The 54,793-nt window shown below is 70.9% G+C and carries 57 protein-coding genes (2 of these 57 cut by a window edge); 24 read left to right on the plus strand and 33 right to left on the minus strand.

The genetic code is table 11. The features are described from left to right. Window positions 1-158, minus strand: partial view of a glutathione-disulfide reductase gene (gene gorA, locus IS481_RS12410; protein ID WP_104355733.1) — the beginning only. 1,228 nt of this gene lie to the left of the window's left edge; only the first 158 of its 1,386 coding nucleotides appear in the window; its start codon is at window positions 156-158; its stop codon lies beyond the left edge, outside the window. Between the two features lie 140 nt (window positions 159-298). On the opposite strand from gorA, the gene IS481_RS12415 reads away from it, so the two are divergent. After that, the gene (locus IS481_RS12415) at window positions 299-733 is read left to right on the plus strand and encodes a DoxX family protein (protein ID WP_419186827.1); all 435 of its coding nucleotides are present in this window, start codon (window positions 299-301) and stop codon (window positions 731-733) included. Window positions 734-754: 21 nt separating this feature from the next. Here IS481_RS12415 and thpR read toward each other — a convergent pair whose 3' ends face one another. Then, complete coding sequence (gene thpR / locus IS481_RS12420) at window positions 755-1,291, minus strand: RNA 2',3'-cyclic phosphodiesterase (RefSeq protein WP_170067421.1); 537 nt, start codon at window positions 1,289-1,291, stop codon at window positions 755-757. Window positions 1,292-1,487: 196 nt separating this feature from the next. Between thpR and IS481_RS12425 the strand changes: the two genes are divergently transcribed. Beyond that, on the plus strand, window positions 1,488-2,210 hold the full coding sequence (locus IS481_RS12425) for a ProQ/FINO family protein (RefSeq protein WP_165908624.1): 723 nt from the start codon (window positions 1,488-1,490) through the stop codon (window positions 2,208-2,210). A 33-nt stretch (window positions 2,211-2,243) separates the two neighbouring features. Here IS481_RS12425 and IS481_RS12430 read toward each other — a convergent pair whose 3' ends face one another. Then, complete coding sequence (locus IS481_RS12430) at window positions 2,244-2,600, minus strand: hypothetical protein (protein WP_104355735.1); 357 nt, start codon at window positions 2,598-2,600, stop codon at window positions 2,244-2,246. Between the two features lie 258 nt (window positions 2,601-2,858). On the opposite strand from IS481_RS12430, the gene IS481_RS12435 reads away from it, so the two are divergent. Both IS481_RS12435 and IS481_RS12440 read left to right on the plus strand, forming a co-directional pair. Further along, on the plus strand, window positions 2,859-3,146 hold the full coding sequence (locus IS481_RS12435) for a GNAT family N-acetyltransferase (protein WP_104355736.1): 288 nt from the start codon (window positions 2,859-2,861) through the stop codon (window positions 3,144-3,146). Between the two features lie 18 nt (window positions 3,147-3,164). Beyond that, on the plus strand, window positions 3,165-3,752 hold the full coding sequence (locus tag IS481_RS12440) for a DUF924 family protein (RefSeq protein WP_104355737.1): 588 nt from the start codon (window positions 3,165-3,167) through the stop codon (window positions 3,750-3,752). Window positions 3,753-3,759: 7 nt separating this feature from the next. Here IS481_RS12440 and IS481_RS12445 read toward each other — a convergent pair whose 3' ends face one another. The 20 genes from IS481_RS12445 to IS481_RS12540 all read right to left on the minus strand — a co-directional run bounded on the left by IS481_RS12445 (window position 3,760) and on the right by IS481_RS12540 (window position 28,421). Continuing rightward, on the minus strand, window positions 3,760-5,469 hold the full coding sequence (locus tag IS481_RS12445; RefSeq protein WP_104355738.1) for a long-chain fatty acid--CoA ligase: 1,710 nt from the start codon (window positions 5,467-5,469) through the stop codon (window positions 3,760-3,762). A gap of 119 nt (window positions 5,470-5,588) precedes the next feature. Further along, complete coding sequence (locus IS481_RS12450; protein WP_104355739.1) at window positions 5,589-7,769, minus strand: response regulator; 2,181 nt, start codon at window positions 7,767-7,769, stop codon at window positions 5,589-5,591. A gap of 302 nt (window positions 7,770-8,071) precedes the next feature. After that, window positions 8,072-9,331 carry an EAL domain-containing protein gene (locus IS481_RS12455; protein ID WP_104355740.1) on the minus strand — a complete coding sequence of 420 codons (1,260 nt, stop codon included), beginning with the start codon at window positions 9,329-9,331 and terminating at the stop codon, window positions 8,072-8,074. A 221-nt stretch (window positions 9,332-9,552) separates the two neighbouring features. After that, window positions 9,553-10,368: a TIGR00266 family protein gene (locus tag IS481_RS12460; protein ID WP_104355741.1), complete on the minus strand. Its 816-nt coding sequence runs from the start codon at window positions 10,366-10,368 to the stop codon at window positions 9,553-9,555. Between the two features lie 80 nt (window positions 10,369-10,448). After that, a complete protein-coding gene (arsN2, locus tag IS481_RS12465) occupies window positions 10,449-11,378 on the minus strand; it encodes an arsenic resistance N-acetyltransferase ArsN2 (RefSeq protein WP_170067422.1) in 930 nt (309 codons plus the stop codon). 104 nt (window positions 11,379-11,482) lie between these two features. Then, window positions 11,483-12,373, minus strand: coding sequence for a heme o synthase (cyoE, locus tag IS481_RS12470; protein ID WP_198425472.1), 891 nt, complete (start codon window positions 12,371-12,373; stop codon window positions 11,483-11,485). 41 nt (window positions 12,374-12,414) lie between these two features. Then, a complete protein-coding gene (locus IS481_RS12475) occupies window positions 12,415-12,729 on the minus strand; it encodes a cytochrome C oxidase subunit IV family protein (RefSeq protein WP_104355744.1) in 315 nt (104 codons plus the stop codon). Between the two features lie 23 nt (window positions 12,730-12,752). Beyond that, window positions 12,753-13,451 (minus strand): heme-copper oxidase subunit III family protein, encoded by a 699-nt coding sequence (locus tag IS481_RS12480; RefSeq protein WP_104355947.1) that lies wholly within the window; start codon window positions 13,449-13,451, stop codon window positions 12,753-12,755. Between the two features lie 35 nt (window positions 13,452-13,486). Next, on the minus strand, window positions 13,487-14,107 hold the full coding sequence (locus IS481_RS12485; protein ID WP_232529268.1) for a cytochrome c oxidase subunit 3: 621 nt from the start codon (window positions 14,105-14,107) through the stop codon (window positions 13,487-13,489). Beyond that, window positions 14,104-15,861, minus strand: a complete 1,758-nt coding sequence (gene ctaD / locus IS481_RS12490; protein ID WP_104355745.1) for a cytochrome c oxidase subunit I — start codon at window positions 15,859-15,861, stop codon at window positions 14,104-14,106. The genes IS481_RS12485 and ctaD (IS481_RS12490) overlap by 4 nt, the downstream gene beginning before the upstream one ends. A 17-nt stretch (window positions 15,862-15,878) precedes the next feature. Next, window positions 15,879-17,030 carry a cytochrome c oxidase subunit II gene (locus IS481_RS12495; protein ID WP_104355746.1) on the minus strand — a complete coding sequence of 384 codons (1,152 nt, stop codon included), beginning with the start codon at window positions 17,028-17,030 and terminating at the stop codon, window positions 15,879-15,881. A 108-nt stretch (window positions 17,031-17,138) separates the two neighbouring features. Next, complete coding sequence (locus IS481_RS12500) at window positions 17,139-17,642, minus strand: hypothetical protein (RefSeq protein WP_104355747.1); 504 nt, start codon at window positions 17,640-17,642, stop codon at window positions 17,139-17,141. A gap of 60 nt (window positions 17,643-17,702) precedes the next feature. Next, the gene (locus IS481_RS12505; RefSeq protein WP_104355748.1) at window positions 17,703-18,218 is read right to left on the minus strand and encodes a DUF1269 domain-containing protein; all 516 of its coding nucleotides are present in this window, start codon (window positions 18,216-18,218) and stop codon (window positions 17,703-17,705) included. A 507-nt stretch (window positions 18,219-18,725) separates the two neighbouring features. Next, window positions 18,726-19,856 carry a DUF6708 domain-containing protein gene (locus IS481_RS12510; protein WP_104355749.1) on the minus strand — a complete coding sequence of 377 codons (1,131 nt, stop codon included), beginning with the start codon at window positions 19,854-19,856 and terminating at the stop codon, window positions 18,726-18,728. Next, window positions 19,856-22,525 (minus strand): T6SS effector BTH_I2691 family protein, encoded by a 2,670-nt coding sequence (locus tag IS481_RS12515; protein WP_104355750.1) that lies wholly within the window; start codon window positions 22,523-22,525, stop codon window positions 19,856-19,858. Before IS481_RS12515 ends, IS481_RS12510 begins: the two co-directional genes overlap by 1 nt. A 15-nt stretch (window positions 22,526-22,540) precedes the next feature. Next, complete coding sequence (locus IS481_RS12520; protein ID WP_104355751.1) at window positions 22,541-23,398, minus strand: DUF4123 domain-containing protein; 858 nt, start codon at window positions 23,396-23,398, stop codon at window positions 22,541-22,543. A gap of 8 nt (window positions 23,399-23,406) precedes the next feature. Then, window positions 23,407-26,259, minus strand: a complete 2,853-nt coding sequence (locus IS481_RS12525) for a type VI secretion system Vgr family protein (protein WP_232529270.1) — start codon at window positions 26,257-26,259, stop codon at window positions 23,407-23,409. A 382-nt stretch (window positions 26,260-26,641) separates the two neighbouring features. Beyond that, window positions 26,642-26,881, minus strand: a complete 240-nt coding sequence (locus IS481_RS12530) for a hypothetical protein (protein ID WP_104355752.1) — start codon at window positions 26,879-26,881, stop codon at window positions 26,642-26,644. A 65-nt stretch (window positions 26,882-26,946) separates the two neighbouring features. Continuing rightward, on the minus strand, window positions 26,947-27,294 hold the full coding sequence (locus IS481_RS12535) for an antibiotic biosynthesis monooxygenase family protein (protein ID WP_104355753.1): 348 nt from the start codon (window positions 27,292-27,294) through the stop codon (window positions 26,947-26,949). Continuing rightward, window positions 27,291-28,421, minus strand: a complete 1,131-nt coding sequence (locus IS481_RS12540; RefSeq protein WP_104355754.1) for a cytochrome P450 — start codon at window positions 28,419-28,421, stop codon at window positions 27,291-27,293. Before IS481_RS12540 ends, IS481_RS12535 begins: the two co-directional genes overlap by 4 nt. A 75-nt stretch (window positions 28,422-28,496) precedes the next feature. Between IS481_RS12540 and IS481_RS12545 the strand changes: the two genes are divergently transcribed. Beyond that, window positions 28,497-29,174 carry an ArsR/SmtB family transcription factor gene (locus tag IS481_RS12545; RefSeq protein WP_104355755.1) on the plus strand — a complete coding sequence of 226 codons (678 nt, stop codon included), beginning with the start codon at window positions 28,497-28,499 and terminating at the stop codon, window positions 29,172-29,174. Here the strand turns inward: IS481_RS12545 and IS481_RS12550 are convergent. Next, on the minus strand, window positions 29,171-30,205 hold the full coding sequence (locus IS481_RS12550; RefSeq protein ID WP_336511159.1) for a LysR family transcriptional regulator: 1,035 nt from the start codon (window positions 30,203-30,205) through the stop codon (window positions 29,171-29,173). The genes IS481_RS12545 and IS481_RS12550 overlap by 4 nt on opposite strands. Here IS481_RS12550 and IS481_RS12555 point away from each other — a divergent pair. Both IS481_RS12555 and IS481_RS12560 read left to right on the plus strand, forming a co-directional pair. Then, window positions 30,198-30,797, plus strand: a complete 600-nt coding sequence (locus IS481_RS12555; protein ID WP_104355757.1) for an FMN-dependent NADH-azoreductase — start codon at window positions 30,198-30,200, stop codon at window positions 30,795-30,797. The two genes, IS481_RS12550 and IS481_RS12555, sit on opposite strands and share 8 nt — an antisense overlap. Before the next feature lie 40 nt (window positions 30,798-30,837). Continuing rightward, complete coding sequence (locus tag IS481_RS12560) at window positions 30,838-31,707, plus strand: pirin family protein (RefSeq protein ID WP_104355758.1); 870 nt, start codon at window positions 30,838-30,840, stop codon at window positions 31,705-31,707. A 6-nt stretch (window positions 31,708-31,713) separates the two neighbouring features. Here the strand turns inward: IS481_RS12560 and hpaR are convergent, their stop codons facing one another. Then, window positions 31,714-32,226, minus strand: coding sequence for a homoprotocatechuate degradation operon regulator HpaR (gene hpaR / locus IS481_RS12565; protein ID WP_104355759.1), 513 nt, complete (start codon window positions 32,224-32,226; stop codon window positions 31,714-31,716). Window positions 32,227-32,299: 73 nt separating this feature from the next. Next, complete coding sequence (wrbA, locus tag IS481_RS12570; protein WP_104355760.1) at window positions 32,300-32,926, minus strand: NAD(P)H:quinone oxidoreductase; 627 nt, start codon at window positions 32,924-32,926, stop codon at window positions 32,300-32,302. Between the two features lie 166 nt (window positions 32,927-33,092). Here wrbA and IS481_RS12575 point away from each other — a divergent pair, with 166 nt between their 5' ends. From IS481_RS12575 to IS481_RS12595, 5 genes are all read left to right on the plus strand, one after another. Beyond that, on the plus strand, window positions 33,093-33,806 hold the full coding sequence (locus IS481_RS12575) for an alpha/beta hydrolase (protein ID WP_170067423.1): 714 nt from the start codon (window positions 33,093-33,095) through the stop codon (window positions 33,804-33,806). Window positions 33,807-33,923: 117 nt separating this feature from the next. Then, a complete protein-coding gene (locus IS481_RS12580) occupies window positions 33,924-34,325 on the plus strand; it encodes a hypothetical protein (RefSeq protein ID WP_104355762.1) in 402 nt (133 codons plus the stop codon). Window positions 34,326-34,639: 314 nt separating this feature from the next. Beyond that, entirely contained in the window at window positions 34,640-36,019 is a 1,380-nt protein-coding gene (locus IS481_RS12585; protein ID WP_232529272.1) for an APC family permease, read from the plus strand. A 40-nt stretch (window positions 36,020-36,059) separates the two neighbouring features. Continuing rightward, window positions 36,060-36,653, plus strand: a complete 594-nt coding sequence (locus IS481_RS12590) for an SAM-dependent methyltransferase (RefSeq protein WP_104355763.1) — start codon at window positions 36,060-36,062, stop codon at window positions 36,651-36,653. Between the two features lie 21 nt (window positions 36,654-36,674). Then, window positions 36,675-37,091 (plus strand): CopD family protein, encoded by a 417-nt coding sequence (locus IS481_RS12595; protein WP_104355764.1) that lies wholly within the window; start codon window positions 36,675-36,677, stop codon window positions 37,089-37,091. Between the two features lie 36 nt (window positions 37,092-37,127). On the opposite strand, the gene IS481_RS18280 is transcribed toward IS481_RS12595, so the two are convergent. Further along, a complete protein-coding gene (locus IS481_RS18280) occupies window positions 37,128-37,589 on the minus strand; it encodes a DUF2231 domain-containing protein (protein WP_198425423.1) in 462 nt (153 codons plus the stop codon). Window positions 37,590-37,676: 87 nt separating this feature from the next. On the opposite strand from IS481_RS18280, the gene coxB reads away from it, so the two are divergent. Genes coxB through IS481_RS12615 form a run of 4 tightly spaced genes read left to right on the plus strand, consistent with a single transcriptional unit; the run spans window position 37,677 to window position 41,960 of the window. Next, complete coding sequence (gene coxB / locus IS481_RS18285; RefSeq protein WP_198425424.1) at window positions 37,677-38,270, plus strand: cytochrome c oxidase subunit II; 594 nt, start codon at window positions 37,677-37,679, stop codon at window positions 38,268-38,270. Beyond that, the gene (gene ctaD, locus IS481_RS12605) at window positions 38,267-40,801 is read left to right on the plus strand and encodes a cytochrome c oxidase subunit I (RefSeq protein WP_104355766.1); all 2,535 of its coding nucleotides are present in this window, start codon (window positions 38,267-38,269) and stop codon (window positions 40,799-40,801) included. The genes coxB and ctaD (IS481_RS12605) overlap by 4 nt, the downstream gene beginning before the upstream one ends. Beyond that, window positions 40,798-41,148 (plus strand): hypothetical protein, encoded by a 351-nt coding sequence (locus IS481_RS12610; protein ID WP_198425425.1) that lies wholly within the window; start codon window positions 40,798-40,800, stop codon window positions 41,146-41,148. The genes ctaD (IS481_RS12605) and IS481_RS12610 overlap by 4 nt, the downstream gene beginning before the upstream one ends. Then, entirely contained in the window at window positions 41,139-41,960 is an 822-nt protein-coding gene (locus IS481_RS12615; protein WP_104355951.1) for a cytochrome c oxidase assembly protein, read from the plus strand. The genes IS481_RS12610 and IS481_RS12615 overlap by 10 nt, the downstream gene beginning before the upstream one ends. A gap of 7 nt (window positions 41,961-41,967) precedes the next feature. Here IS481_RS12615 and IS481_RS12620 read toward each other — a convergent pair whose 3' ends face one another. Together IS481_RS12620 and gntR are read right to left on the minus strand one after the other, a co-directional pair. After that, the gene (locus tag IS481_RS12620) at window positions 41,968-42,414 is read right to left on the minus strand and encodes a hypothetical protein (protein WP_104355768.1); all 447 of its coding nucleotides are present in this window, start codon (window positions 42,412-42,414) and stop codon (window positions 41,968-41,970) included. Between the two features lie 154 nt (window positions 42,415-42,568). Continuing rightward, the gene (gene gntR, locus IS481_RS12625) at window positions 42,569-43,597 is read right to left on the minus strand and encodes an HTH-type transcriptional regulator GntR (RefSeq protein WP_104355769.1); all 1,029 of its coding nucleotides are present in this window, start codon (window positions 43,595-43,597) and stop codon (window positions 42,569-42,571) included. A 163-nt stretch (window positions 43,598-43,760) separates the two neighbouring features. Here gntR and IS481_RS12630 point away from each other — a divergent pair, with 163 nt between their 5' ends. The 4 genes from IS481_RS12630 to IS481_RS12645 are packed head-to-tail and all read left to right on the plus strand — an operon-like array spanning window position 43,761 to window position 47,149. Continuing rightward, complete coding sequence (locus IS481_RS12630) at window positions 43,761-44,309, plus strand: gluconokinase (RefSeq protein ID WP_232529273.1); 549 nt, start codon at window positions 43,761-43,763, stop codon at window positions 44,307-44,309. Next, window positions 44,306-44,818 (plus strand): TRAP transporter small permease, encoded by a 513-nt coding sequence (locus IS481_RS12635; protein WP_104355771.1) that lies wholly within the window; start codon window positions 44,306-44,308, stop codon window positions 44,816-44,818. Before IS481_RS12630 ends, IS481_RS12635 begins: the two co-directional genes overlap by 4 nt. A 3-nt stretch (window positions 44,819-44,821) precedes the next feature. After that, window positions 44,822-46,102, plus strand: a complete 1,281-nt coding sequence (locus IS481_RS12640; RefSeq protein WP_104355772.1) for a TRAP transporter large permease — start codon at window positions 44,822-44,824, stop codon at window positions 46,100-46,102. A 36-nt stretch (window positions 46,103-46,138) separates the two neighbouring features. Beyond that, window positions 46,139-47,149: a TRAP transporter substrate-binding protein gene (locus tag IS481_RS12645; RefSeq protein WP_104355773.1), complete on the plus strand. Its 1,011-nt coding sequence runs from the start codon at window positions 46,139-46,141 to the stop codon at window positions 47,147-47,149. Window positions 47,150-47,195: 46 nt separating this feature from the next. Here IS481_RS12645 and IS481_RS12650 read toward each other — a convergent pair whose 3' ends face one another. After that, the gene (locus IS481_RS12650) at window positions 47,196-49,424 is read right to left on the minus strand and encodes a molybdopterin-dependent oxidoreductase (protein WP_104355774.1); all 2,229 of its coding nucleotides are present in this window, start codon (window positions 49,422-49,424) and stop codon (window positions 47,196-47,198) included. A 153-nt stretch (window positions 49,425-49,577) separates the two neighbouring features. Next, entirely contained in the window at window positions 49,578-50,255 is a 678-nt protein-coding gene (locus IS481_RS12655; protein ID WP_104355775.1) for a LysE family transporter, read from the minus strand. Between the two features lie 189 nt (window positions 50,256-50,444). Here IS481_RS12655 and IS481_RS12660 point away from each other — a divergent pair, with 189 nt between their 5' ends. After that, window positions 50,445-52,091 carry a methyl-accepting chemotaxis protein gene (locus IS481_RS12660; protein ID WP_104355776.1) on the plus strand — a complete coding sequence of 549 codons (1,647 nt, stop codon included), beginning with the start codon at window positions 50,445-50,447 and terminating at the stop codon, window positions 52,089-52,091. A 76-nt stretch (window positions 52,092-52,167) separates the two neighbouring features. Further along, window positions 52,168-52,743, plus strand: coding sequence for a TMEM165/GDT1 family protein (locus IS481_RS12665; protein ID WP_104355777.1), 576 nt, complete (start codon window positions 52,168-52,170; stop codon window positions 52,741-52,743). Between the two features lie 80 nt (window positions 52,744-52,823). On the opposite strand, the gene IS481_RS12670 is transcribed toward IS481_RS12665, so the two are convergent. After that, window positions 52,824-53,303, minus strand: a complete 480-nt coding sequence (locus IS481_RS12670) for a MarR family winged helix-turn-helix transcriptional regulator (RefSeq protein WP_104355778.1) — start codon at window positions 53,301-53,303, stop codon at window positions 52,824-52,826. Window positions 53,304-53,387: 84 nt separating this feature from the next. Between IS481_RS12670 and IS481_RS12675 the strand changes: the two genes are divergently transcribed. After that, the gene (locus IS481_RS12675) at window positions 53,388-53,951 is read left to right on the plus strand and encodes a PaaI family thioesterase (RefSeq protein WP_104355779.1); all 564 of its coding nucleotides are present in this window, start codon (window positions 53,388-53,390) and stop codon (window positions 53,949-53,951) included. Further along, entirely contained in the window at window positions 53,948-54,337 is a 390-nt protein-coding gene (gene gloA / locus IS481_RS12680; RefSeq protein ID WP_104355780.1) for a lactoylglutathione lyase, read from the plus strand. Before IS481_RS12675 ends, gloA begins: the two co-directional genes overlap by 4 nt. A 5-nt stretch (window positions 54,338-54,342) precedes the next feature. Here the strand turns inward: gloA and IS481_RS12685 are convergent, their stop codons facing one another. After that, window positions 54,343-54,793 carry the 3' portion of a bifunctional 4-hydroxy-2-oxoglutarate aldolase/2-dehydro-3-deoxy-phosphogluconate aldolase gene (locus tag IS481_RS12685; RefSeq protein WP_104355781.1) on the minus strand. Its footprint extends 173 nt past the window's final position, so 451 of the gene's 624 nt are visible here — the last part of the coding sequence; its start codon lies off the right edge, out of view; its stop codon occupies window positions 54,343-54,345.

Below are 54,793 nucleotides of genomic sequence, written 5' to 3' on the forward strand. Positions count from 1 at the left end.
TTCTTGGGGATGCAGCCGGCGTTGACGCAGGTGCCGCCCAGGTGCGCGGCTTCGGCCAGCAGCACCCGTGCACCGCGCTGCGCGGCAAGCCGCGCGGCCCGCACCCCGCCGCTGCCACCGCCGATCACCACCAGGTCATGGGCCGGATGCTGCGCCATGGCGAACCTTTCCACACGGGCTGCACATGGGGGCAGTGTGCCCGCGCCGCGGGCCCCTGCCCGGGACGGCCCTGCGCGCGCAGCGGATTTGGGCGGCGGCGGACGGCCGGCATTGCGCCCGTGCACGCGCCCTCCTATGCTTGGGTCGCCTACCCAAGGAGGACGCCATGGGCTTCATCGAAAAATTCGGCCCGTTGGCCGGAAGGGTGCTGCTGGCCTTGATGTTCGTGCCCTCGGGGTTCAGCAAGGTCAGCAACTTCGACGGCACGACCGCCTACATCGCCTCGAAAGGATTGCCGCTGCCGCCGGTGCTCACCGTGCTGACCATCGTGGTGGAGATCGGTGCGGGCCTGGCGCTGCTCGTCGGGCTGAAGGCGCGCTGGGCGGCGCTGGCGCTGGCAGCCTTCGCGGTGCTCGCCGCGCTGTTCTTCCACAACTTCTGGGCCTTCCCGGCGGCAGAGCAGGCGGCGCAGAGCATCTCGTTCTACAAGAACCTCGCGATCACCGGCGGGCTGCTGTTCGTCGCGGCCTTCGGGCCGGGTCCCATCTCGGTGGACCGGCACGACCTGGGCTGAGCGCCCCGGAGTGCGCGGCGCTCAGGCGCCGATGGTCTCGCCGTAGCGGCACAGCACCTCGTAGCCGCCGCCGGTGCCCGCATGCGATTCGACCAGCACGTAGCCGTCGACGCGCCAGGGAATGGCCACGGCTGCCGGCGCCCTGGCGGCCCGCGCGTTGCGCGCGAGCGTGACATGCGGGCGATAGCGCCGGTCCTCGAGCTCGAAGCCTTGTCCCTGCAGCAGCGTGCCCAGTTCACGATGCAGCGCCAGCAGCGGCTCGGGCAGCACCGATGGCTGCAGCCAGGCGATGCCCGACGGCCAAGTGCCTGCCCGGTCCAGGCACAGCTCGAACGGCTTGAACGGGACCTGCGCCTGCTGCTGCAATGCGGGCAACCGGTCGCGCGGCACGCGGCCAAGGAAGTGCAGGGTCAGGTGCAGCTGGTCCTGCGGCGTGAGGTGGGCGCCCTCGGGCCAGGCCCAGTCCTGCTGGCAGGCGACCCATTCGGCGCGGGTCGCCGCATCCGGCCACAGCGCGAAGAACAAGCGGGCAAAGGGCGGCGCGGGTCGTGCACTCATGCGCCGCTTGCAGGCACCCCCACGGGCAGCCCCTCCATGTAAGTCTCGGTCGGCAAGGCCATGTTCACGATGTTCCTCGGCGCGGCTCGGCGGGATCGACGGCAACATTGTGCACGGCCGCCCGGCCGGACGACAGTCCACCCGTTGCGGCGCAAGGCATCACAATACGCACCGCACTCACTGCATCACTGACCGGATGGATTCCCAAGAGCCCCAAAACGCCTCCAGCGACGAGGCCATGACCGTCGCGGCCTGCGCCTCCCTGCTGAAGGAGAAGTTTCCTGCGCTGTTCGCAGGCAAGCCGAAACCGCTGAAGCTGCGCATCCAGGTCGACATCCAGGCGCGCTGCCCGGACACCTTCCCGAAGCAGACGCTGTCCGCCTTCCTGCGCCGCTACACGATGAGCGACGCCTACCTGCGCGCCGTGAGCACCGGCACGCACCGCTACGACCTGGACGGCAACCCGGCCGGCGAGCTGAGCGAGGAGCACCGCCAGGTGGCACAGCAGACGCTGGCCCAGCGACGCGCGCGCCACGAGGAGCGCCGTGCGCAGGAACAGGCCGAGCGGGCCCAGGCCCACGCGCAGCGCAACTTCCGCGCCGCGCTGCTGCGTGACTACGAGGGCACCACGCTGACGCGCGAGAACTTCTGCGCGCTCAAGGGCGTCGATCCGAACCAGCTGGACGCCCTGCTCGAGACGGCGCGCCAGGAACGCGAGCAGCGCAAGCAGTTCCTGGCCGAGCTGCTGGCCAGCTACAAGGCCAGCGGGCTCAGCGTGGCGGCCTTTGCCGAACAGCGCCGCATGCATCCGGTGCAGCTCGAACGCCTGTTGCGCGAGGCCAGCCCGCCGCCGCAGCCGCGCCCGCGCGGGCCGCGCCGCGACGAACCGCGACGCCCGGGGGGCAAGGGCCGCAAGTAGCGTCGACGGGCACGGGCGCCGCCTCCGGCGGGCTCAGCCGGGGGCCGGCAGCAGCTTGAGGCCGAGCCAGGCGGCGCCGATCACCGCGTTGACCGGTACCGTGATCGCCGACGGCACGAAGAACAGCGCGGCCAGCAGCGCCGCGCCGCCGAGCTGCTCCACCGCCGCGCCCAGCACGAAGGCGACCGCGCCGGCCACGCCCCAACGGCGCATGTAGGTGGGCAGCCAGCGCGCCTGCTGCTGGTTGTGGCGCCAGGCGGCGGCGCGCTCGAACAGGTTGCCGCGCCCGGCGTCGCGGAACAGCCACGCGAAAAACCAGTAGCGGTACAGCAGGGTACGAAACCGCAAGGGCGGTGCGGCTTCCTGGCAGCCGGCGATCAGCTCGCTCATGGACATCTCCTTGCACGCGTGGCGGTTTCCTCCCGGGGTGCAATCCCCGCGCCCAGGCCTGCTGCGGTGCAGCAAGGCCGCCGGCCGCAGGGCCGCCACCCTCGCGGAACCTGCAGCCAGCGTACCCCTGCCAGCCCGCATGCGGTATCCCCCGGCGGGGCGGACCTGTGGCATGGTTCTCATCCCCCCGGGGCTGCACGGGCGATGCGCCGGCCGCTACAGTGGGAGCCTGTCCGTTCCGATTCGTTCCGACGCCCGATGCCGACCCCACCCGAGATCGTCCACAACGCCGCCGCCCACCGCTTCGAGACCCGTGTCGACGGGCACCTGAGCGTGGCCGAATACCGCCTGAGCGGCGGGATCATGCACATGACCCACACCGAGGTGCCCGCCGCGCTGCAGGGCCGCGGCATCGCTGCCGCGCTGGTGGAAGGCGCCCTGGCCCATGCCCGCAGCCAGGGCCTGAAGATCAACCCGCTGTGCTCCTACGTGCGCAGCTACATGCAGCGCCACCCGCAGACGCAGGACCTGCTGGCCACGTCCTGAGTCCGCCTCGGTCATGCGATGACGACCACCGCCACCCCGGCCGAGGTGCTCGAGTTCTGGTTCGGCCCCGCGTCGCAGCGGGCCGGGATGCGGCCGCGCGACGCCTGGTTCCGCAAGGACCCGGCCTTCGACCAGGCGATCCGCGAACGCTTCGGCCCCACGATCGAGGCCGCGTTGCAAGGCGCGCTGCCCGGTTGGGACGACACGCCGGAAGACACGCTCGCGCAGATCCTGCTGCTGGACCAGTTCACCCGCAACGCCTGGCGCGACACGCCGCGCGCCTTTGCCGGCGACGCGCGGGCGCTGGCGCTGGCACGCCGGCTGGGGGACCGTGGCGACGACCTGCGCCTGGCGCCGATGCTGCGCTGGTTCGTCTACATGCCGTTCGAGCATGCCGAGGACCTGGCGGTGCAGGACGAGTCGGTGCGCCTGTTCACCGCGCTGGCGCAGGCCGCGCCCGGCTTCGAAGGGCCGCTGGACCATGCCCTGCGGCACCGCGACGTGATCCGGCGCTTCGGCCGCTTTCCGCACCGCAACGCCATCCTCGGGAGAGACAGCTCGCCCGAGGAGCGGGCCTACCTGAGCCAGCCCGGCGCCGGCTTCTGATGCGGCCTCAGGCGGCCTGGGCGCGCCGGTCCTCCTGCTCCTGCAGCAGGCGCCACATCACCTTGCCGGAGCCGGACTTGGGCAGCGCGTCCACGAATTCGACCACGCGCGGGTACTTGTAGGCGGCCATGTTCTGGCGCGCCCACTCGATGATGTCCGCCCCGGTGGTCTGACCGCGGGCAGCGTCCTTCAGCACGATGACCGCCTTGACCGACTCGCCGCGGTAGGCGTCGCGCGTGGCGATCACGCAGGCCTCCTGCACCGCCGGGTGCTTGTACAGCAGCGCCTCGACCTCGGCCGGCCAGACCTTGTAGCCGCTCGCGTTGATCATGCGCTTGAGCCGGTCGGTGATGTAGAAGTAGCCCTCGTCGTCGGTGTAGCCCAGGTCGCCGGACCGGAAGAAGCGCTTGCCGTCGATCTCGACGAAGGCCGCCTCGGTGGCCTCGGGCTTGCGCCAGTAGCCGAGGAACACCTGCGGCCCGTGGATCAGGATCTCGCCCACCTCGCCCGGCGGCAGCGGGCGCAGCGTCTCCGGGTCGACCACGCGCGAATCGACGCCGAAGAACGGCATGCCCAGGCACTGCAGCTTGGGACGCTCCGGGGGATTGGCGTGCGACGGCGCGGCGGTCTCGGTGAGGCCGTAGCCCTCGGCGAACAGCAGGCCGTAGCGCTCGTGCAGGCGCTCGGCCACCGCCTGCGGCATCGCCGCCCCGCCGCCGCCCAGGTAGGTGAGGCTGGACAGGTCGAAGCGGTCCATGTTCGGGCTGCCGAGCAGGTCGATGACCATGGTCGGCACGCAGGTCCAGTGCGTCACGCGGTGGCGCGAGATCAGGCGTCCGGCCAGCTCGCGGTCCCAGCGCGGCATCAGCACCACGCTGGAGCCGCCCCAGATCGGCGTGTGCATGCAGTACTGCATGCCGGTGATGTGGAACATCGGCACCACGCCGAGCGTGACCGAATCGGCCCCGCCCTGGCTCCACAGGCTGCCGCCCACCACGTTGTGCATCATCGTGCGGTGGCTGTGCATGCAGCCCTTGGGCAGCCCGGTGGTGCCGGAGGTGTACGGCATCACCGCCAGGTCGTCCGGCCGCGCGGTATGGGCGCCGGGCGCCATGCCGCTGGCGATCGCGTCGGTCCAGCGCACCGCACCGGCCGGCAGCGGCGGGTCGGCGCGCAGCCACTCGGCCATCGCGGGCGGCGGCGCGTCCTGCGGGTCGTCCTGCGCCGGCATCGCGTCGGCGTAGCGCGTCACGAGCAGGTGCTGCAGCCGCTGCGCGGGCGGCAGCGCGGCACTGGCCGCGTCCATGTAGCCCGCCAGCTCGGCGCTGCAGATCGCGACCTTGGCCTCGGGGTCGGTGATGTAGTGCTTGAGCTCCTCGGTGCGGTTCATCGGGTTGACCGGCACCACGACCGCATCGGCGCGCAGGATCGCGTAGGTCGCGATCACGTGCTGCGGGCAGTTCTGCGTGTACAGCAGCACGCGGTCGCCGCGCCGCACGCCGGCGTGCTGCTGCAGCCAGCCGGCCAGCGCCTCGGCCTGGCGCAGCACCTCGGCGTAGGTGTAGCGCCGGCCGAAGAAGATCAGGCAGTCCTTGTTCGGGTACCGGGCGGCGGACACCTCGAGGTTGAACCACAGGGAGGTTTCCGGCACGGTCAGGGCGCGCGGCAGGCGCCGGGGCCAGAACTTCGCGTGAGGGGGGTCGACAGGCGCGGACACGGGCAGCACTCCTGTAGCGGGTGGCGACCCCACGGTCGCCCATGCGGGGAGTACACCGGATGCGGCCCGCGCCGGGCTGTCACGCCGGCGACAACCTCACCTAGGGAAAGCGCGGGCGCTCAGGCCGCCTGCGCGCCGCGCCGCCAGCGCACCAGGATCATCTCCAGCTGCTCGAGCGTGAACGGCTTGCCGAGGAAGTCGTCCATGCCGGCGGCGCGGCCGCGCTCGCGAATCTCCGGCTCGGGATTGCCGGTGACCGCCACCACCGGCGTGCGCGGCCGGGCATGCTGGCGCTCCAGCTCGCGCAGGCGCTGCGTCGCGGTCAGCCCGTCCATGCCGGGCATCTGCACGTCCATCAGCACCATGTCGAAGCTCTGCTCGCCATAGCGCTGCAAGGCCTCCTGCCCGTCACCGGCGACCACCACCTGCAGCCCCAGGCGCTCGAGCATGGCCTGCGTCATGACCTGGTTGACGGGGTTGTCCTCGACCAGCAGCACGCGCCCGGCCAGCAGCGCAGCCACCGAGGGCCGGGGCGCGGCGGCCTTGGGCTGCGGCGGCTGCGCGCCCTGGGCCGCGCCTGCCTGCGCCGCCCATTGCAGCCCCTCGTGCAGCGCGCGCTGGCGCACCGGCTTGCTGAGCACGAACACGCCGTCCAGCGCGATCTGCGACGAGTCGTGCGTGAGTGCACGCAGCAGCAACACCGGCAGCCCGGCCTCGGTGACGATCTGCTCCAGCCGTTCGCCGGCGCGCGACCCCAGCAGGCGCTCGTCGATCAGCACCGCGGCCACCTGCCGGTCGCGCGCGGCCTGCAGCTGCGCGCGCGAAGGCGCGACCGCGTGGATCTCGTAGCGCACCCCGGTGCCGCGCAGCAGCGCGTCGACGTGGCGCACCAGGCGGTGGTGGTCGGCGACGATCATCACGCGCAGCGGCGGCAGCGGCGGCGGTGCCGGCTCGGCCAGCTCGGTGGTCCGCCCGCACTGGACCTCGACCGTGAAGCAGGAGCCCTCGCCCGGCACCCCGGTGGCGCTGACGCTGCCGCCCATCAGCTCGGCCAGCTCGCGGCACAGCGCCAGGCCGATGCCCGCCCCGCCCGGCCGGCGCACGCGGGCATCCTCGCCGTGGCCGTAGCCGCTGAACAGCTGCGGCAGCTGGGAAACGTCGACGCCGATGCCGGTGTCGTGCACCTCGATGCGCAGCCGCAGGTCCGGGGACTGCGGGTCGTCGTCGACCACCGAGGCGTGCACGTGCACGCCGCCGCGCTGGGTGAACTTCACCGCGTTGGACACCAGGTGCGAGACGATCTGCCGCAGCCGCATCGGGTCGCCGAGCACCGCGTCGGGCACGTCCGGATCCTGGCTGCAGGTCAGCTCCAGCCCCTTCTCGAACGCGGCGCCGGCGTACAGGTCCAGCGCATCGAGCACCACGGTGCGCACCGACACCGGCACGCGCTCGAGCTCCACGCCGCCCGCATCCAGGCGCGCATAGTCCAGCGCGTCGTTGACCAGCGCCATGAGGCTGTCCAGGCTTTGCCGCTGCATCGACAGGATCTGCTGCTGCCGTGCATCCAGCGGGGTGGTGCGCAGCAGCTCGGTGGCGCCCAGGATGCCGTTGATCGGCGTGCGCAGCTCGTGGCTCATGTTGGAGAGGAAGCGCGCCTTGATCTGCGAGGCGCGCCAGGCCTCGTCGTGCGAGCGGTGCAGTTCCTGCATCACGCGCCGCAGCTCGCGCTGCAGGTCGCTGCGCAGCTTGAGCGACAGCGCCATGAAGGCGCCGTAGAGCACCAGCGCCCCGCCCATCGACAGCGCATGGTGCAGGTGCGGCGAGCGGCTGGTCGCCGCCGGCGGCAGCAGGCCCTGCGCCTGCAGCAGGTAGGTCAGCCCCAGGATGCCCAGCACCGCGGCCCCGAGCCAGGCACCGGCACGCACCGTGCCGGCCAGCATCACCGCCCAGGGCAGCACGACCAGCCACCACAGCGTCGGCGCCGTCAGCCCGCCTTGCAGCCACATCTTGAGCGTGAACACCATCGTCACGCCGGCGGCCAGCAGCGTGATGCCGACATCCGGCCGGCCACCACTGCGCACCCAGGCGGCCGCGAGCAACGCCAGCACCACCAGGCCCACGTCCACCCAGGCGACCGCGACCGGCCCCTGGCTGAAGAAGAAGGCGGTGAACACCAGGCCGCCGACCAGCGAGACCCACGCCGCCACCCAGAACATGTGGCGTTGCATGCGCTGCTCGAGCCGCTCGACCGCCTGCGGATCGAAGGCGAGCGGAAGGCTGGAAGAGGTGCCGGCGTTCATGGGCTCACGGGCCACCGACGCGGTGCGCCCCAAGGACTCGGCCGGCCGGCTCCCGGTGCCGTCCGCGCAGGTGCGGGCGTGTCATGCCCTCGCCATCCCGGGCCGTGCGGGCGTCCGGGGCCGGGCCGGCAGGCCGGCACCGGTCGGCGCCCTCGGGGGCAAGGCTGCGGCGCGCACGGGCGCAGCGGAGGACACCGGCAACGTGGTCGGCATGGGGCAGGCAGGTCCGGAAAAAGTGCAGCCCCGCAGCTTAGCGCAGAAGCCGCCGCTGCAGGCCGGCGCCGCATGGGGGAACACCCTCGTCACTCGCGTTCCCAGGCGATGTCGCCGCCCAGCACGAGGGTGCGATCCTGGGTGCGGAACGCCACCGAGACGGTCACGCACAGCCGTGCGCCGTGCACGGTGAGGTACGGCCGCGTCACCTGCACCTGCCCGAAGAACTCCAGCGCCCGCCGGAAGTACGGTCGCCGGGCCCAGCGTGCGTGGCTGCCGTCGGCCAGCGGGGCGAAGTGCCGCGTCTGGTCGTCCTTGAAGCGCCGGGAGGTCAGGTTCGAGCCGACCTGCAGGCCCTGTTCGTCGAGCAGGTAGCACAGCTCCGCGTGTTCCAGCGCCAGGAAGCGTGCACAGGCTTGCTCCATGCTGCGGCCGGCCTTGAGCAGGGTCGCCGCGTAGCCCAGGGCGTGCACGTAGGGCGCGATGCGCTCCTGGTAGCGGCGCTCGCGGGATTCGTGCTGCTCGTCGAAACGGCGCCAGACGGCGTCGATCACCGCAGGATAGCCCTGGGTGTCGTGCAGCTGCGGCATGGGACGCCCGAACAGGTGGCCCTGGACGAAGTCGACATCCGAATCCAGCGCCAGGTAGGCCTCGTCCATGGTTTCGATGCCTTCGGTCAGCACCAGCGCCCCACATTCGTGCAGCAGGGACACCATCTGGGCCACGACCCGTGCGATACGCGGTTCGGATGCTGCACGCTGGACCACGCTGCGGTCGAGCTTGACGATCTCGGGACGGATGCGCCAGACGCGGTCGAAGTTGGAATGCCCGGCGCCGAAGTCGTCCAGCGCGAGCAGGTAGCCCACGTCCCGCGCCACCCGTACGGCAGCCTCGAAGTTCTCGTTCTGGTGGGTGACGTCCTCGGTGACTTCCAGCACCAGCTGGCTCGGCGCCAGCCCGAGGCGCTCGGCGAGCTGCTGCAGGAACAGCCGGGTCCCGCGCTCCGACCCGTCGGCGAACACCTTGGGGTGGATGTTGAGGAACAGCCAGTGGTCCTGGCGCTGCTGCTGCGCCACGTAGTTGCTGGCGTGCAGCCAGCGGCACAGCCGGTCCACGCGCTCCAGCTCGTCGAAATCCTGCGCCTGGCCGAGCACCTCGTGCGGCGCCACGGGGTCGCCGCGGGCATTGCGGGCGCGCAGCAGGGCTTCGTGCCCGACCGCGCGGCGGTGGGACAGGCTGTAGATCGGCTGGAAGTGGGTCGTCAGCCGGTACTCGCCGTGTGCCGCGAACCGACTCTCGCCCTCGAGGTCGAGTTCGGGCAGGGCTGTGGCGGCTTCAGTGAAATGCATGGATGACAGCAGGCTTGCGATGACGGCCGCACCGGGCGGGGACGGCGACGGCACTCGGTCAACTGCCGCCGCAGGCCGTCCGCCGGGCCGCCGGGGTGTGACGTTTTTTGTCCGTACCCGGGGTCCGGTGCTGCGGAAAGCGGATAGGTAGCAAGCTGCGGACCTGCCCGCAGCGGGAGGGCGTCCGCCCTCGCAGAACGGTCAGGCGCCGTGCCCGTGGTTCACTCGTCGTCGCCGCCCAGCACCGTGCCGAGCAGCCCCCCGGCGCCGAAGCCGCCGAGCACCGAGCCCTCGCCGCGACCGCCTCCGCCCGTCTGCGGCGCCGCGGCGAACACGCGCGACGCCAGCCGCGAGAACGGCAGCGACTGCAGCCACACGGTGCCGGGGCCGGTCATCCTCGCGAAGAACAGCCCTTCGCCGCCGAACAGCGCGGTCTTGATCTTGCCGACGTACTGCACCTCGAAGCTGACGTCCGGCGTGTAGGCCACCACGCAGCCGGTGTCGACCAGCAGCGTCTGGCCGGGCTGCAGCTCGCGGCGCACGACCGTGCCCCCCGCGTGCACGAAGGCCAGCCCGTCGCCGTCGAGCTTCTGCATGATGAAGCCCTCGCCGCCGAAGAAGCCCACCGACAGCTTCTGCTGGAAGGCAATGCCCAGCGACACGCCGCGCGCGGCGCACAGGAAGGCATCCTTCTGGCAGATCAGCGTGCCGCCCAGCTGCTTCAGGTCCATCGGCAGGATCTTGCCGGGATACGGCGCGGCAAAGGCCACGCGCTGCTTCTGCTGGCTGGTGTTGGTGTAGACGGTCGTGAACAGCGATTCACCGGTGAGCAGCCGCTTGCCCGCGCCCATCAGCTTGCCCAGCAGCCCGCCCTGCTGGCGCGAGCCGTCGCCGAAGACGGTGTCCATCGCGATGCCCGCGTCCATGAACATCATGCTGCCGGCCTCGCCCACCGCCGCCTCGCCGGGATCGAGCTCGATCTCGACGAACTGCATCTCGCTGCCGCGGATCTCGTAGTCCACCACGTCCATGGCCATGATCGCGTTCCTCTCCAACGGAAAAAACGAAGACGGGCGCGATGGTAGCGGAGCCGCCCGGCGCCCCGCGGTGCAGCGGGCTAGAGCATGGCCTGGACGAAGGCCACGTCGAGCCAGCGCCCGAACTTGTAGCCCCCCTCGCGCAGCACCCCGGCCACGCGGAAGCCCATCGCCTCGTGCATGCGCACCGAGGCCGCGTTGGACGCATCGATCACGCCGACCATGGTGTGGAAGCCGCGGCGGCGCGCATGCGCCATCACCGGGGCCATCAGCATGCGCGCGATGCCGCGGCCGCGCCACTGCGCATGCAGGTAGACCGAGTGCTCGCAGGCGAAGCGCCAGCCCTCGCGGGGCCGGAACAGCCCGTAGCAGGCATAGCCGACCACCTCGCCCGCCGCCGTCTCGGCCACGAAGAAGCCGTGCCCGTCGCGCTGCTTGGCCGCCCACTGCTCGAGCTGCTCCTGCGGCGTGCGCTCTGCGTACTGGTAGGTCGCCGTGCTGGTGCGGACCTCGTGGTTGTAGATGTCCAGCACCGCGGCCATGTCGTCTGCGCGCGCCGGACGCACGGTCACCCCGGGGCGCAGGTCCAGCAGCAGCGTCGCGGCGCCGTCCGGGCAGGCGCCCTGGAACGCGGCGCTGGTGCGCAGGGCCTCCGGCACGGTCTCCGGGGCCGCCATGCGGAAGCCGAGCAGCCCGAAGAAGTCGGCCGCCGTGGTCGTGCGCAGCCACACCGACTGCCGGCCCTCCTCCATCGCCCGCGCCAGCAGGTGGCGCGTCAGCGCCTGCCCCAGCCCGCGCCCGCGATCCGATGCCTCCACGGCCAGCGAGCGCAGCAGCACCGCCTCGCCGTGAGGTTCGAGCCCCGCACACCCGACAATGCGCCCGGCCTCGGCCACCACGAACTGGTCCAGGTGCTCGCGCGCGCCGGCCACCGGCAAGGCCGCACCGTGCAACAGTGCTTCGATCGCTGGCCAGTCGGCCGCTTGGGCAGGTCGCAGGGTGAACTGCACGGGACGCTCCTGTCTGGGATCGACAGCCGCCATCCTGACACAAACGCGCCGCGATCTGCATACGCCAGGAGGCGCATGCATGGCCCCAGCCGGGAACGCTGGCACTACGTCGAGGGAGCAAGCATCAGGTGCTCCAGCAGCATGGCCGCGAACAGCGCCGCCAGGTAGACGATGGAGTAGCGGAAGGTCGGCATCGCCGCCGATACGTTGCGGCACAACGCGATGGCATGCAGCACGAAGCGCAGGCCCAGCAGCAGCGCCGCCGCGAAGTAGAAGCCGCCGCTCATGCCGATGCCCACCGGCAGCAGCGTCACCGCCCACAGCACGAGCGCGTAGCCGAGCACCCGCCGCGCGGTGTGGGCCACGCCGTGCGTGACGGGCAGCATCGGGATGCCCGCGCGCGCGTACTCGTCGCGCCGGTGGATCGCCAGCGCCCAGAAGTGGGGCGGCGTCCAGATGAAGATGATCAGGAACAGCAGCAGCGCCCCCGGCTCGACCTGCCCGGTGACCGCCACCCAGCCCAGCAGCGGCGGCATCGCGCCCGCCGCGCCGCCGATCACGATGTTCTGCGGTGTCGCGCGCTTCAGGTACAGGCTGTAGATCCCGGCATAGCCGACCAGCGAGGCCAGGCTGAGCCAGCTGCACAGCGGGTTGGTGAATCGCAGCAGCAGGCACATGCCCAGCATGCAGGCGGCGACGGCGAACAGCGCGACTTCGCGCACCCCCAGCGCGCCGCGCGGCAGGGGCCGGGCACGCGTGCGCGCCATCACGGCATCCACGTGCCGGTCGATCAGGTGGTTCAGCGCCGCGGCGGCCCCGGCCACCAGCGCGATGCCGGTGACGCCGAACACCAGCACGGTCCACGGCACCGCCGGCACCGGGCGGGCGAGCAGCATGCCGACCAGCACCGTGAAGCACATCAGCCCCACCACGCGCGGCTTGGTCAGCGCGACGTACTCGCGCCAGGCGGGACGCGACGCACGAGCGGCCAGCATCGGCACCAGCCGCTCGCGCACCGGGGTCGCGTCGGGCTGCTTCATCGGAAGAACTCGAGCCGGGTCAGGAAGGTGTGCTCGCCTTCCAGCGCCATCAGCGCCACCAGCACCAGCAGGCACAGCGGCGGCAGCAGGATCGCGCAGACCAGCGCCAGCCGCTCCCAGGCCAGGTGCATGAACACCGCCACGATCAGGCCTGCCTTCAGCACCATGAACAGCAGGATGAGGCCCCAGCGCAGCAGGCCCTGCAGGTGGAAGTAGTCGACCAGGTAGGACAGCAGGCTGAGGAGGAACAGCAGGCCCCAGACCTTCAGGTACAACCCGATCGGATGTTGCTGGCCGGTGGCAGATGACATGGTCCGCTCCGCGAGGCGCCTGTTCACCACAGGTAGAACAGCGCGAAGATGAACACCCACACCAGGTCGACGAAGTGCCAGTACAGCCCGGCGATCTCCACGACCTGGTAGTTGCCGCTGCGCTCGTAGTGCCCGCGCAGCACGCGCCAGGCCACCACGAGCAGGTAGATCACGCCGGCCGACACGTGCAGGCCGTGAAAGCCGGTGATCATGAAGAAGCTGGCGCCGAACTGGGCCGCGCCCATCGGGTTGCCCCAGGGACGCACGCCCTCGGCGATCAGCTTGCTCCACTCGAAGGCCTGCATGCCGACGAACACCGCGCCGAGCGCCGCCGTGGCCAGCACCAGCAGCGCCGCGGGCCGGCGGTTGCGGCGGTACGCCTGGCTCACCGCCATCGCCATCGTGCCGCTGCTGGTGATCAGCACGAAGGTCATGATCGCGATCAGCACCAACGGCACCGGCGCGCCGCCGAAGTCGAGCGCGAACACCTCGCTCGCGTTCGGCCAGGGCTCGGTGGTGGACAGGCGCACCGTCATGTAGCCGGTCAGGAAGCTGCCGAAGACGAAGGTGTCGCTGAGCAGGAAGATCCACATCATCGCCTTGCCCCACGAGACCTTGAAGGTCTCGCGGTCGGACGACCAGTCCGCGACCAGCCCGCGCCAGCCCTGCGGCGCGGCATGCCCGTCCGCCGCCACCACGTCAGGGCCACCCTTGAGCGGCATGTCGTGCACGGCTGCCATGCTCGCCTCCCCTCGCCTCACACGCCGGCCGGGCTGCCGCAGATGTAGCGCACCACCTCGGGCGTGATCCCGGTCAGTGTCGCCAGCACCAGCAGCCAGACGGCCAGCAGGAAATGCCAGTAGCGCGCGCACAGCGCGATGCGCAGCGCGTCGCCGGACGGATCGGCCCGCGCGTGCAGGTGCCGTTGCGTGTATCCCCAGGCTGCCAGCCCGCCCAGCACGTGCAGGCCGTGCACCGCGGTCAGCAGGTAGAAGAAGCTGGCCGCGGGGTTGCCGGTGGCGCTCACCATGCGCGACTGCAGCTCCCCCCAGCCCCACAGCTGCACGGCCACGAACACCAGCGCAAGCAGGCCGCCGGCCAGCAGCGCGCGCCAGGTCGCTGCCGTCCGGCCACGGCGGGCCGCCACGGCCGCGCCCTGCATCGCCACGCTGCCCGCGACCAGGCTGGCGGTGCTCAACCACAGCTGCCACGGCAGGACGATGGCCGTCCAGTCGCCGCCGTCCATGCGCATCAGGTAGGCGGCGATGAACAGCAGGAACAGCGAGCTAGCCATCCCGATGAACACCCACAGCCCGACCTCGGCCGCAGGCGGCATCCCGCGCAGGGCAGGTGCCTGGATCGCGTGCGTGTGGTTCATGCGGGGGCCTCCTTCACGCCGCCGTGGGGCTCGGGCTCCTGCCCGCCATCCTCCGGCGGCGCGTTCTGCGGGATGTAGTCGTCCCTGGCACCCGGCACGCTGTAGGCGTAGGCCCAGCGATGCACCACCGGCAGCGCCTCGCCCCAGTTGCCGTGCACCGGTGGGGTCTGCGGGGTCTGCCACTCGAGCGACGCGGCCCGCCAGGGGTTCGGCTCGGCCTTGCGACCGTGCTTGAGGCTCCAGAACAGGTTGAAGACGAACACCAGCTGCACCACGCCGACGAGCAGCGCCACCACCGTGATGAACGTGTTCAGCGCATGCGCCGACGGCGGGATGAACTCGTACGCATCGAAGGTGTAGTAGCGCCTGGGCATGCCGAGCACGCCAAGGTAGTGCATCGGGAAGTAGATCGCGTAGGTGCCGAGGAAGGTCACCCAGAAGTGCAGCTTGCCGAGCCGGTCGTCCAGCATGCGGCCGGTGACCTTGGGGTACCAGTGGTAGAGGCCGCCGAAGATCACCAGGATGGGGGCCACCCCCATGACCATGTGGAAGTGCGCGACGACGAAGTAGGTGCCCGACAGCGGGATGTCGACGCTGACGTTGCCGAGGAACAGCCCGGTGAGCCCGCCGATCACGAAGGTGCAGATGAAGGCCAGGGCGAACAGCATCGGCACCGACAGGTGGATGTCGCCGTGCCACAGGGTCAGCAGCCAGTTGTAGACCTTGATCGCGGTCGGGATCGCGATCACCAGCGTGCTGGCCGCGAAGAAGAACCCGAAGTACGGATTCATGCCGCTGACGAACATGTGGTGCGCCCACACGATGAAGCTCAGGCCCCCGATCACGACGATGGCCCACACCATCATCCGGTAGCCGAAGATGCTCTTGCGCGCGTGCACGCTGATCAGGTCCGAGACGATGCCGAAGGCCGGCAGCGCGACGATGTAGACCTCCGGGTGGCCGAAGAACCAGAACAGGTGCTGGAACAGCAGCGGGCTGCCGCCGCGGTACTCGCGCACCTGCCCCATCGAGACCAGCTCCGGCATGAAGAAGCTGGTCCCCAGCGTCTTGTCCAGCAGCATCATCACGCCGCTGACGAACAGCGCCGGAAACGCCAGCAGCGCGAGGATGGTGGCGATGAAGATGCCCCACACGGTCAGCGGCATGCGCAGCAGCGTCATCCCCCGGGTACGCGCCTGCAGCACGGTGGTGACGTAGTTGAGGCCGCCCATGGTCGCCGCGACGATGAAGATCAGCAGCGACACCAGCATCAGGATGATGCCCCAGTCCTGCCCCGGGGTGCCCGGCAGGATGGCCTGCGGCGGATACAGGGTCCAGCCTGCGCCGGTGGGTCCTCCCGGCACGAAGAAGCTTGCCAGCAGCACCAGCACCGACAGCAGGTAGACCCAGTAGCTCAGCATGTTGAGGAACGGGAACACCATGTCCCGCGCGCCGACCATCAGCGGGATCAGGTAGTTGCCGAAGCCCCCCAGGAACAGCGCCGTCAGCAGGTAGATCACCATGATCATCCCGTGCATCGTGACGTACTGGTAGTAGCGCTCGGCATCGATGAACCCGAACGTCCCCGGAAACCCCAGCTGCAGGCGCATCAGGTGGGACAGCAGCAGCCCGATCAGGCCGACCGCGATCGCCGTGAGCGAGTACTGCACCGCGATGACCTTGTGGTCCTGGCTCCAGACGTACCGGGTCCAGAAGCTTTGCGGACCGTGGTGGGAGCTGTCGGCGTGGGCCATGGCGTTGCCCCCTCGTCTCAGCGCTGCGCGGTCGGCGCGGCATCGCCGCCCAGCGACTTGATGTAGGCCACCAGGGCGGACAGCTCCGCGTCGGTGAGCTCGATCTTCGGCATCACCGGCGGGAAGCCTTTCACGTTGCGCGCCTGCGGATCGAGGATGAACCCGCGCAGGAACTCCTCGTCCACCAGCGCGGTGCTGCCGTCGGTGAAGGTTTCGGTCTTGCCGAACAGGCCTTTCCAGGTCGGCCCCACCCCGGTGCTGCCATCGACCGTGTGGCAGGCGGTGCAGCCCTTGGCCTGCGCCAGTGCCTGGCCCCGTGCGACCAGGTCGTCACCCGGCGCGGCCGCGCCCGCATCGGCGGCCGCCACCGCCGGTGCGGGCTCACGCAGCTTCGCAAAGGTCGGCAGGGTCTGCAGCCAGGCCTGGAACTCCCCTTCGTCGACCACCTCCACGACGCCTCGCATGTTGGAATGCCCCACCCCGCACAGCTGCGCGCACAGGATCTCGAAGCGGCCGGTCTCGGTGGGGGTGAACCAGAACGTGGTCACCATGCCCGGCACCATGTTCATGCGGGCACGGAACTGCGGCACGTAGAAGTCGTGCAGCACGTCGTGCGAGCGCAGCAGCATCTTCACCGGGCGGCCGACCGGCAGCTTCACGGTGCCGCCCGACACCAGCAGGTCATCCTGCGAGGCCGGATGCTTCGGATCGAGCCCGAACGGGTTGCTCGCATCGACGAAGCGCGCATCGGTCGGCCCGAGCTTGCCCTCGGCATCGGGGATGCGGAAGAACCACTGCCACTGCCGCCCCAGCACCTCGACCACCAGCGCATCCTGCGGCGGCTTCACGTAGCTCGCATAGACGACCAGGCCGGGCGCGAGCAGGCCGACGATGCCGACAGTGGTCACGCCGATCAGCCAGCGCTCGAGGCGTCGGTTCTCGGGGGCGTAGTCCGCCCGGCGGCCGGGCCGGTGGCGGTAGCGCAGCACGGTGTACGCGAGCAGGAGGTTGATGACGACGAAGAACACGCCCGTGATCACCAGCGTGATCGTGAGCGTGTCGTCCATGTCCTCCCAGTTCGAGGCCAGCGGCGTGGTCCACCACGGGCTCGCGACGTGGAACAGCACCGACCCGACGACGATCGCAATCAGCACCACGGCGATGACCATGGCTCGTCTCCTCCCGGTGCCGTGGGGAACCTGGGTCGGAACCCGGCGGCGCCAGCAGTGGTTGTGCGGTATGCGCCGCCTCCACGGACGGCGCAGCCGTCCGTTGCCTCAGAGACTGTGGTCGTCCCTTTCCAGCTTCCAGTACAGGAAGGCAGCACTCATGCCAAAGATCAGGTGCGCGACCAGCGTGGCCCCGCTGCGCAGCTCCACGAACCACGGGAACAGCGCGGTCAGCCCGAAGAAGTTGAAGACGTACAGCAGCAGGCCGAACACGCCGCCGATGGTCAACGCCAGGCCGGCGCTCGAATCGAGATGGAAGGGCGCCATCACCGCACCCAGGATCAGGCCGAACATGATGCCGAGCACGTAGTGGATGACCAGCGCGAGCGCCATCACGCCCAGCTCGAAGCCCGACGGCCCGAGGCTGTCCGGCCCGGCGACGATCGCCGCCACCATGTGCGAGATCTCCCAGGGGTTCTCGCCTGCGCCCGAAGCCGACCAGAACAGCTCGAGCACCATCAGGATCGCGCCCGCGGCAAAGCCCGCCACCGCCGCGGCACGCCAGTCGGGACTGCGGCGTACCCAGTGATGCGTATGTGCGTGAAGTTCCATGGCCTACTCCCCGATGGAGGAGCGGCCCCGGGCCGCTCCCTGGAAGCGTGCCCGGCGTTCTCAGGGGAACGCGGGGATGTTGGGTTCCTCGCCTTCGAATTTCGCCTCCGGATGCGAGGCACCGAGCAGTTTCTCGATTTCCTTCACACGGGACGCAGGGACATCCACCATCAGCAGGATCTGCCCCTGCTCGATCGCCCCTTCGAAGCGCCTCAACCGGCCGCTGGGGGTCGACACGCCGATCATGCTCGCCGCCCAGGCACCGAAGCCGCCGCCGATCATCGCCAGCACCGCGGCAATGCCCCACTGGGGCGTGTCCCCCACGATCGGGAACCACACCGCCGCCAGCACGCCCGCGGCCGCGCCGGTTGCTCCGCCGACCACCAAGCCCATCTGCGCGGCCCGCACGACGTCGGATGTCTGCAGGATGTTGGCCGTGGGGAGCCCGGACAGATCCATGCCGTCCCGCCCGACAAAGTGAATCTGTCGTTCGGTGATGCGGGCGAGCAGCAAATCCTTGAGAACCTGCTGCGCGCTGGCCACATCCGGCACGAGCCAGTAGATGCGTCTGCTCATGGCACCCTCCTTCCGTCACGCGGTGTGAAACCGGGGCCAACCACGCAGGAACTTATACGCCCGGCCTTGACCTATCGCAAGAAGGAACCCGATCGACAGCGAGGACACACCACCGCACGGATCGCGGTGCGCGAGCGGGACCGCGTGGCGGGCCGGTGACCGCCGGAGCCAACCAAGATCAACAAGAGGCAGAGCGACTGTGCGGGCTCTAGAGCCGACGGGCAGCACGGGCACACGCTGCAAGGCATGACTCCCCGGAAGACGCGCCGGGAAGGCGCGCACCGGTGCCTTGCTTGCCTTGCCGGACCCAGGGGGCCACCGCCTACTGCTGCGGGCCACCGCACCGGGATTGCCGTGGGGCGGCCTGCCAGTCGCCGGTTGCCCCGCGGCAACCTCGTCGGGACGGGCAACGGCAGCATGAGGTGCATCAAGATCATGAAACCAGTTGAGTCCTCCCCTTGCACCTCGTCCTTGAACAGATGAGGGGGAACGCACCGTCATGCCGCCTTATGCTTGGGCAAGCAGACTGGAGATGAACCTGTAGAGTCCCCAGCCGACCGCAGCCGCCATCAACCATGCACCAGCATCGATCAGGCGGGCCTTTATCACCGCCCCGATCCCCTCACCGCAAGCCTGGCGGATCCGTCTTGGAAACACCGGCTCCCAGCACAGCAGTTGCGAGATCCAGTGGCCCGTGGCCGTGCAGGCGATCGCGGGCGAGACCAGCACGACCAAGGGCAACAACCAGCGAAGCCCGCCCATCTTGAACAGTGGCCACGCCAGCGAGCCGCTGGCCATCACCGAGCGCCACGGCCACGGAAACTTGCCGATGCACCTCGGCCGCGGCACCGACTGCGGCCCTTCTTCCATGTAGCGCCGGATGAACTCCCACAGCCGTTCCAGCTCGTCGCCGCTTTGCGCGCACCGGCCGACGAACACCATTTCCGGCCGACCGTGGGGCGTTTCCAGGGGGTACCACATCAACGCCATCGGCACGCCAAGGACCAACCCGGGAGTCCGGCCGTACCGGGGCGACACCGAGTTCGTCACGCACTCCCAATCCAGTTCGACGATGCCCCCAGCGTATGACGGCCGATGGACGTACACCTTGCGCGTCCGCCGATTGAATCTGACCAGAAGACGTCGCTGGGTGAATGACTCCAGCCGGAAGATTCGCCAGCCGAAATGGAACATGGCCCAGAGCCAGCCCACGACCACCACGAGCACCACCGTCAACGACAGACAGTCGATGAACTCCAGAGGCTCACCGGTCCGTAGATCCGCCCCTGCCACCAGGGTCGGGATGACGTCCGTCACCAGCATCGGGACGCCTATCCCCCCAGCGGGCAACAGGCCACCAACGGCCCCCAAGGTGATCAGTCCTCGCCAATCGTCAAACGGCGTACGCAACTCGATGAAAGTGTCGTTGAACCGATAGACCACCTTCGACCCATCTGGATCATCGCAGGCCGCCTCCGTGATCCGGTAGCACTGACTCCCGTTCTTGTCCTTTCCCGTCCGGCGGATCAGCTCCGGTTCATCCGCATGCGTGGTGCTGTACTCCTCGATGAGCTTTCTGCCCTCCTTGTTGTCTGGGTCAGTGACGAGATCGTTGTAAAGCTTCTCCACGAGATACATCACTGCACCTCCAAAAGAGCACGGTATAACGCTTCAAGCTCCCCTGCCTCATCAGAAAATCCGGCCACGTTCCGCTCCGGATTCCTGCGAAAGGTGCTTTTCTCGCACCACGCTTCCAGAGCGTCGTCATCCACGAGGAACAGCACGATGCTCACGACGGTCCCTGCGACGGTCAAACTCGTGGTCACCAGCCGCAACAGGAAACCTCGGGAAGCTGCCGACTCGGCCAGCGTGGCCAGATAGCCGGCCGACCGTCTCACGAATTCCTGGCTGGAAATGCGCTCGACAAACCGCAGCAGGGGGCCACAGTAGGAAAACCCCAGAACACCCCCCGCGACCCCCAACGAAAAGTTCGTGACACCTCGCAGTACCAGGAGTGCCATCAGGCCGCGCTGGCGAGCTTGTTCCGCCTTCTGCGCATCGATGAAGTCGTACAGCGCGCCTATGGCCCCCCCGGCCATCGCCAGTGCCCCGGCCCAGAACCGAATGCCTCCCAGCACGATGGACGCCCCGCGCACGGTCGCCGAACGTGGGGTGTACCGTCTTGCAGCCAACTCGACCCCTTCGGCCAGCATCTCGAAGGCAGCACTCGTCACGACGAGCCCCGCGCCCAGCAATTCGAGACGCTCGCGCGCCACCGCGTCACGGCCATGGTCGTCAAGCGCACGCATCAGGAAGCCGACACCTTCCATCAGGGTCACGACGGCGGCGACGCGCAGCTTGTAGTACTGGCTTCGCGGGGAATCGAGGATCTCCTGCTCGAGGGCTCGCTTCACCGCGCGGGTGAGCTGCTGCTGGCTGCGCGCGAGGTCAGGCAGCGGCTTGCCCTGGTGCATCAGGTCCAGCCACCGGATGCGCGCGTTGAGCCGGCCCAGGGTGCTCCCGAGAAAGCACAGGTACAGCTTGCCGAACCACGCCTCTCCCGGCACCAGCCGCGTCCGGAACGCCGCCTGCCCCAGCAAGGCGTATCCCACCAGCGCCATGCCGGCCGGCGTGCCACCGTGGCCGTGAGGCAGGTGTTCCAGCAGGTCATCGACCTTCTCGAACAGGGTCGTGGCGTTCTTCATCACCGTCATGGCCCGCTCGAACATGGCCATGTCCGGCGCGGGCGCCGCAGCGAACTCGGCCTGCAGCTGCCGCAAGCCCTGGCGCACTTCCGCCTCGGCCGCGGCCTGGTTGACGCAGTTGGCCCGCATCAGCAGGTTGTCGGGAGCGATGTCCAGGTCGGTCGCCCATTGCTGCACCAGCGCCATGCCGGCTTCGGTGCAGTTCATGCCGAACAGGGCGAGGCCCACCTCCTTGCGAAACCCGCCACCCGAGACCGGATCCTCGCGGTCGTAGGCATGCAGCGCACGCAACAGTGCCTCGCTGCGCAGCCACGCGAGGTGATCGTCCGCGCGCGCTTGCAACCGGTCCTCGCAACGCCGGGCCACGGCCTCGCATTCCGTCCTGAACCGGTCCATGGCCTGCAGGTCGAGCTTGCGCGCGTACCGATCCCAGTTGCGCACCGCCTGCGCCTTCGCCCGCTCACGACCCTCTGCGTAGTTGCGCTCCCGGCGCGCCAGCACGGCGTCGGCGTCGCGCTCCAACTGCGCTGCCTCCCTGTAGCGCCCTTGCAGGCGCAGCGTCTGCGCCAGCGAGCGCCAGCGCAGCACCCGCTGGTCGCTCTGCTCGCGGTGCCGCGACTGAAACTCTTCCGCTGAAGTGACGACGCCCCGGATGTAGGCCTCCCGCACGTCGTCGATCGCGGTCAACACGTGCAGCCGACGCCGGTTGCTGACACCGCGCCCGGCCTCCTCGCGATCCAGGTAGGCCTTCAGCTCGTCCATGGCGGCGTTGCGGAAGTTGTTGAGCTCCTGCGTGATACCGATGGCATCGTGGAGCACGAACGCCGGCAGGTTCTCGTCGCCCATCAGGTGCAGCAGTGCACCCAACCGGCCCGCGGCTTGCGTGCCGTCCTGGCCCGAGGGACGAAGGTACGCATCCTCGCAGGCAGGATAGAGCTGCTGCTGCAGTGCACGTCCCAGGGGAGACAAGGCTGGTTCCCCCTCCTGCGACCACAACCTGAACTCGCAGACCTGGCCCCGGAGTTGCGAGGCATGCAAGGTGTGCGTCTGGCCGCGTCTGCCTGCAACCCAGGCTGCAGGGCTGAAGCCTTGCAGCCTGCCCTCGGCCTCGTACCGGTCTGCATGCGACTTGTATTCGAGCAACTTGCCCGGGGTCATCGGCGTCGGTGTAAAGAGTGCCCACGCCCGATCGACCTCCGCCGCCTTCGGTATGGCCACCATGCTGGCGTTGACACCGCACGTATGGCGTTCGCACGTGAAATCGACCTGCTGCACTGGAGGTGGCGGGTCGTTCGGCGGGAACTCGTAGAGGAGCCCGTCGCTCAGCACCTGATAGGCCGTCCAGTACCTCACCCCTTTCCTCGACAGCAGGACGTACAGGAACCCGGCCCGCAACAGGCGCACTCCGTAGACGGCACGCTTCAGCCCGATGTCGGTGACGCCCCGGCCCAGCGTCCCGGAAAGGGCTGGCAGGGTGTCAAGAGTCTCCTGCTCGTCCGACACGATCGCCGCGTAACGCAACGGCAGCCACCGCAGGCCCTCCTTGTCGCAGAACCTGCACCCCTGTTTGCCAGTGATCGGTTGGTTCTTCTTTTCGGACACCAGCCTCCTCCCACGTCACAAGGTCGGTACGGGCAGAAGTTCGGAGAGCGGCACGCCGGCACGTACCTGTTCGCACAGCCGCGGCCACTCCGGCAGCGCAGAGGGGGTCGTCGCGTGTTTCTGCTTCCAGAGCACGAACTCAGCGACGTCATGCGGCTGAGCCAACCCGGCACCAAGCGCTTCGCAGACGTCGCTGAACAGCCGCTCCGTCTCCGGCGGGGCGCACGGCTTCCGATGGCGAGCCAGCAATGCCACCGTGGCGTTGAAGTGCTCAACGGCAGCAAGCAGCCGCCACATCCGCAATGGCAACCGGAAACGGGAAGAAGGCATGAGACCTCGGCTGCCGGGATGCCGGACGTCATGGACCACGAAGCGGCCGTCCCACAGAAAGAAGCTCCACCGGTCGATACCGTGCAGCAGCATCGCCAGCTGCTCCGGGCACAGCAGGCGCATCAGGTGGTGGAACACGCGCGGGTCGAAGTAGCGAAAGTAGTAGCGGGTCTGCTCCACCGTGATCGCCAATGCCTGCGTCAGCGTTGTCCGCAGCTGCATCAACGGCAGCCTGGTGAAGATGAAACCGCAGACGCAACGCGGTTGATCCAGGCCTGCGAGCGCTTCTTCACATGCCCGCTCGGCCAGGCGTTCCAGCAACGGGAATTCCTCCTTCGGAACACGCAGCACGAACGGCGCGCGTTCGGGTGCGTCGGCAAACAACGGATCCAGGAGCGATGCTTCGACCGCAGCGGATGCCCCGGGACCTTCATGGAGCCACTCCCGCACATGCGCATCGGCTTCGGGATCGACGAGGACGTCGCAGTGGCTGCGGCCACTAGCGCAAGTCCACACGGCAGATGCGACCTCATCCGTCCACATGCCCGCACCTAGCGTTCGACCCCCACGGCGCCCCCCTTCGTCGCCGCAGCCAGCTTCATCGCACACCCTCTGAGCGTGCCGGCAGGCAGCTCGAGCTTCGCCGTCGCCCCTGCCGGCCCCGTCAGCTCCTTCATGCTGGCCTTGAAACGGGCGGCACCGGGCGTGGTCAGCGTGATGTCGGGGCCGTCCAGCCGGATCGCCGAACCGCCGGCGGTCAGCAGGACGTGACGCGGCGCGGCCATCTCGATGGCGGCGTGGGTGCTGCTGGTGTGGACCGCCCGCTGCGCCGTCAGGCGGATGGCGTCCGCGTCGGCACGCACGGTCACGCTGCCGGTCGCTGCGTGCAGCCGGATGCCGGTCTCCTGGCGGGGTCTGGACGGGTCGGCCGCCTGGCCTTGCGTGAACCAGGCCACGCCCTTCGCGACGACCAGGCTGCGATCGCGCTGGGCGACCAGGCCGAGGTCCTGGCCGGCGACCAGACTGCACGTCCTGCCTGCCGACCACAGGGCATGCGCCGGCGTGAAGATCCCGATGCCCGCCGGTGCGCTGGTGAGCAGTTCGGGGCGCGACCAGGCCTTGACGGTGCCCGCTCCGCCCTCGATCCCCGCCGCGTCGCCGGTGTCACCGGCATGACCGCGGGTGGCCGTGGCTCCCAGGCTCTCCTTCAATGCCCGCTGGGCCTGCATGACCGGCAGCTCGTCGACACCGCCCTCGCCGGGCAGCCGGGCGCCATGCTGTCGGGCGGTCGCTGCCAGGCTGCGCGTCAGGTCGGCCGCCTGCTGGAGCTGCTGCTCGGCCTCGCGGGCGTCGAGCTGCGCACTGGTGCCGGTGGAGCCGGCGGGCCGTTCGTGAGCACTGAGGAACAGGCCGCTGCCGGCACGGATCGCCCCTTGCGCGTCGGTGCCCAGGTCGGCGCCGTGGCCGCGCGGGTGCAGGCGCTGGTTGTCGTGCTGGTGCAGCAGATGGCCCAGGTTGAGCTGGCTGCGCCGCGTGCTGCTGGCCAGCTGGATGCGGCCCTGGCCCGGCGTGTCGTCGAAGACCAGCTGGTTGCAACCCCCGGCGCCGTGCGCGCTGGTCCACAGTTCCTGGGTCTTGATGCCGGCCATCACCGCACCGTGCCGGTGGCCCGGGAGCCCGCCCGCGGCCTGCGTGCCGGGGAACCAGGCCGGCGCACTGCCGGTGGCACCGGCCGCCCCGCCGCCCACCCGGTTGCCCTGGGCGTTGTGGTTGCCCTGGCCGTTGTACAGGCTGCCGATGCACACCGGGCGGTCGATGTCGCCGTCCAGGAAAGCGATCAACACTTCCTGCCCGACCCGCGGCACGAAATGGCTGCCCCAGTTGCGACCGGCCACCGCCGTCATCACGCGCACCCAGGTGCCGCTCGCATCGCTGGCCGGCGCATGGTCGTGGCCGTACGGATGATCCAGCCGGTGGCTGCCCTGGCGCCCGCGCTGCCAGTGGAACTGGACCTTGATGCGGTGGTCGCGGTCGGTGTGGACCGGGTGCTCGGGCAGGCCCACCACCAGCGCAGTCTGCACGCCATGGACCTTCGGCCGTGCACGACGCACCACGGCCGCCAGGCCCAGCCCCGAGGCGACGTCAAGCGCCGGGGCCCGCACCGGCACGTCGGCCGGCAGGGCGTCGATCTCGACGCCGTACAGCGGTTCGTCGCTGTCGTTGGCCAGGGCGGCCCCTCGCGTCGGCACCGCGGGCAGGTGTTGCAGCTGGGCGCGCAGGTCGGCAGCGAGGTTGTTGCGTGCACGGTGGCGCAGGCGCAGCAGCACGAAGCGGTCGCGTTCGCCGCCGTCGTGGCGCGGGTGGTCGGCGAGCGTGAAGGTGGTGCCCGGTGCGAAGGTCCGCACGGTGCCGCGGCCGGTATGGAGCCGGGCAGCGGCATCAAGGGCCTGCTGCTGGCAACGTGCCAGCCGCTCGCCCTGGCGCGTGTCCTCGTAGGCGTAGACGCCCGGCACGTCGATGCATGCCGCGCCGGGCAGGGCCGTCGGCAGCGCGCTGCCCTCGTGCACCGGGCGCAGGCCCACGCTGCGGTAGTCCCAGCTCGCGATGCGCGTCGCGGCGGTATGCACGCCATGGCGTGCGGCCCACTCGAACAGGCTGTCCTCCGGCAGCGTGGCGCCGGGCTGGGTGTAGCGCACCCGGGGCTGGCGGTTGGGCTCGAAGGCGCCGTTGTGATCGGCGATGACCAGGGTGTGGCCACCATAGGGCGCCGCCCCCCGATCGCCCTGGTGCTCGAACCAGCAGAACAGGCCTTCCTCGCGCATCAGGCGCTGCACGAACGCGAGGTCGGTTTCCTGGTACTGGATGCACAGCGACCGCCTCGGGTAGACGCTGCGGTCGGCCAGCGCCCAGCGCCACGCGGGCAGCAGCCGGCCCTGGCCCTGGTACGCGCGGAACACCTGCTCGATGATCTCGATGACGCTGAGGCCCTGGAACACGCGGCTGTCGCGCCGCCATTCGAGGAATGCCAGCCACGGACGCACCACCAGCCGGTAGCGCGCCAGGCCGCCATCGGCGCCCAGCAGCGTGGCTTCGCAGACGTGACCGTGGAAGGGACGCAGCTCGCTGCGACTGTGGCTGGTGAGCAGTTGCAGCAGCACCGGCTGGCCGATCAGGCGCGCCAGCTCCAGGCCGGCATCGGCACTCAGCGCGGTCAGTCGGATCTCGAATCCGCAACGCGCGCCGAGCCCGCCGGCAAGCGGCGCGATGCCTTCGTCGATCTCGACGCGCTCGGCCAGCAACACCTCCGGGCCGAGCGGCGTGGTCAGGCGCAGCAGCCGGTCCTGCTGGGTGTAGCCGCACAGCAAGGCCTGCACCCATGCGGACGGCGAGATCCGGTCGTTCATGCGCCCCGCTCCCCGACGAGGCGCACGCATGAGGGGCCCTGGACCGGCAGGCGTGCAAGGCCGGCACGGACCCGGAATCGGCTCGGCACGGAGTTCCTCCCTGAAGCATCCTTTCGCGGCGCTTTCTCGGCGCGCCTTGCGAACGCGGCGCAGTGTATGCGGCGCGCGGCCGTGCACGGCCTCGCCTCCCCCCATCCGGGGGCGACGAGGTTGATACGGGATGTTTCAGGCGGCTGGGGGCGATGTCACCGGTGCGCGAACCCGCAGGCGGTGGTGCGGCCACCGCTGCACCGGGCGTCCGTGCGCGGCCGACGCGCGGCCGCCTGGCGTGCGCCACACGCCGGACCGCTGCGGCCCTTGCAGTGCCTGCCTGGGCGAACGCTCAGCCCTTTTCCGGCTTGTCCGGTTCCAGCTTCCAGTCCTTGTCGTCCTTCGGCGTCGAGACCTCGCGCTCGGCCCGTTCGGCCGCCGAAGGCGAGATCGGGTCGCTGGCGGGGAAGGTCTCGTCCAGCGCTTCGTCCAGCAACTCCTGGTAGGTCGGCACGCCTTCCTGCTTGTCGATCGGGTCGGACGTCTCGGTCCGGTCACGCGCCGGGGAGGACTTGGGGGATTTCGTGGTCATGGCGATGGCTCCTTTGCCTTGCAGGCCTGTATGGCAACCGCCATGCCCGCCGCCATGCCAACCCCCTAGCCCCCGTGCGCCGCCCGGCTGTCCTGCGGTGCCTGGGCACGCTCGTGCATGCCGTAGTCGCGCAGCACGGACGCCACGCGCAGCCGGTAGTCGCGGAAGATGCCGCCCCGCCCGGCCGCCTGGGCGGCGCGATGCGCTTCGCGCTGGCGCCACGCGGCGACCGCGGCCTCGTCGCGGAAGAAGGACAGCGACAGCAGCTTGCCCGGCTCGCTGAGGCTCTCGAAGCGCTCGATGGAGATGAAGCCGTCGACCTGCGCCAGCTCCTCGCGCAGGCGCGCGGCAAGGTCGAGGTACTGCTGCCTGCGGCCTTGCGCAGGCCAGACTTCGAAGATGATCGCGATCATGCGGCCTCCTCGGGAGCGAACCACGGAATGCGCGCGTTGACCGAAGGGCGGTAACGCGGACGTTGCAGGAAGGCGCGCGCCACCTCGACAGCCCCGGGCGGCACCACCGACAGCGCCCCTTGCGCCAGCGCACAGGCGATGCGCTCGCCGAGGCAACGGTGCGGTCCGTGGCCGAAACCGTATGGCACCCTCGGGGCACGCCGCAGCATGAACCGGTCCGGCTCGGGATGCCGCGCCGGATCGCGGCCGGCCGCGGCGAGCAGCACCAGCACCGCCTGCCCAGGCGCGATCTGCTGGCCGAGCACGAGCGCGCCCTCGGCATGGGCGTAGCGGCGCGTGTTCTGCACCGGGGCATCGTGACGCGCCACTTCCTCGATCGCCTCGCGCAGCGCACCGGCATCGTCGCGCAAGCGCGGCCACAGGCCGGGTTCGCGGGCCAGCGCGACGAGCGTGTTGCCGATCAGGCCGGCCGTGGCATCGCAGGTCTGCGACAGCAGGCCGAGCAGGTTGGCCACCCAGCACGCGCGCGAGAGCCCTTCGGGCGTCGGCCCGGCAACCGGATCCAGCCACCCGGCCAGGCGCTGCGCTGCTTCGGCGGCCGCCTCCCGTTGCGACATGCTGGCCAGCGGGGAGATCCCCGCGGCGAACCGGTGCGCCTGCGTGACCACCTCGTCCTGCAGCGACTGCGCGATCCCCAGCACCTCGGCCACCGCCAGCAGCGGCACGCGCACCACCCACTCGTCCAGCGCGCCGGCCCCCGGGACCGGAAGGCGGCGCGCATGGCGCTGCGCCAGGGCGCTCCACCGCGGGAGCTCGATGTGCGCCAGGCGTGCCTGCAGCGCCTGCCGTGCGTCCTGGTGTGCCGGCCCGTCGTTCATGCGCGCCAGCTGCCCGAACACCGCACCGGCCGCGCTGCCCGCCAGGCCCCGGGGCACCGGTTCGCCCGCCGGGCGCACGTGCAGCGCAGGATGCGACAGCACCGCTTCGACGGCCGCCGCATCGGTGGCCAGCCAGAGCTGCAGGCGTTCGTGCCAGACCAGCGGCCCCCGCGCACGCCAGGCCGCGTAGGCGGCATAAGGGTCCGGCGCAGTGACCGCCGCGACCGGATCCAGGATCTCCTCGTCCATCGGCCCACCTCCGTTGAAAAACCTGCACGCAGTCTGCTAGGCTGGAAGCAGGGATGCTTCGATGAAGGACGAATCATGGATGCAGACCAGGGCATCGCGGCGGTCGCCGCGGCCATCGCCGAGCCGGCACGCGCGCGCATGCTGTGCACGCTGCTCGACGGCCGCGCCCGCACCGCGACCGAACTGGCCGCCGTCGCCGAGGTGACGGCCTCCACCGCCAGCGCGCACCTGGCGCGGCTGGTCGGCGAGCAGCTGGTCGAGTGCGTGCCGCAGGGCCGGCACCGCTATTACCGCCTGCGCCATGCCGACGTGGCGCACGCGCTGGAAGCCCTGCTGGTCGTGGCGGGTCGCCCGCAGGCGCCTCTTGCGCCGCGCACGCCCGAGCCGCTGCGCGCGGCACGCACCTGCTACGACCACATGGCCGGGGAAATCGCGGTGGGGCTGCTCGCGGTGCTGCGCCGGCGCCGCTGGCTGCAGCCGGCCGACGACGGCTACCGCCTCAGCGCCGCAGGCGAAGCGACGCTCGCCGCCTGGGGCGTGGACGTGGCCGGCGCGCGCGCGCGGCGGCGCCGCTTCGCCTGCGACTGCCTGGACTGGAGCGAGCGCCGGCCGCACCTGGGCGGCGCGCTGGGCGCGGCGCTGCTCGAGGCCGCGTTGCAGCGGCGCTGGGTCACGCGCGAGCTGGAGGGCCGCGCGCTGCGCATCAGCCCCAAGGGGCGGCGCGAATGGCTGGAGCCGCTGGGGCTGTCCTAGACGCCCAGCCGCCCCTCGGCGATCAGCCTGTCGAGCATCTCCAGGAACACCCGCGTCTTGGCCGGCACCAGGCGGCGTCCGGGCAGCACCGCCCAGCCAGGCGCCTCGGGCAAGCACCACTGCGGCAGCACGCGCACCAGCCGACCTTCCTTGACGTGCCGGGTGACGATGGCGTCCGGCGCAGCGGTGATGCCTGCGCCTTCGAGTGCCATCTCGACCAGCAGCTCCGGTGCGTTGACCACGGCGCGCGGCGGCGCCAGCCCCGTCCAGCGCGCCTCGCCGTTGCGCAGGTTCCACGGCGTCGGCTCGCCGGTGCGCGAGCGCAGCGCCAGCCCCGTGTGCTGCAGCAGGTCCTCGGGCGCCTGCGGCGTGCCGTGCAGGGCAAGGTACATCGGCGCCGCGTAGAGGCCCCAGGTGTGCGTGAGCAGGCGCCGCGCGACCAGCGTCGCATCATCGGGCATGTCGCCCATGCGGATGGCGAGGTCGAAGTTCTCGCCGATCAGGTCCACCCGGCGCGAGGACAGGTCGATCTCGATCGAGATGCCCGGGTAGCGGGTCAGGAAGTCGGTCAGGATGCGCCCCAGCTCCTTGCCGGCGAAGCCGGCCGGCATCGACACCTTGAGCCGCCCGCTCGGCTGGGCCTGGCGGTGCAGCACCAGCGAGGCCGCCGCGTCGACCTCGGCCGCGACCTGGCGGGCGTGCTCCAGCAGCGCGTAGCCGAAGTCCGTGAGGCTCAGCTTGCGCGTGGTGCGCGTCAGCAACCGCTCGCCGAGCTGGCGCTCCAGGGCGGAGATGCGCCGCGACACCGTGCTCTTGGGCAGGCCGACCCGGGCGGCCGCCCGGGTGAAACTGCCGGCTTCGGCCACGCGCGAGAACAGCAGCAGGTCGTTCGGATCGAGGTTCACGGCATTGTTCCCTGGACGGAACAATGTTATCCGGCTGGCGATCTTTTTATACCTACACGCCGTCAATAAACTTTCCTTCATCGATACCGCGTGTCTATCAATGATGAAGGGACCGACGATGAACATCCTGCAAGTCAATTCCAGCGCCCGTGCCGAAGGCTCCCAGTCGACCCGCCTGGCCTCCGCCCTGGTGGACCGCCTGCGCCGTGCCCGCCCCGATGCCCAGGTCACCGTGCGCGATCTCGCACGCAACCCCCACCCGGCCCTGGACGAGACGGCCCTGCAGGCGCTGTTCACCGACCCGGGGCAGCGCACGCCGGAACAGGCCGCGCGCGTGGCCCTGGACGACGCGCTGATCGCCGAGATCCAGGCCGCCGACGTGGTGGTGCTGGGCGTGCCGATGTACAACTTCGGCATCTCCACCCAGCTGAAGAACTGGATCGACGCGATCGCCCGCGCCCGCGTGACCTTCCGCTACACCGAGAACGGCCCCGAAGGCCTGCTGACCGGCAAGAAGGTCTATGTGGTGCTCACCCGCGGTGGCCGCTACCGTGACACGCCGGCCGACAGCCAGGTGCCCTACCTGCGCACGCTGCTGGGTTTCCTCGGCATGACGGACGTGCAGTTCATCTATGCTGAAGGGCTGGCCATGGGCCCGGACGCGGAACGCGAAGCCCTGGTCTCGGCCCAGCAGCAGATCGAAGCCGCCGTCGCCTGAGGCGCGGCCGGCCCTTGCACCTCGTCGAAGGAGTCACTTCATGTCGACCGTCCTCGCTTCCTCCACCGTCACCCGGCCGCGCGCCGTCGAGCGCCTGGTGCACGGCATCGCGACGTCCGACGGCGCCGGCGTGAAGCTGACCCGGGTGCTGAGCCAGCCGCTGCAGCGGCGGCTGGATCCCTTCCTGATGCTCGACAGCTTCCGCAGCGACGACCCGAACGACTACGGCGCGGGCTTTCCGGACCACCCGCACCGCGGCTTCGAGACCGTCACCTACATGATCGCCGGGCGCATGCGCCACCGCGACAGCGCCGGCCACGAAGGCCTGCTCAGCAACGGCGGCGTGCAGTGGATGACCGCCGGGCGCGGCGTGATCCACTCCGAGATGCCGGAGCAGGAAGACGGGCTGATGGAAGGCTTCCAGCTGTGGCTGAACCTGCCGGCCCAGGACAAGATGTGCGAGCCCTGGTACCGCGACTTCCAGGCCGACGAGATCCCGCAGTTCACGACCCCGCAGGGCGTGACCGCGCGCGTGATCGCCGGCAGCAGCCACGGCGTGGCGGGCGCGATGCAGCGCGAGCACACCGAGCCGCTGTACCTGGACCTGCACTTCGTGCCGGGCAGCCGCTTCGAGCAGCCGCTGCCGGCCGGGCACAACGCCTTCGTCTACGTCTATGCCGGGCAGCTGCGCATCGGCGCCACCGAGGTGCCGCGACAGCGCATGGCCATCCTGGCCAACGCGCCGGATGCGGACGGCGTGGTGCTGGAAGCGCAGGAGCCGGCGCGCGCGCTGCTGATCGCGGGGCGCCCGCTCAACGAACCGATCGCGCAGTACGGGCCGTTCGTGATGAACAGCCACGAGGAGATCTTCCAGGCCGTGGAGGACTTCCGCGCCGGCCGCTTCGCGTGAACCGGCCTAGCGGCGCGCGGCCGCCTTCGCCGCGGGGCGGGCCGGGCTCTTCCGGCGCGCGATCGGCAGCTTCACCGGCTCGGCCTGGTTCGGGTCGGGCAGCTCGGCGACCTTGTCCAGCAGCGTGAACAGCTGTGCGAGCACCTGGGGCCCCAGGTGCTGCTCGATCAGCTCGTAGCGCGCGTTGATGCGTGCTGCGACCTTCTCGACCAGCTTGCGGCTCTTGGCGGTCAGCTCGACCAGCACCTTGCGCTGGTCGGTCGAGATGCGGAAGCGCCGCACCAGGTCGTCGCGCTCCATGCGCTCGAGCACGCCGGTCAGGCTCGGGCCGGGGATGCAGGAGATCTCGGAGATCCGGCCGACCTCCATCTCCCCGGACTGGGACAGTGCGCGGATCACGCGCCATTGCTGTTCGGTGACGCCTGCCTGCTTCAGGCCGGGACGGAAATAGCGCGCGACGGCCTCGCGCGCCCTGATCAGGGCCTGTGGCAGATCCCGGTACTGGATGGCGCCCGACATTGAATCCCTCGAACCTCGAAATAATTGGTTCAGAGATTCTAGGTCCGTTCGGTGCGCCTTCCGCACATCGTTTTCACTGTCCGCCGGCGGCCAGCTTCGCCGCGATCTGCGCGACATGGCGGCCCTGGAAGCGCGCCATCGCCAGCTCGTTCTCGCTGGGCATGCGCGAGCCGTCGCCGCCGCTGATGGTGCTCGCGCCGTAGGGCGAGCCGCCACTGATCTCGGCCAGCGTCATCTGCCGCGCCTCCGAATACGGCAGGCCGACGATCACCATGCCGTGGTGCAGCAGCGTGGTGTGGAAGCTCAGCAGCGTGGACTCCTGCCCGCCGTGCTGGGTCGCGGTGCTGGTGAACACGCTGCCGACCTTGCCGATCAGTGCGCCCTTGGCCCACAGGCCGCCGGTCTGGTCGAGGAAGTTGCGCATCTGGGCGCACATGTTGCCAAACCGGGTGGGCGCGCCGAAGATGATGGCGTCCGCCTCGGGCAGCTGGTCGGGCCGGATGACCGGCACCTGCGCGAACGCGGCCCGTGCCGCCTTCGCGCCGCTCTTCTCGAGCACGTCCTCCGGCACCAACTCGGGCACCTGCCACAGCCGGACCTCCGCCCCGGGCACGGCACGCGCCCCTTCGGCCACGGCCTCGGCCATGCGATGGATGTGGCCGTACATGCTGTAGAAGACGACGTAGACCTTCGTGCTCATGGAACCTCCTTCGTGGGTCAAGGGGTGGACAGGGACGGTCGCCGGGCAAGGCACCCGGGCGCCCCCATTGTGCGCGGGTCCCGCCCGCTGCGGGGGCACGAGCGCAGCCGGCCAGGGCCCCGTGTCGGACATCGACGCAACCAGAACAGAAAGACAAGGAGGACACATGACTGCAACCGGAGGGGCCGCGGCCCGCGCCACGCATCCCGCACCGCCTGGCGTGGCCCTGCCCTACCGCTTCCGCCCGGCGCGCACCGCAGCGCGCGCGCCGGCCCCGCTGCTCGTGCTGCTGCACGGGGTGGGCGGCGACGAGCACAGCCTCGCGACGCTGGCCGACCGACTGCCCGGGCACCTGCACGTCGCGTTGCCGCGCGCTCCGCTGGCCGGACCGCAAGGCGGACACGCCTGGTACGGCGTGCAGGTCAGCGAGGAAGGCGCACGGGCCAACGCGCTGGAAGCCGAGGCGGCACGCGTGCAGGTGCTGCAGTTCCTCGACCAGCTGCAGCAGGTGCAGCCCTACGATGCGCAGCAGGTCTGCGTGGCAGGATTCGGGCAGGGAGCGGTGATCGCCGCCAGCGTCGGGCTGACGCGCCCGGACCGGGTGGCGGCCATCGGCATGCTGTGCGGCCGCATCCTGCCTCAGGTCAAGTGGCAGCTGGCGCCCGGGGAGCAGCTGTCGCGGCTGCACGTGTTCTTCGCCGAAGGCGGCGCCGACGGCATCACCGCGACGGACTACGCGGAGGACGCGATGCGCACCATGGCCGAGCACGGCGTGGAGGTGGCATACCGCGACTACCCCGGACGCCCCCGGCTGCACGAGGCGATGGCGAACGACTTCGTGCAATGGGTCGCGCAGCACTGGCCCGCGCCGGCGCGCTGACCCCCGCCGACAGGCGTAGGACGCCGACTACGGGCAGCGCCACCGCGCTGAGACAACCAGGCCTGCGTCGCTTCACTAACCTGAAGTCATGTTCAACCCGGAACGAAGGAAGCGACGATGAATGCGAAGCACCTGTTCAGCGGTGTGGCGGCAGCCCTGATGGTGGTCGGGGCCCATGCAAACGACGCCTACGGCACGCCAGGCACCCCGGCGGGCCAGACCGGCTCGCAGCTGGAAGGCGCGGCGGGCGAAGGCGCGGTGACGCGCGACCCGTCGGAAGGGACCGGCTACGGCGCGACCTCGGCCGACCGCACCCGGCACGACGACTACGGCCACGGCGGCAGCCTCCAGCGGGTCGAATGGAAGCGCGACAGCGCCGGCGCCTACCCGGCCGGCTCCACCGGCTCGGCGCTGGGCGGCGTGGCCGGCGACGGCGAGGTCTCGAGCGCCCCCGAGCTGGAGCCCGGCTACACCCCGCACCGCGGCGAAAGCACGATGCACGAAGGCACGCTGCAGTAACCGTATCCGAAGCGCTCTTCGACGGGCGCCGCTCCCCGGCCGGGGGTGGCGCCCGTTGTCGTTGGAGGCACCGGCAAGCCGGTTTGAAAAACTTACGGCACGGCGCCGGCCGGCCCTGCGCGACGGGCACGCGGCCCCAGGCACGCGGATTGATTCCTGCGACGGAAGTGGGGTTGTGCCGACAGGCGCCCCGCTGATGCCGCAGCATTCGCGCGGGAAGAGAAGTCGGTTCCCGCCTGCCACCGGAGTGCACCGATGCCCCACCCTTCTGCGTCCCCGTCCGTCGGCCGCCCCGGCCCCTGGAGGAGCCACCCGTGAGTGCACCCGCCGGTGCCGGTCCGCGGGAGGTGCTGGGCTTGCGGGAAGCCGTCGCGATCACGGTCGGCATCGTCATCGGCGCGGGCATCTTCAAGGCACCGGCCATGGTGGCGGGACTGACCGGCGATCCGGCGTGGATGTTCGGCGCCTGGCTGCTCGGCGGCCTGATCTCGCTGGTCGGCGCGTTGTGCTACGCGGAGCTGGCCACCACCTATCCCCACGCCGGGGGCGACTACCACTTCCTGCACCGCGCCTTCGGGCGCTCGGTCTCGCTGCTGTTCGGCTGGGCCCGGCTGTCGGTGATCACGACCGGCTCGATCGCGCTGCTGGGCTTCGTGTTCGGCGACTACATGACGGCCATCCTGCCGCTGCCCGGCCTGAGCCCTGCGGGCAGCGCCGCGGTCTACGCGGCGCTGTCCATCGTCGGGCTCAGCTGGATCAACCTGCTGGGCATCCGCGCCAGCAGCTCGACGCAGCTGTGGCTGACCTGCCTGGAGATCGGCGGGCTGCTGCTGGTGCTTGCCGCCGCGCTGCTCGCGAACGCGGCGCCGGCCGCGCCGCCCTCCCCCGCCCCGGCCGCGACGCCGTCGGCGGCCGCCTTCGGGCTGGCGATGGTGTTCGTGCTGCTGACCTACGGCGGCTGGAACGAGGCCGCCTACATCAGCGCCGAGGTGCGCGACGCGCGCCGCAACATGGTCAAGGCGCTGGTGCTGTCGATCGGCCTGATCACGCTGCTGTACTTGCTGGTCAACTGGGCCTACTGGCGCGCGCTGGGGCTCCAGGGCATGGCCGACTCGCAGGCGCTGGCCGCCGACGTGCTGGCGCTGGAGTTCGGCGCTGCCGGCCAGGTGGTGATCTCGGTGATGATCGCGATCACGGCGCTGACCTCGATCAATGCGACGATGATCGTGGGTGCGCGCACCAGCTATGCGCTCGGACGCGACTGGACCGCGCTGCGCTGGCTCGGCGAATGGAACGACCTGCGCGGCGCGCCGGCCAACGCGCTGCGCCTGCAGTGCGTCGTGGCGCTGGCGCTGGTCGCGCTGGGGCTGGCCACCGGCGGCGGCTTCAACACCATGGTCGAGTTCACCGCGCCGGTGTTCTGGCTGTTCTTCCTGCTCTCGGGCCTGTCGCTGATGGTGTTGCGCTGGCGCGAGCCGCAGGCCGTGCGCCCGTTCCGGGTGCCGCTGTACCCGCAGCTGCCGCTCGTGTTCTGCGCCACCTGCGGCTACATGCTGTGGTCCAGCCTTTCCTATGTCGGCGCACAGACGCTGGGCGGGCTCAATGCCGCCTGGGTCAGCGTCGGCGTGCTCGCGCTGGGCCTGCTGCTGTTGTGGTGGCTGCGCGGTGCCGCCCGCACCGCCCCCGCTTCGTGACCGCGTGTCGTCCCCTTCCAACGTCCGACCGGAGACTTCGATGAAGCACATTTCGTCCCGTCGCCTGTTCATGGCCTCCACGCTGCGCACCGCCGCGGCCGTGGCCCTGCCCATGGCCCTGCCGCTGGTGCGCGCCCAGGAAGGCACGGCCGTCGCGCTGGACGTGCCCTACGTGCCGACGCCCCAGCCCGTGGTCGACCGCATGCTGCAGCTGGCCCGGGTGGGGCCGGACGACGTGGTCTACGACCTGGGCTGTGGCGACGGCCGGGTGGTGATCACGGCCGCCAAGGCGTACGGCGCGCGCGGGATCGGCATCGACATCGACCCGCAGCGCATCGCCGAGGCGCGCGCCAATGCGAAGCGCGCCGGCGTGACGGACAAGGTCGAGTTCCGCATCGGCGACCTGTTCGAGGCGGACTTCTCCGAGGCCACGGTGGTCACGCTGTACCTGCTGCCGTCGATCAACCAGCGCCTGCGTCCGCAGCTGTGGCGCCAGCTGCGCGTGGGCGCGCGGGTGGTTTCGCACGACTTCGACATGGGCAGCCAGTGGCCGCCCGAGCACACCGAGAACGTCGCCAACAAGACCATCTACGCCTGGACCATCACGCAGGCGAACAAGGACGCCGCGCGCTGAGGCGCCTCGACGGCCGCGCCGATGCCCTGGCTCAAGCTGCTGCACATCGCGGCCCTGATCGTCTGGTGCGGCGCGTTGCTGTACCTGCCGGGCGCGATCGCGGCCAGCTCGGCGCGGTCGGTGGGCGAGCTGTTCCACGCGCCGCACGACCAGATGGCGCGCTCGCTGTTCACGCTGGTCGCCACGCCGGCCGCGCTGGTCGCGATCGCCTCGGGTACCGCGGTGTTCCTGGCCGACCAGACGCTCGCGCTGTGGCTGATCGTCAAGCTGACGCTGGTGTGCGCGCTGGTGCTGTGCCATGCCGCCTGCGGCGTGCTGCTGCTGCGCGTCGAGCGCGACCGCGAACGGCCGGTCGGCGCGGCGTGCAGCCTCGTGGCCCTGGTGGCGCTGGCGCTGATCGGCGCGATCGCGTGGCTGGTGCTGGGCAAGCCGTTCTGACCGAAGGCGCGCCCCATGCCGTTGCGTGCGAGCCCCCTAGCCGGACAGGTCCACGCCGACCGCGTGCTCGTAGACCAGGCGTCCGCCCAGGTAGGCCGCCAGCGCGATCATCGCGGCGGTCAGCAGCGAGACGTACAGCCCCCACGGTACGACGAGTGCCTGGGCGTCGCCCACGCGCAGCAGCCAGTTGAACGAGGCGAGCGACAGCATCATCACCGCGATGATCGCGTGGCACCAGGCGGTCACCAGGCGCCGCACCGGCGCCACCGTCACCAGGTCGACCAGGCCGGCCAGGCTCGCGATCCATCCGCCCGCGGCGCCGACGCCCGCAAGCCAGACGCCGGCACGCGCCCAGAACGGGTCGCGGCCGAGGACGTAGGCCACGTCCACCGCCACCAGGCCGAGGAGCGCCGCCACCGGGAAGTGGATCATCATCGGGTGCAGCGGGTGCCCGGCGATCGCGGCGCGGCTCTGGATCGGTCCTTCCTGGCGGGGCATGGCGGGCTCGTGGCGGGAACGGCGGCGCTGGCCGGATGCAGCGGGCCTCAGTCGACGCTCGACCCGGCCGGGCCGGCGGCCGATGTCGTGGCGACGCTCTGGTGGTGGATGTTCGGGTACGGCACGCTGGTGCTCCTGGTCGTCGTCGGGCTGTGGCTGCATGCGCTGTACCGGCGCCGGCCCGAACCGGACGAGGCGCAGGCCCGGCGCACCGGCCGGCGCTGGATCGTCGGCGGCGGCCTGCTGCTGCCGCTGGCCAGCATCGCCGTGCTGCTGGCATTCGGCGTACCCGCCGGCCACGGCATGCTGCCGTGGCCCGTCGCGGCCGGGCCGGCGGCGCTGCGCATCGAGGTCGTCGGCCACCAGTGGTGGTGGGAGGTGCGCTACCCGGACGCCGGCCTGCAGCTGCGCGACGAGCTGGTGCTGCCGGTCGGCCGCCCGGTGGACGTGCACGTGAGCAGCCGCGACGTGATCCACTCGTTCTGGGTCCCGCGGCTGGGCGGCAAGATCGACGCGATCCCCGGGCGCACCAACGTGATCCGGCTGCGGGCCGACCGCGCCGGCGCGATGCGCGGGCAGTGCGCCGAGTTCTGCGGCGATGCGCACGCCCACATGACGATGCGGGTGCGCGCGCTGCATGCCGATGAATTCGAGGCCTGGCTGGCCGCGGCGCGACGATGAGCGGGTCCCCCCCTTCCGCTTCCCCGGCCCGCGCGCAGGCCCAGGCGCGTGCCGAGCTCGAGGCCGTCTGGGCCAACCCGACCGGCTGGAGGGCGCTGGCCATCGTCAACCACTCGTCGATCGGCCTGCGCTTCATGGTCACCGGCGGCGTGTTCTTCCTGATCGCCGGGCTGCTGGCGATGCTGATGCGCTCGCAGCTGGCCGTCCCGCACCACGCCTTCATGACGGCCGAGGCCTACCACCAGGCGTTCACCATGCACGGCACGCTGATGATGTTCCTGTTCGCGGTGCCGATGCTGGAGGGCCTCGCGTGCTACCTGATTCCCAAGATGCTGGGCGCGCGCGACCTGGTGTTCCCTCGCCTGAGTGCGTTCGGCTACTGGTGCTACCTGTTCGGCGGCGCGATCGTCACCTCCAGCCTGCTCCTCGGCGTGGCGCCGCACTCCGGCTGGTTCATGTACGTGCCGCTGGCCAGCAACGTCCACTCGCCCGGCATCCACAACGACTTCTGGCTGCTGGGCATCACCTTCGTGGAGATCTCGGCGGTGTCGGCCGGCGTGGAGCTGGCCGTCTCCATCCTGCGCACGCGCGCGCCCGGCATGGCGCTGCACCGCATGCCGATCTTCGCCTGGTACATCCTGGTCATGGCGCTGATGATCGTGGCGGGCTTTCCGCCACTGATCCTCGGCAGCATCCTGCTCGAGCTGGAACGTGCCGCAGGGCTGCCCTTCTTCGACGTCACCCGCGGCGGCGACCCGCTGCTGTGGCAGCACCTGTTCTGGCTGTTCGGCCACCCCGAGGTCTACATCATCTTCCTGCCTGCCGCGGGCATCGTCTCCACCGTGCTGCCGGTGTTCGCGCGCCGGCCGCTGGTGGGCTACCGCTGGGCGGTGGTCGCGGTCATCAGCACCGGCTTCATCAGCTTCGGCCTGTGGGTGCACCACATGTTCACGGTCGGCATCCCGCAGCTTGCGCAGGCGTTCTTCTCGGCCGCCAGCATGCTGGTCGCGGTGCCCACCGGCATCCAGCTCTTCGCATGGCTGGCCACGCTGTGGACCGGCAGGCCGGTGATGCGCATCCCGATGCTGTGGATCGTCGGCTTCCTGGTGATCTTCGTCGCCGGCGGCCTGACCGGGGTGATGCTGGCGCTGGTACCGTTCGACTGGCAGGTGCACGACACGCACTTCGTCGTCGCGCACATGCACTACGTGCTGGTGGGCGGCATGCTGTTCCCGCTGCTGGCCGGCCTGTACTACTGGATGCCGCACTTCAGCGGCCGCATGCCCTCCGAGCGACTGGCCAGGTGGGGCTTCTGGCTGACCTTCGCCGGCTTCAACGGCACCTTCCTCGTGATGCACTGGACCGGGCTGCTGGGCATGCCGCGGCGCGTCTACACCTACGACCCCGGCCTGGGCTGGGAAGTGCCGAACCTGGTCTCGTCCATCTTCAGCTTCGTGATGGCCGCGGGCATCGCGACCGTGCTGCTGGACTTCGCGCTGCACTTCCGCTTCGGCCGGCCGGCGCGCCAGAACCCCTGGGACGCCGACACGCTGGAGTGGGCCACCGACCTGCCGCCCGCCCCGTACAACTTCGTCAGCCTGCCGCCCGTCGAAACCCGTCATCCGCTGTGGGAACACCCGGCGCTGCCGCGCGACATCGCCGAGGCACGCCACGCCCTGCCCCACGCACGCCACGGGCGGCGCGAGACGCTGGGCAGCGACCCGCTCACCGGTGCGCCGCGCGAGGTCGTGCACCTGCCGGGCAACTCCTTCCTGCCGTTCCAGGCCGGGCTGGTGCTGGCCACGGTCTGCCTCTCGCTGCTGCTCAAGGCCTATGTCGTCGCGGCACTGGCCGCGGTCGTCGCCGTCGCGCTGCTGCTGCGCTGGGTGTGGGAGAACGGCGCGCACCCGCGCGCGGCCCCCGGGACCGACGACCTGCCGTCCGGGCTGCGGCTGCATTCGCGCACCTTCGACGGCCCGGGCCTGTGGGGCATGGGGCTGACGCTGCTGGCCGACGGCGCACTGTTCCTGTCGCTGATGTTCGGCTGGATGTACCTGTGGACCGCATCGCCCGGGTTCACCGCGCCGGCGCGCTCGCCCCTGCCGGCCGCCGCCATGCTGGGCGCCGCCGCCCTGGCGAGCGCGGGCGCGGCGTGGCTGGCGCGACTCGTGCGGCAGCTGCGGCGCGGCGACGAACGCGGCTTGCAAGGACAACTGTTCGGGCTGGGACTGCTGGGCCTCGCACAGGCGACGCTGACGCTGTGGCTGCTGCGGGCTTCGCCGATCGCGCCGACCACGAACGCGCACGACGCCGTCATCGGCGTGGTGCTGGGCTTCCTGCTGCTGCACGGTGCGCTGGCCGCGGTGCTGTCGCTGCTGCAGGCCTGGCGGGTCGGCCACCGCTACGTCGGGCTGCATGCGCCGTACGAGCCGGCAGTGCTGGCGCAGCTGTGGCTGTTCCAGGCCGGCTGCACCTGGGTGGCCAGCGGCGCGCTGCTGCTGTTCCCGGCCACGTTCGGGAGGTCGCCGTGAAGCGCGTGCCACACCCGATGCAGCTGGCGCTGGGCTTCATCGTCTGGTCGGCGTGGTTCGTGCTCAACTACGGCGCCCTGTCGATCGGCTGCGCGATCGCGCCGCCGGACGTGCAGGCCGGCGCCCTCACCTGGATCAACGCGGCGCTGGTGCTGCTTGCGGTGCTGACCGCGCTCGCGCTGCTGCTGTGCGCCCGGGCCTGCTGGCGGGCCCGCCACGCGACGGTCGCCGAGCCCCCCGCCAGCGCGCGCTTCGTCGCCCCGGTGGCGGCCGCACTGCATGCGGCGGCGGCCGCGGCGACGCTCTTCGTCGGCCTGCCGGCCCTGTGGACGCCGCCATGCCTGTGACCGTGCGCTTGGCCCTGCTGCTGGCGCTGCCGGCGACCGCGCAAGCCCATGCGGCGTGGGACACCGGTCCGCTGTCGCACCTGCCGGTGTGGGGTGCGCAGGCCCTGCTGCTCGCGCTGTGGATCGCCGGGCTGGCCGGCGCCGCGCGCGTGCGGCCCCGCCTCGGGGAACGCCTCGCGTTCCACGCCGCCACGGCCGTGACCGCGGTCGCGCTGTTCGGGCCGTTCGACGAGCGGGCAGCGACGAGCACCGCGATGCACATGGTGCAGCACATGCTGCTGATGGTGGTCGCGGCCCCGCTGTGGGTTCTGGCACGCCCGCTGCCCGCCTGGCGCGCCGCGCTCGGCCCCTGGGTCGATCCATGGTGGCAGGCGGTGCTGCGCGCCGGGCGGCATCCGGTGGCCTGCGCGGCCCTGCATGCGGCGGCGATCTGGGCCTGGCACCTGCCGCAGCCCTACCTGGCTGCGGTCGGGAACAACTGGTGGCATGTCGCCGAGCACGCGAGCTTCGCGTTCAGCGCCTGGCTGTTCTGGTGGGCGGTGCTGCGCGCGCGCCGCGGGCACGAGGCGCAGGCCGCGCTCGCGCTGCTGTTCACGCTGATGCACACCGGCCTGCTGGGCGCACTGCTCACCTTCGCACGCGCACCGCTGTACGCGCCGGAGTCGCGCGACCTGTGGGACCAGCAGCTGGCCGGTCTCCTGATGTGGGTGCCCGGCGGCGCCGCCTACCTCGCCGCTGCGGCGTGGTGTGCGCACCGCTGGCTGGGCCGGCTGCAACGCGCGGTGCCGGCCGGCCCGCAACGGACTCCCTAGCCGCGCCTCAGGCCGGGTGCAGGCCGCGGCAGGACGGCACGCCGGTCCACGGCGCCCACAGCGACGTCCACGAGCGCAGGCCGAGCGCCAGCCACTCGCGCGTGGCTTCCTGCACGGGCTGCGGCGGCGTGGTACCGGCGAGGAACTTGCCGAACCAGTCGCGCGCCGCGGCGCCCGCATCGACGGCGTCCGGCGTGAGCGGATGGCTCGGCGCCCACCAGTGCAACGGCCACAGCCACAGCAGCGCCTGCATCTCGGCCCAGGCGTGGGTGCCCTGCTCGATCGCGTCGAACGCCGTGCGCGTGGCGGCCTCGCAGGCCGCGGTCCAGGCCTGCATCGCATCACCCGCATCGGCGACGGGCACCTCGGGGGTGACGGAAAGGCCGGCGACGGCGGGCACGTCCCCGGCCGGTCCGGGCGGGGCGGTCGCGATGCTGCGTTTCCTGGCGGACATGTCGAAGCTCCCTGTCGTCATGTGGAGACCTCGCGCACTCTCGCATGCCGGCCGGCGCCGGACGCTGCGCGACGTCAAACCGCACAGGTTAGGGAAAGCGGCTGCCAGGGTCGCAGCGGAATGGTGAACATTCGTGACCGCAGCGCGCAGCGGCTCAGGTGCTCTGCCGCACCACGACGCGATAGGGCAGCTTCACGCACGACGGCGAGGGTTTCTCGCCGCGCATCAGCTGCAGAAGCATGCGCGCGCCCGCTTCACCGACCTCGACGCGCGGCGTGTGCACGGTGGTCAGCGGCGGCAGCATCTGGTCGCTGCCGGCCAGGTCGTTGAAGCCGGCGATCGCGACGCGCCCGGGGACCGGGATGCGGAGGCGGTGCGCAGCCAGCAGGCCGCCTTGCGCCAGGTCGTCGTTGCAGAAGAACACCGCGTCGATGTCGCGCCGCGTGGCCAGCAGCTCCTCGAACAGCTGCGCGCCCAGCGCCAGCGACGAGCGCTCGGGGCTGAGCAGCTCCAGCCGCGCGTCGTAGCAGCCGGCCTGGCGCAGCGCGCGGCGGTAGCCCTCGGCACGCTGCATCGTGCGCGGGTCCAGCTGCGCCGCGACGAAGGCGATGCGCCGTCGACCGCGCGACAGCAGGTGCTCGGTGATGGCCGCGCCGGCCTCGACCTGCGAGAAGCCCACGCAGTACACGCCCGGCGCCTCGGTGGTCTCCATCAGGTGCACGCAGGGCAGCCCGCTGCCCAGGATCAGCTGGCGGCTCGCTTCGGTGCGATCGAAGCCGGTGACCAGCAGCCCCGCCGGGCGATGCGCCAGGTAGCTGCGCAGCAGCAGCTCCTCCTCGGCCGGGTCGTAGTGGGTCACGCCGATGAGCGACTGGTAGCCCGCCGGGAACAGGATGCGGTGCACTGCCTCCAGCAGGTCGACGAACAGGGTGTTGGACAGCATCGGCACCAGCACCGCCACCTGCGTGCTGCGCGACGAGGCCAGCGCCCGGGCGGCCGGGTCGGGCACGTAGCCGAGCCGCTTGACCGCCTCCTGCACGCGCGCCACCAGCTCGGCCCCGACGCCACGCTCGCCGCGCAGCGCGCGCGACGCCGTGATGGGACTGACGCCCGCCTCGCGGGCCACGTCGGTGAGCGTCACGCGGCCGCTGGAGCGACGGCGGCGGGCTGCCGGGGAGGCCATCTGGGGTTTTCCCTATTCGTTTTGGAATCTCGATGCGTAGGATAGCGCTACCTTACCGTCATCACAACGGCGCCAACCCTGGCCGCAGGGCAGGGATGCCGGCGGAGAGCTTCCCCTCTGGGAATCGTCGGGCCAGCCAGGAGCTGGCGTTTTTTGGATCAAGATGGATAGCGCTACCAAACCTGCCGGCCGGCCCGTTTCCCCCGCGCTCGTCGTGATGGGCGTGGCCGGCTGCGGCAAGTCCAGCCTGGGACAGGCCTGCGCCGAGGCCCTCGGCTGGCCCCTGCTCGAAGGCGACGAATACCACCCGGCGGCCAACATCGAGAAGATGCGTGCCGGCATCGCCCTCACCGATGCCGACCGCGAAGGCTGGCTGGACCGCCTCGGCAGCCTGCTGCGCGATGCCGGCAACGGCGCGGTGCTGACCTGTTCTGCGCTCAGACAGCGCTACCGAGACCGCCTGCGCAGCTTCGTGCCCGGCCTGCGCTTCGCCTTCCTCGAGCTCGGCGAAGCCGACGCCTACGCGCGCGTCGCCGCACGGCCGAACCATCCGTTCCCGCCCAGCCTGGTGCGCAGCCAGTTCGCGACGCTGGAACCCCCGGTCGGCGAGCCGGGCGTGCTGCGCCTGGATGCCCTGCGCCCGCTGTGCGAGCTGCGCGACGAGACCGTCGCCTGGATGCGCGGCGAGCTTGACGCGAAGGAGTCCGCATGAACTCGCCCACCCTTGCCCGCTGCGGCCTGTGGCTGCGCCGGCTGGCCGAAGCCGCGATGGCGCTCGGCATGGCCGGCATGGTGCTCGCGGTGTTCACCAACGTCGTGCTGCGCTACGTGTTCGACACCGGCATCGTGTTCTACGAGGAACTGTCGCGCCTGCTGTTCGTCTGGCTGGTGTGCATCGGCGCGATCGTGGCCTCGGTCGAGCACAAGCACCTGGGCTTCGACATGCTGACCTCGCGCCTGAAGGGCTGGCCGCGCACGGCGTGCGCGGTGCTCGCCCGCCTGGGCATCGCCTACGTGATGGTGCTGATGGCCATCGGCTCGTGGCGCCAGGTCGAAGCGGGCATGGAAAGCCGCAGCACGGTGATCGGCTACCCGCTCGCGCTGGCCGCCGCCTCGACCCTGGTGCTGGCGGTCGGGATGCTGGCGGTGCTCGCGGTCCAGGTGCTGCAACGCGAGCGGCCGGGCGCACCGCATGGCAAGGACGAAGGGCAGGTGGAGTAGTCGATGGTCGTGACCCTGATCTTCATCGCCGTGCTGCTGGCAGCCATGCTGATCGGCATGCCGATCGCGCACGCGCTGGTGCTCACGGGCGTGGCCCTGATGTACCACCTGGATTTCTTCGATGCCCAGCTGCTGGCGCAGAACCTGCAGGCCGGCTTCGACAGCTTCCCGCTGCTGGCCGTGCCGTTCTTCATCCTGGCCGGCGAGCTGATGAACGCCGGCGGCCTGAGCCGCCGCATCATCGACCTGGCCCGCTCCTTCGTCGGCCACATCCGCGGCGGACTGGGCTTCGTCGCGATCGGTGCGGCGGTGCTGCTGGCCAGCATGTCCGGCTCGGCCATCGCGGACACCGCGGCGCTGGCCACCATCCTGCTGCCGATGATGCGCCAGCAGCAGTACCCCGACAGCTACAGCGCGGGGCTGCTGGCCGGCGGCGGCATCATCGCCCCCATCATCCCGCCGTCGATGCCCTTCGTCATCTACGGCGTCACCACCAACACCTCGATCAGCAAGCTGTTCCTCTCGGGCATCTTCCCCGGGCTGATGATGGGCCTGTTCCTGATCTTCGCCTGGTGGTGGATCGCGCGCACCCACCGGCTCGCGCCGATGGAGCGCGTCAGCTGGCGCGACCGCCTGCGCGCGCTGGGTCGCAGCGCCTGGGCGCTGATGATGCCGGTGATCATCCTGGGCGGCCTCAAGGGCGGCGTGTTCACGCCGACCGAAGCCGCCGTGGTCGCCGCCGTCTACGCGCTGTTCGTCTCGGTGTTCGTCTACCGCGAGCTGGATGCGCGCGGGGTCTGGGAGGTGCTGGTCGCCTCCAGCAAGACCACCGCGGTGGTGATGTTCCTGTGCGGCGCGGCCACGGTGACGGCCTACATGATCACGCTGGCCGACCTGCCCAACGAACTGTCGCGGGTGTTCGCACCGGTGATGGACCGCCCGGTGCTGTTCATGGCGCTGATGATGGTGTTCCTCGTGATCGTCGGCACCGCAATGGACCTGACGCCCACCATCCTGATCTTCGCGCCGGTGGTGGCGCCGATGGCAGCCAAGGCCGGCATCGACCCGGTGTACTTCGGCTTCATGTTCATCTACACCGGCTGCCTGGGCCTGATCACCCCGCCGGTGGGCACGGTGCAGAACGTCGTGGCCGGCGTCGGGCGGCTGCGCATGGAGACCGTCATCCGCGGCACCTCGCCGTTCCTCGTCATGTACTTCGTGCTGCTGGTGCTGTTCGTGCTGTTCCCGCAGCTCATCCTCACCCCCCTGAAGTGGATCCACTGAGAGCCACCATCCACACGCCCTGAAGGAGATGACCCCATGAAACTCAAGCAACTCGTCGCGGCCCTCGGCATCGCCCTCGTCGCCGCCGGCGCGGCCTGCGCGCAGGACATCAAGCCGCGGCTGATCCGCTTCGGCTACGGCCTGGTGGAAGACTCCAACCAGGGACGCGCCGTGCGCCTGTTCGCGCAGGAAGTCGAGAAGGCCTCGGGCGGCAAGATGAAGGTGCGCGCGATCGGCGCCGCGGCGCTGGGCTCGGACATCCAGATGCAGCAGGCGCTGATCGGCGGTGCGCAGGAGATGATGGTCGGCTCCACCGCCACGCTGGTGGGCATCACCAAGGAAATGGCGATCTGGGACACGCCCTTCCTGTTCAACAACGCCGAGGAAGCCGACGCGGTGCTCGACGGCCCGGTCGGCCAGAAGGTGATGGACAAGCTCCAGGACAAGGGCCTGGTGGGCCTGGTCTACTGGGAGAACGGGTTCCGCAACCTGACCAACAACAAGCAGCCCATCGCGAAGCTGGAGGACCTCAACGGCGTCAAGCTGCGCGTGATGCAGAACAACGTGTTCCTCGACAGCTTCAAGGCGCTGGGCGCCAACGCGGTGCCGCTGCCCTTCTCGGAGCTGTTCACGGCGCTCGAGACGCGCGCGGTCGACGGCCAGGAGAACCCGTACAACACCATCCTGTCGAGCAAGTTCTACGAGGTGCAGAAGTACCTCACCGTCACCAACCACGTCTACAGCCCGTGGATCGTGACGGTCAGCAAGAAGTGGTGGGACGGCCTGTCCAAGGATGAACAGAAGATCCTGCTCGACGCGGCGAAGAAGAGCCGCGACTTCGAGCGCAAGGACACCCGCGAGGAAGCCGCCCGGGCGCTGGCCGAACTGAAGGCCAAGGGCATGCAGGTCACCGAGCTGTCCGCCGCCGAGGTCGACCGCATGCGCACCAGGCTCTCGCAGGTCAACGCGAGCATCGCGGCCAGCGTCGGCCAGGACCTCTGGAACGAGGTGCAGGCCGAGATCCGGAAGGTGCGCGCCGGCAAGTAAGGCGCGTGCCCGCGGCGGCGGGCCGGGCCACCGGCTGCGCCGCCGTTCAGCCGGCCGCCGTCAGGCGCACCGGCACGCCCGACAGCACCGCGGTGCCCGACAGCGGATCGCGCGCCGCCTCGTCGAGCAACGCATTCAGGTTGGCCCCCGGCCGCTCGGCCGCCACGGCCATGCGCGTGCCCGGCAGCCCGTGTCCCCAGCCGTGGGGCAGGCTGACCACGCCGGGCCGCATCTCCTCGCTCACCTCCACCGGCGCCTCGATGGCGCGGCCGTTGGCCTCGATGCGCGCCGGCGCCCCGTCACGCAGGCCGAGCCGCCGCGCGTCGTCCGGGTGGACCAGCAGCGTGCAGCGGTACGGCCCCTTGGCCAGCACCGGCAGGTTGTGCATCCAGCTGTTGTTGGAGCGCACCTGGCGGCGGCCGACCAGCACCAGCTCCGGCACCGGCTGCGCCAGGTCGGCCTCGACCCGTGCCAGGTCCTCCAGCAGCATTGCCGGCGCCAGCTCGATGCAACCCGAGGGCGTGCGCAGCACCTCGGGCACGCGCGGCTGCAGGGGCCCGAGGTCGATGCCGGCGGGCGCGGCGGCCATGACCTTGTCCAGCGTCAGGCCGTCGGGCCGGCGCCCGAAGCCATCGCCATGGGGCCCCGAGCGCAGGCCGAAGTCCAGCAGCCGCTCCGGCCCCTCGCGGTGCGCGAGCAGGCGCATCACCGCCCCGGCCTGCTCCGGCGGCAGGCGCTGGAGGTCCTCGGCGAACAGCCGGTCGTCCAGCGCGCGCAGGTCCGCCCCCGCGCCTTCGCCGCGCAGGATCGCCACCAGGCGCAGCAGCACCTGCCATTCCGGCGGATGATCGGGCGCGGCCGGCAGCACCGCCGGGCTGTAGCGTGCATGGTTACGATGCGACAGCTGCGCGAAGGCGACGTCGTAGTGCGGGTCCTCCAGCGGCGAGCGCCCGGGCAGGATCACGTCGGCATGGCGCGTGGTCTCGTTGAGGTAGAGGTCCACGCTGACCATGAACTCCAGCTGCTCGAGCGCGGCCGCCAGGCGCGGCCCGTTGGGCGCCGACAGCACCGGGTTGCCGGCCACCGTGATCAAGGCCCGCACCTGCCCCTCGCCCGGGGTCTCGATCTCCTCGGCCAGGCAGCCCATCGGGAACTCGCCCAGCACCTCGGGCGCCCCCGAGACGCGGCTGCGGTAGCGCCCGGTGACGATGCCGCGCCCGCGCCCCGGTGCCCCCAGCGTGTTGGCGGCGAACACCGCGGCCTTGGGGAACATCGCGCCGCCCGGCTCGTCCAGGTGCCCGGTCAGCACGTTGAGCACGTCGACCAGCCAGTTGGCCAGCGTGCCGTAGGCCTGCGTGCAGGTGCCGATGCGGCCGTACACCGCGGCGCGCGGCGCCGTCGCCAGCAGCCGGGCCTGGCGGCGGATCGCCTCGGCGGCGATCCCGCAGCGCGCGGACACCCGCTCGGCGGCATAGGGTTGCACGGCCGCCTGCAGCGCCTCCAGCCCCGCGACATGCGGCGCGAGCCGCCCCAGCCGCACCAGGCCCTCGTCGAACAGCGTGTGCACCAGGCCCAGCAGGAAATGCACGTCGGCGCCCGGGTGGATCGGCAGGTGCTCGTCGGCCAGCGCCGCCGTCTCGCTGCGGCGCGGGTCGACCACGACCAGCCGCCCGCCGCGTGCCTGCATCGCGCGCGCCTTGCCGCGGAAGTCCGGCACGGTCCACATGCTGCCGTTGGAGGTGGCCGGGTTGGCGCCCAGGACCAGCAGGTGCTCGCAGCGCTCGATGTCCGGCACCGCGATCGTCAGCCAGTGGCCGTACATCAGCCCGCTGGCGAGCTGCTTGGGCATCTGGTCCAGCGTCGAGGCGGTGAAGACGTTGTGCGTGCCCGCGGCGCGCACCAGCCGCGGCACGTAGAGCATCAGCCCGGTCTTGTGCACGGTCGGGTTGCCGATCACGAGTCCGAGGGCGTCCCGGCCGTGGCGCTCGCGCAGCGGCACCAGGCGCGCTTCGATCTCGCGGAACGCCTCGTCCCAGCCGACCTCGACGAACCGGCCGCCGCGCCGCACCAGGGGCGCGCGCAGGCGGTCCGGGTCCTCGTGCAGGTCCTTCAGGGCCACGCCCTTGGGACACAGGTAGCCGCCGCTGAAGCGATCACCCGCGTGGCCGCGGATCGAGACGATGCGCTCGCCCTGCAGCTGCAGCTCCAGGCCGCAGCAGGCTTCGCAGACGGGACAGATGCGGTGTGCGACCGCTGTGGCGGGGGGCGTGTCCATGGGGTCTCCTGTCCGGAACGGGTGCCTGCGCAGCTTGCAATGCAAGCCGCTTCGTCGCAATGACCTCGGAGGTCATGACGGCACCGCCGCCCGGCCATCGTGCGCCCCGCGCCGCCCGGCGCCAGTCGCGCAGGCGACAGCGCGGCGGCCGGATCAGGGCTGGCCGTGCAGCGCCGGCGGGCCGGCCTCGGCGGCGGATGCCTCCTGCCGTTGCGCGACCAGGTCGCGCAGCGAGGACAGCGCCAGCACCAGGAAGGCGATCGCGCAGGCACGGTAGGTCAGGCGCGCCCAGTGCTGCCCGACGTTGCGGAACACCCGGTCGACCAGCGCCGCGCAGATGAAGCACCACAGCACCGACGAGGTCATGAAGCCGGCGAAGAAGGTGGCGTATTGCGCCGCCGAGGGCTCGCGCACGCCGACCGCGCCCATCGCGCTGCCGATCGCCGCCCAGTAGGCCACGTTGTGCGGGTTGGTCACCGAGAGCAGCATCCCGGCCCGCAGCGCCCGGCGCACCGGCAGGCCCGCGGCCCCTGGCTGCACCTGGAATTCCTGGTTCGCGGCCCGCCAGCTGTCCCACGCCAGCCACAGCAGGTAGGCGACCCCGGCCAGCCCGACGGGCAGGCGCAGCGCCGGGCTCTGCACCAGCAGGCCCACGCCGGCCAGCCCCAGCACCGCCCACAGCGCATCGCCCACCAGCGAGCCGACCTGCACCGCCAGCGCCGGACGGAAGCCGCCGCGTACGCCCTGCCGGACGGTTTCCGCGAAGACCGCGCCGGGCGCGGCATTGAAGACGAAGCCGAGCGCCATGGCCGCGGCAAAGAGCATCAGCATGAGGAACGGGAAGACGGGAAAACTGCCAAGCCGCGCACGATAGCACCGGCGGCGCCTGCCGGGTGCCCGCACGTGGATCGCACAAAGCCCTCAAGCTTCGTGCGGGTTGGCCGATATGGACCTCATAACACACCCTGAGCGAGCCGGGCTGGATCCCCAGACCGGGTACGACTACAACAGAAAGCCATCATGCGGGTCAACCTGCCTGTCCTTCCCGACGAGTACCACTTTCCTGCCGACGTCACGCTGGTCTCGAAGACCGACCTCAAGGGCCGCATCCTCTATGCCAACCCGGCCTTCATCAAGGTCAGCGGGTTCTCCCGTGAAGAACTGCTCGGCCAGCCCCACAACCTGGTGCGCCATCCCGACATGCCGGAAGAAGCCTTCCGCGACATGTGGGAGACCATCAGCGCCGGGCAACCCTGGTCGGCGCCGGTGAAGAACCGGCGCAAGGACGGACGCTACTACTGGGTGATCGCCAACGTCACCCCGCTGGTCGAGAACGGCCGCCCGATCGGCTACATGTCGGTGCGCACCTGGGCCTCGCCCGAGCAGATCGCGCAAGCCGAAGCGCTGTACGCGACGATGCGGCGCGAAGAAACCCAGGGCAAGCTGGTGCACCGCCTGCAGGCCGGCGAGCCGCTGCCCACCGGCTGGCGCGGGGTGCTCGCCGCGATCGGGCGGCGCAGCCCGGTGTCGCGGCTGCAGGTGCTGTGCGGCAGCGCCTGCCTGGCCTCGTGCGCGCTCGGAGCCTGGGCCACGCCGGCGACGGGCGGTGCCGCGCTGCCGGTGCTGGCCGCGCTGGCGGGCAGCGTCGCGGTGGGACTGGCGGCCGCTGCGCGCCTGAACTCGACCCTGATCCATCCCTTCCAGGAGATGATCACCGCCGCGAACCGCATGGCCGCCGGCGACCTGACGCAGCAGATCCCGGTGCGGCGCGGCCTGGCCGGCCGCTTCGCGCGTGCGCTGCGCCAGCTCAACGTCAACCTTGCGGCCATCGTCAGCGACGTGCGCCAGAACGTGGAACGCGTGCGCGTGGCCGCCAACGAGATCGCCACCGGCAGCAGCGAGCTGTCGGTGCGCACCGAGGCGCAGGCCGGCAGCGTCGAGAAGACCGCCGCCTCGATGGAGGAAATCACCGGCACCGTGCGCCAGACCTCCGACCGCGCCCGGCAGGCCGCTTCCCTGGTGCGCGAGGCGCAGGACGCCACCGAACGCAGCAGCGAGGAGATGGCCCGGCTGGAAGCGACGATGCATGCGATCAGCCAGTCGTCGCTGCGCATCGGCCAGATCATCGAGGACATCGACGGCATCTCGTTCCAGACCAACCTGCTCGCGCTCAATGCGGCGGTGGAAGCCGCCCGCGCCGGCGAACAGGGCCGCGGCTTTGCCGTCGTCGCGGGCGAGGTGCGCGCCCTGGCGCAGCGCACCCTGAACGCGGCCAGCGAGATCAAGCGGCTGGCCGAGGAATCCGGGGCCCGCGTGGCCGAAGGCGAGCAGCAGGTGGCGGCCACCGCCTCGACCATGCAGCAGGCGGTCGAGCGCGTCGGCGAGGCCAACTCGCTGATCGGCGAGATCAGCATCGCCGCCACCGAGCAGCTGCAGGGCATCTCGCAGGTCAACGAGGCGGTCAACCACCTGGACGGCATCACGCAGCACAACGCGGCCATGGTGGAGCAGCTGGCGGCCTCGGCCACCGGCCTGCACGGCCAGGCCGAGGCGCTGACCGAATCGGTCAGCGTGTTCAGGCTGGACAAGGCCCGCCTCACGCAGCCCGACGCGGTGCAGCTGCGCAAGCAGATGAAGCAGGCGGCGACCGCCAGCGCGGCGGCCTGAGGGACGTGCGCGACACGCGCACCGGCTACACTGCGGGCCGTTTCCCTGCTGCCGGCGCCTGTCCGTCCCCCTCCCCATGCTTTCTGCCCTGCTCGTGTCCACCGGTGTCGTTGCGGCCAGCGAGATCGGGGACAAGACCCAGCTGCTCGCCCTGCTGCTGGCCGCGCGCTACCGCCGCCCGCTGCCCATCGTCGCGGGCATCCTCGTCGCCACCCTGCTGAACCACGCCGCGGCCAGCGCCGTCGGCGCGCTGATCCAGAGCATGGTCAGCCCCTCGATCCTGCGCTGGACCCTGGGCCTGTCCTTCATCGCCGTGGCGATCTGGACGCTGGTTCCCGACAAGGTCGACGAGGAAGACACCCAGGTCTGCGGGCACTGGGGCGTGTTCGGCATCACGCTGATCGCCTTCTTCCTCGCCGAGATGGGCGACAAGACGCAGATCGCCACCGTGATGCTCGCCGCGAAGTACGACTCGGTCTTCATGGTCACGGCCGGCACCACGCTGGGCATGATGCTGGTCAACGTGCCGGCGGTGTACCTGGGCGACAAGGCGATGCACTTCGTGCCGCTGCACTGGGTGCGCTGGATCGCCGCGGCGATCTTCCTGACGCTGGGCGTGCTGGTGCTCGCCGGCGTCGGCTCGGGCGGCTGAGCCCGTCCACCGCCCCACCCGCGCTGCCGACACGTTGCACGGCAGCCCGCCCGCCAACGCATGCAGCGGCCGTCGCGGCGTCAGTCCGCGCCGCCTGCGGCCTGGTCGGCGCCGAGCCGCTCGAGGCACTCGTCGAGCAGCGCGTGCAGGCGCGCCACCCGTTCTTCCCCCAGCACCGCATTGAGCGCAAGCTGCGCCTGCTTCCAGGCGCGCTGCGCCTCCGCCCGCTTGGCACGCCCGGCATCGGTGGCGACGACCAGGCGGCTGCGCGCATCCTCGCCCGGCCGCAGCTCGACCCACCCCTGCGCGACCAGCGGCTGCAGGTTGCGCGTCAGCGTCGAGGCTTCCAGCTGCAGGCGCGCGGCCAGCTCGCCCGGACGGATCGGCCCCAGCTGCACCACGTGCGACAGCAGCGAGTACTGCGTGGCCTTGAGCCCCGCAGCGGCCATCGCCGCGTCGTAGTGCCGGCCGACGCGGCGCACGAGCTGGCGCAGCTTGAGGTGGGTGCAGCCGCGCGGGACGGCGGCTGGCGAGGCGGGCCTGGCGGTCGGCTTGGGCATGGTTTATATTGTAGATACAACTGTTGTAGATACAATTTACCCGGACGCCTCCGCCCCGCGGCTGCGCCCCGTGCAGGAGACCCCATGACGACACGCGCCCCCTCCCCCGACGATGTCCTGGCCGCATGGCGGCAGCGCGAGGCCGAGCTGCGCCCGCGCTTCGCGCCGCCCGGCCTGAGCCACCCGGACCAGGTGCGCGGCAAGACCGGCCTGGAGATCTTCCAGGCCATGCTCGAGGGAACGCTGCCCCCGCCGCCGATTTCCGCGACGCTGGGCTTCCTGCTGGTGGAAGCCGAACGCGGGCGCGCCGTGTTCCAGGGGCAGCCGCTGTTCCAGCACTACAACCCGCTCGGCTCGGTGCACGGCGGCTGGATCGCCACGCTGCTGGACTCGGCGGTGGCCTGCGCGATCCACACCATGCTGCCGCCCGGCAAGAGCTACACCACGGTGGAACTGAAGGTGAACTACGTGAAGGCGCTGACCGAGAAGGTGCCGCTGGTGCGCGCGATCGGGCAGGCGATCCACGTGGGCGGCCGGCTGGCCACCTCCGACGGCCGGCTGCTCGGGCCCGACGGCACGCTCTACGCGCACGCCTCGACGACCTGCTTTATCCTTGACGTTCCCCCACCCACTTCCCCGCGATCATGAGAATCCTCCACACGATGCTGCGGGTGGGCGACCTGCAGCGCTCGATCGACTTCTACACCCGCGTGATGGGCATGAAGCTGCTGCGCACCACCGACCGGCCGGACCAGCAGTATTCGCTGGCCTTCGTCGGCTACGGCTCCAACCCGGAGCACGCCGAGATCGAGCTGACCTACAACTACGGTGTCGACCGCTACGAGATGGGCACGGCCTACGGGCACATCGCGATCGAGGTGCCGGACGCCTACGCCGCCTGCGAGCGCATCCGCGCCAACGGCGGACAGGTCACGCGCGAGGCCGGCCCGGTCAAGGGCGGCACCACGGTGATCGCCTTCGTCACCGACCCGGACGGCTACAAGATCGAGCTGATCGAGCGCAAGCCGGACTGACGCGTTCAGGGGCGCAGCGCGGCGGCCTGCTGCGCCAGGCGCGTGATGCGTGCCCAGTCACGCGCCTTCACCGCATCGGCCGGCGTCAGCCACGAGCCGCCGCACACCTTGACGTTGGGCAGCGCGAGGAACTGCGGCGCCGTCTCGGGCGTGATCCCGCCGGTCGGACAGAACGCCACGTCGGGGAACGGGCCGGCCAGCGCCTTGAGCAGCGCCACGCCGCCCACCGCCGTGGCCGGGAACAGCTTCAGGAAGTGATAGCCGTCGGCCGTGGCCTGCATCACCTCGCTCGCGGTGGCCACGCCGGGCAGCAGCGGCAGGTCCAGGTCCTGGCAGGCGCGGCCGATCTCGGGCGTGTAGCCGGGACTGACCGCGAAGCGGCACCCCACGTCCTTCACCGCCTTGGCGTCCACGCCGGTGCGCACCGTGCCGGCGCCGACGATGGCCTCGGGCACG

Origin of the sequence: Caldimonas thermodepolymerans (assembly GCF_015476235.1) — a bacterium.
Lineage (GTDB): Bacteria > Pseudomonadota > Gammaproteobacteria > Burkholderiales > Burkholderiaceae_C > Caldimonas > Caldimonas thermodepolymerans.

Excerpts from the sequence above, each read along its gene's own strand:
- thpR (WP_170067421.1), bottom strand. The coding sequence starts at position 1,291 with ATGAGTGCACGACCCGCGCCGCCCTTTGCCCGCTTGTTCTTCGCGCTG.
- IS481_RS12425 (WP_165908624.1), top strand. The coding sequence starts at position 1,488 with ATGGATTCCCAAGAGCCCCAAAACGCCTCCAGCGACGAGGCCATGACC.
- IS481_RS12430 (WP_104355735.1), bottom strand. The coding sequence starts at position 2,600 with ATGAGCGAGCTGATCGCCGGCTGCCAGGAAGCCGCACCGCCCTTGCGG.
- IS481_RS12435 (WP_104355736.1), top strand. The coding sequence starts at position 2,859 with ATGCCGACCCCACCCGAGATCGTCCACAACGCCGCCGCCCACCGCTTC.
- IS481_RS12440 (WP_104355737.1), top strand. The coding sequence starts at position 3,165 with ATGACGACCACCGCCACCCCGGCCGAGGTGCTCGAGTTCTGGTTCGGC.
- IS481_RS12450 (WP_104355739.1), bottom strand. The coding sequence starts at position 7,769 with ATGAACGCCGGCACCTCTTCCAGCCTTCCGCTCGCCTTCGATCCGCAG.
- IS481_RS12455 (WP_104355740.1), bottom strand. The coding sequence starts at position 9,331 with ATGCATTTCACTGAAGCCGCCACAGCCCTGCCCGAACTCGACCTCGAG.
- IS481_RS12460 (WP_104355741.1), bottom strand. The coding sequence starts at position 10,368 with ATGGCCATGGACGTGGTGGACTACGAGATCCGCGGCAGCGAGATGCAG.
- cyoE (WP_198425472.1), bottom strand. The coding sequence starts at position 12,373 with ATGCTGGCCGCTCGTGCGTCGCGTCCCGCCTGGCGCGAGTACGTCGCG.
- IS481_RS12475 (WP_104355744.1), bottom strand. The coding sequence starts at position 12,729 with ATGTCATCTGCCACCGGCCAGCAACATCCGATCGGGTTGTACCTGAAG.
- IS481_RS12480 (WP_104355947.1), bottom strand. The coding sequence starts at position 13,451 with ATGCCGCTCAAGGGTGGCCCTGACGTGGTGGCGGCGGACGGGCATGCC.
- IS481_RS12485 (WP_232529268.1), bottom strand. The coding sequence starts at position 14,107 with ATGAACCACACGCACGCGATCCAGGCACCTGCCCTGCGCGGGATGCCG.
- ctaD (WP_104355745.1), bottom strand. The coding sequence starts at position 15,861 with ATGGCCCACGCCGACAGCTCCCACCACGGTCCGCAAAGCTTCTGGACC.
- IS481_RS12495 (WP_104355746.1), bottom strand. The coding sequence starts at position 17,030 with ATGGTCATCGCCGTGGTGCTGATTGCGATCGTCGTCGGGTCGGTGCTG.
- IS481_RS12500 (WP_104355747.1), bottom strand. The coding sequence starts at position 17,642 with ATGGAACTTCACGCACATACGCATCACTGGGTACGCCGCAGTCCCGAC.
- IS481_RS12505 (WP_104355748.1), bottom strand. The coding sequence starts at position 18,218 with ATGAGCAGACGCATCTACTGGCTCGTGCCGGATGTGGCCAGCGCGCAG.
- IS481_RS12510 (WP_104355749.1), bottom strand. The coding sequence starts at position 19,856 with ATGTATCTCGTGGAGAAGCTTTACAACGATCTCGTCACTGACCCAGAC.
- IS481_RS12520 (WP_104355751.1), bottom strand. The coding sequence starts at position 23,398 with ATGTGGACGGATGAGGTCGCATCTGCCGTGTGGACTTGCGCTAGTGGC.
- IS481_RS12525 (WP_232529270.1), bottom strand. The coding sequence starts at position 26,259 with ATGAACGACCGGATCTCGCCGTCCGCATGGGTGCAGGCCTTGCTGTGC.
- IS481_RS12530 (WP_104355752.1), bottom strand. The coding sequence starts at position 26,881 with ATGACCACGAAATCCCCCAAGTCCTCCCCGGCGCGTGACCGGACCGAG.
- IS481_RS12535 (WP_104355753.1), bottom strand. The coding sequence starts at position 27,294 with ATGATCGCGATCATCTTCGAAGTCTGGCCTGCGCAAGGCCGCAGGCAG.
- IS481_RS12540 (WP_104355754.1), bottom strand. The coding sequence starts at position 28,421 with ATGGACGAGGAGATCCTGGATCCGGTCGCGGCGGTCACTGCGCCGGAC.
- IS481_RS12545 (WP_104355755.1), top strand. The coding sequence starts at position 28,497 with ATGGATGCAGACCAGGGCATCGCGGCGGTCGCCGCGGCCATCGCCGAG.
- IS481_RS12555 (WP_104355757.1), top strand. The coding sequence starts at position 30,198 with ATGAACATCCTGCAAGTCAATTCCAGCGCCCGTGCCGAAGGCTCCCAG.
- IS481_RS12550 (WP_336511159.1), bottom strand. The coding sequence starts at position 30,205 with ATGTTCATCGTCGGTCCCTTCATCATTGATAGACACGCGGTATCGATG.
- IS481_RS12560 (WP_104355758.1), top strand. The coding sequence starts at position 30,838 with ATGTCGACCGTCCTCGCTTCCTCCACCGTCACCCGGCCGCGCGCCGTC.
- hpaR (WP_104355759.1), bottom strand. The coding sequence starts at position 32,226 with ATGTCGGGCGCCATCCAGTACCGGGATCTGCCACAGGCCCTGATCAGG.
- wrbA (WP_104355760.1), bottom strand. The coding sequence starts at position 32,926 with ATGAGCACGAAGGTCTACGTCGTCTTCTACAGCATGTACGGCCACATC.
- IS481_RS12575 (WP_170067423.1), top strand. The coding sequence starts at position 33,093 with ATGACTGCAACCGGAGGGGCCGCGGCCCGCGCCACGCATCCCGCACCG.
- IS481_RS12580 (WP_104355762.1), top strand. The coding sequence starts at position 33,924 with ATGAATGCGAAGCACCTGTTCAGCGGTGTGGCGGCAGCCCTGATGGTG.
- IS481_RS12590 (WP_104355763.1), top strand. The coding sequence starts at position 36,060 with ATGAAGCACATTTCGTCCCGTCGCCTGTTCATGGCCTCCACGCTGCGC.
- IS481_RS12595 (WP_104355764.1), top strand. The coding sequence starts at position 36,675 with ATGCCCTGGCTCAAGCTGCTGCACATCGCGGCCCTGATCGTCTGGTGC.
- IS481_RS18280 (WP_198425423.1), bottom strand. The coding sequence starts at position 37,589 with ATGCCCCGCCAGGAAGGACCGATCCAGAGCCGCGCCGCGATCGCCGGG.
- ctaD (WP_104355766.1), top strand. The coding sequence starts at position 38,267 with ATGAGCGGGTCCCCCCCTTCCGCTTCCCCGGCCCGCGCGCAGGCCCAG.
- IS481_RS12615 (WP_104355951.1), top strand. The coding sequence starts at position 41,139 with ATGCCTGTGACCGTGCGCTTGGCCCTGCTGCTGGCGCTGCCGGCGACC.
- IS481_RS12620 (WP_104355768.1), bottom strand. The coding sequence starts at position 42,414 with ATGTCCGCCAGGAAACGCAGCATCGCGACCGCCCCGCCCGGACCGGCC.
- gntR (WP_104355769.1), bottom strand. The coding sequence starts at position 43,597 with ATGGCCTCCCCGGCAGCCCGCCGCCGTCGCTCCAGCGGCCGCGTGACG.
- IS481_RS12630 (WP_232529273.1), top strand. The coding sequence starts at position 43,761 with ATGGATAGCGCTACCAAACCTGCCGGCCGGCCCGTTTCCCCCGCGCTC.
- IS481_RS12635 (WP_104355771.1), top strand. The coding sequence starts at position 44,306 with ATGAACTCGCCCACCCTTGCCCGCTGCGGCCTGTGGCTGCGCCGGCTG.
- IS481_RS12640 (WP_104355772.1), top strand. The coding sequence starts at position 44,822 with ATGGTCGTGACCCTGATCTTCATCGCCGTGCTGCTGGCAGCCATGCTG.
- IS481_RS12645 (WP_104355773.1), top strand. The coding sequence starts at position 46,139 with ATGAAACTCAAGCAACTCGTCGCGGCCCTCGGCATCGCCCTCGTCGCC.
- IS481_RS12650 (WP_104355774.1), bottom strand. The coding sequence starts at position 49,424 with ATGGACACGCCCCCCGCCACAGCGGTCGCACACCGCATCTGTCCCGTC.
- IS481_RS12655 (WP_104355775.1), bottom strand. The coding sequence starts at position 50,255 with ATGCTGATGCTCTTTGCCGCGGCCATGGCGCTCGGCTTCGTCTTCAAT.
- IS481_RS12660 (WP_104355776.1), top strand. The coding sequence starts at position 50,445 with ATGCGGGTCAACCTGCCTGTCCTTCCCGACGAGTACCACTTTCCTGCC.
- IS481_RS12665 (WP_104355777.1), top strand. The coding sequence starts at position 52,168 with ATGCTTTCTGCCCTGCTCGTGTCCACCGGTGTCGTTGCGGCCAGCGAG.
- IS481_RS12670 (WP_104355778.1), bottom strand. The coding sequence starts at position 53,303 with ATGCCCAAGCCGACCGCCAGGCCCGCCTCGCCAGCCGCCGTCCCGCGC.
- IS481_RS12675 (WP_104355779.1), top strand. The coding sequence starts at position 53,388 with ATGACGACACGCGCCCCCTCCCCCGACGATGTCCTGGCCGCATGGCGG.
- gloA (WP_104355780.1), top strand. The coding sequence starts at position 53,948 with ATGAGAATCCTCCACACGATGCTGCGGGTGGGCGACCTGCAGCGCTCG.